Origin of the sequence: Caryophanon tenue, from assembly GCF_001700315.1 — a bacterium.
Lineage (GTDB): Bacteria > Bacillota > Bacilli > Bacillales_A > Planococcaceae > Caryophanon > Caryophanon tenue.
Map to the genome: position 1 here is coordinate 1 of NZ_MASJ01000041.1, position 57,671 is coordinate 57,671.

50 protein-coding genes, 1 tRNA gene, 1 pseudogene and 2 riboswitches (1 of these 54 running past the window's edge) are annotated in these 57,671 nt (G+C 39.8%); of the genes and pseudogenes, 39 read left to right on the plus strand and 13 right to left on the minus strand.

The window, feature by feature from the left end; genetic code table 11:
- Positions 1–139 precede the first annotated feature (139 nt).
- Positions 140–215: transfer RNA gene (locus A6M13_RS15090), tRNA-Asp, on the plus strand.
- Between the two features lie 540 nt (positions 216–755).
- The gene (locus A6M13_RS15095; RefSeq protein ID WP_066548407.1) at positions 756–1,142 is read left to right on the plus strand and encodes a hypothetical protein; all 387 of its coding nucleotides are present in this window, start codon (positions 756–758) and stop codon (positions 1,140–1,142) included.
- Between the two features lie 38 nt (positions 1,143–1,180).
- Here the strand turns inward: A6M13_RS15095 and A6M13_RS15100 are convergent, their stop codons facing one another.
- Entirely contained in the window at positions 1,181–1,396 is a 216-nt protein-coding gene (locus tag A6M13_RS15100; protein WP_066548409.1) for a hypothetical protein, read from the minus strand.
- 143 nt (positions 1,397–1,539) lie between these two features.
- On the opposite strand from A6M13_RS15100, the gene tsaE reads away from it, so the two are divergent.
- The 4 genes from tsaE to tsaD are packed head-to-tail and all read left to right on the plus strand — an operon-like array spanning position 1,540 to position 4,137.
- On the plus strand, positions 1,540–1,992 hold the full coding sequence (tsaE, locus tag A6M13_RS15105; RefSeq protein WP_066548412.1) for a tRNA (adenosine(37)-N6)-threonylcarbamoyltransferase complex ATPase subunit type 1 TsaE: 453 nt from the start codon (positions 1,540–1,542) through the stop codon (positions 1,990–1,992).
- Positions 1,989–2,684: a tRNA (adenosine(37)-N6)-threonylcarbamoyltransferase complex dimerization subunit type 1 TsaB gene (tsaB, locus tag A6M13_RS15110; protein ID WP_066548414.1), complete on the plus strand. Its 696-nt coding sequence runs from the start codon at positions 1,989–1,991 to the stop codon at positions 2,682–2,684. The genes tsaE and tsaB overlap by 4 nt, the downstream gene beginning before the upstream one ends.
- Positions 2,681–3,121 carry a ribosomal protein S18-alanine N-acetyltransferase gene (gene rimI, locus A6M13_RS15115; RefSeq protein ID WP_066548416.1) on the plus strand — a complete coding sequence of 147 codons (441 nt, stop codon included), beginning with the start codon at positions 2,681–2,683 and terminating at the stop codon, positions 3,119–3,121. The genes tsaB and rimI overlap by 4 nt, the downstream gene beginning before the upstream one ends.
- On the plus strand, positions 3,121–4,137 hold the full coding sequence (gene tsaD / locus A6M13_RS15120) for a tRNA (adenosine(37)-N6)-threonylcarbamoyltransferase complex transferase subunit TsaD (protein WP_066548417.1): 1,017 nt from the start codon (positions 3,121–3,123) through the stop codon (positions 4,135–4,137). The genes rimI and tsaD overlap by 1 nt, the downstream gene beginning before the upstream one ends.
- Before the next feature lie 456 nt (positions 4,138–4,593).
- Here tsaD and A6M13_RS15125 read toward each other — a convergent pair whose 3' ends face one another.
- Entirely contained in the window at positions 4,594–6,516 is a 1,923-nt protein-coding gene (locus A6M13_RS15125; protein WP_066548419.1) for an ABC-F family ATP-binding cassette domain-containing protein, read from the minus strand.
- A 184-nt stretch (positions 6,517–6,700) separates the two neighbouring features.
- Here A6M13_RS15125 and A6M13_RS15130 point away from each other — a divergent pair, with 184 nt between their 5' ends.
- From A6M13_RS15130 to tatC, 3 genes are all read left to right on the plus strand, one after another.
- Positions 6,701–7,342 (plus strand): redox-sensing transcriptional repressor Rex, encoded by a 642-nt coding sequence (locus A6M13_RS15130; RefSeq protein WP_066548420.1) that lies wholly within the window; start codon positions 6,701–6,703, stop codon positions 7,340–7,342.
- Positions 7,343–7,486: 144 nt separating this feature from the next.
- Entirely contained in the window at positions 7,487–7,669 is a 183-nt protein-coding gene (locus A6M13_RS15135; protein ID WP_066548421.1) for a twin-arginine translocase TatA/TatE family subunit, read from the plus strand.
- A gap of 4 nt (positions 7,670–7,673) precedes the next feature.
- A complete protein-coding gene (tatC, locus tag A6M13_RS15140) occupies positions 7,674–8,516 on the plus strand; it encodes a twin-arginine translocase subunit TatC (RefSeq protein ID WP_066548428.1) in 843 nt (280 codons plus the stop codon).
- A 40-nt stretch (positions 8,517–8,556) separates the two neighbouring features.
- Here the strand turns inward: tatC and A6M13_RS15145 are convergent, their stop codons facing one another.
- Positions 8,557–9,291, minus strand: a complete 735-nt coding sequence (locus tag A6M13_RS15145; RefSeq protein ID WP_245669357.1) for a CPBP family intramembrane glutamic endopeptidase — start codon at positions 9,289–9,291, stop codon at positions 8,557–8,559.
- Between the two features lie 226 nt (positions 9,292–9,517).
- Between A6M13_RS15145 and groES the strand changes: the two genes are divergently transcribed.
- Complete coding sequence (gene groES, locus A6M13_RS15150; protein WP_066548433.1) at positions 9,518–9,802, plus strand: co-chaperone GroES; 285 nt, start codon at positions 9,518–9,520, stop codon at positions 9,800–9,802.
- A 95-nt stretch (positions 9,803–9,897) separates the two neighbouring features.
- Positions 9,898–11,529, plus strand: coding sequence for a chaperonin GroEL (gene groL / locus A6M13_RS15155; protein WP_066548435.1), 1,632 nt, complete (start codon positions 9,898–9,900; stop codon positions 11,527–11,529).
- Between the two features lie 306 nt (positions 11,530–11,835).
- Here groL and A6M13_RS15160 read toward each other — a convergent pair whose 3' ends face one another.
- Complete coding sequence (locus A6M13_RS15160) at positions 11,836–12,174, minus strand: nuclear transport factor 2 family protein (RefSeq protein WP_066548436.1); 339 nt, start codon at positions 12,172–12,174, stop codon at positions 11,836–11,838.
- A gap of 155 nt (positions 12,175–12,329) precedes the next feature.
- Between A6M13_RS15160 and A6M13_RS15165 the strand changes: the two genes are divergently transcribed.
- Positions 12,330–13,610: an O-acetylhomoserine aminocarboxypropyltransferase/cysteine synthase family protein gene (locus A6M13_RS15165; RefSeq protein WP_066548437.1), complete on the plus strand. Its 1,281-nt coding sequence runs from the start codon at positions 12,330–12,332 to the stop codon at positions 13,608–13,610.
- 519 nt (positions 13,611–14,129) lie between these two features.
- Positions 14,130–16,265, plus strand: a complete 2,136-nt coding sequence (locus A6M13_RS15170; RefSeq protein ID WP_066548439.1) for a putative bifunctional diguanylate cyclase/phosphodiesterase — start codon at positions 14,130–14,132, stop codon at positions 16,263–16,265.
- 38 nt (positions 16,266–16,303) lie between these two features.
- Here A6M13_RS15170 and serC read toward each other — a convergent pair whose 3' ends face one another.
- Positions 16,304–17,395, minus strand: a complete 1,092-nt coding sequence (gene serC, locus A6M13_RS15175) for a 3-phosphoserine/phosphohydroxythreonine transaminase (RefSeq protein WP_066548440.1) — start codon at positions 17,393–17,395, stop codon at positions 16,304–16,306.
- A gap of 337 nt (positions 17,396–17,732) precedes the next feature.
- Here serC and A6M13_RS16060 point away from each other — a divergent pair.
- The 11 genes and pseudogenes from A6M13_RS16060 to A6M13_RS15225 all read left to right on the plus strand — a co-directional run bounded on the left by A6M13_RS16060 (position 17,733) and on the right by A6M13_RS15225 (position 34,855).
- Positions 17,733–17,932 (plus strand): annotated as a pseudogene (locus tag A6M13_RS16060) ((4Fe-4S)-binding protein).
- A gap of 23 nt (positions 17,933–17,955) precedes the next feature.
- Positions 17,956–18,228: a GNAT family N-acetyltransferase gene (locus A6M13_RS15180; protein WP_066548441.1), complete on the plus strand. Its 273-nt coding sequence runs from the start codon at positions 17,956–17,958 to the stop codon at positions 18,226–18,228.
- Positions 18,229–18,651: 423 nt separating this feature from the next.
- Positions 18,652–19,611: a peptidyl-prolyl cis-trans isomerase gene (locus tag A6M13_RS15185; protein WP_066548442.1), complete on the plus strand. Its 960-nt coding sequence runs from the start codon at positions 18,652–18,654 to the stop codon at positions 19,609–19,611.
- 679 nt (positions 19,612–20,290) lie between these two features.
- Positions 20,291–21,910, plus strand: coding sequence for an S-layer homology domain-containing protein (locus A6M13_RS15190; RefSeq protein ID WP_066548444.1), 1,620 nt, complete (start codon positions 20,291–20,293; stop codon positions 21,908–21,910).
- A 120-nt stretch (positions 21,911–22,030) separates the two neighbouring features.
- Positions 22,031–22,666, plus strand: a complete 636-nt coding sequence (locus A6M13_RS15195) for a tetratricopeptide repeat protein (RefSeq protein ID WP_066548447.1) — start codon at positions 22,031–22,033, stop codon at positions 22,664–22,666.
- A gap of 144 nt (positions 22,667–22,810) precedes the next feature.
- On the plus strand, positions 22,811–23,326 hold the full coding sequence (locus A6M13_RS15200; protein ID WP_141680980.1) for a hypothetical protein: 516 nt from the start codon (positions 22,811–22,813) through the stop codon (positions 23,324–23,326).
- Between the two features lie 373 nt (positions 23,327–23,699).
- On the plus strand, positions 23,700–24,998 hold the full coding sequence (locus tag A6M13_RS15205) for a methyl-accepting chemotaxis protein (protein ID WP_066548531.1): 1,299 nt from the start codon (positions 23,700–23,702) through the stop codon (positions 24,996–24,998).
- 142 nt (positions 24,999–25,140) lie between these two features.
- Positions 25,141–26,532, plus strand: coding sequence for a protoporphyrinogen oxidase (hemG, locus tag A6M13_RS15210; RefSeq protein ID WP_066548450.1), 1,392 nt, complete (start codon positions 25,141–25,143; stop codon positions 26,530–26,532).
- A gap of 85 nt (positions 26,533–26,617) precedes the next feature.
- A riboswitch (SAM riboswitch) is annotated at positions 26,618–26,721 on the plus strand.
- Positions 26,722–26,859: 138 nt separating this feature from the next.
- On the plus strand, positions 26,860–28,698 hold the full coding sequence (locus tag A6M13_RS15215; RefSeq protein WP_066548451.1) for a bifunctional homocysteine S-methyltransferase/methylenetetrahydrofolate reductase: 1,839 nt from the start codon (positions 26,860–26,862) through the stop codon (positions 28,696–28,698).
- Positions 28,698–32,126 (plus strand): methionine synthase, encoded by a 3,429-nt coding sequence (gene metH, locus A6M13_RS15220; protein ID WP_066548454.1) that lies wholly within the window; start codon positions 28,698–28,700, stop codon positions 32,124–32,126. The genes A6M13_RS15215 and metH overlap by 1 nt, the downstream gene beginning before the upstream one ends.
- 137 nt (positions 32,127–32,263) lie before the next feature.
- Complete coding sequence (locus A6M13_RS15225) at positions 32,264–34,855, plus strand: S8 family serine peptidase (RefSeq protein WP_066548456.1); 2,592 nt, start codon at positions 32,264–32,266, stop codon at positions 34,853–34,855.
- A 134-nt stretch (positions 34,856–34,989) separates the two neighbouring features.
- Here A6M13_RS15225 and A6M13_RS16400 read toward each other — a convergent pair whose 3' ends face one another.
- Positions 34,990–35,145 (minus strand): hypothetical protein, encoded by a 156-nt coding sequence (locus A6M13_RS16400; RefSeq protein WP_169817460.1) that lies wholly within the window; start codon positions 35,143–35,145, stop codon positions 34,990–34,992.
- Positions 35,146–35,351: 206 nt separating this feature from the next.
- Here A6M13_RS16400 and A6M13_RS15230 point away from each other — a divergent pair, with 206 nt between their 5' ends.
- The 5 genes from A6M13_RS15230 to A6M13_RS15250 all read left to right on the plus strand — a co-directional run bounded on the left by A6M13_RS15230 (position 35,352) and on the right by A6M13_RS15250 (position 40,484).
- Complete coding sequence (locus A6M13_RS15230) at positions 35,352–36,524, plus strand: M20 family metallopeptidase (RefSeq protein WP_066548462.1); 1,173 nt, start codon at positions 35,352–35,354, stop codon at positions 36,522–36,524.
- A 420-nt stretch (positions 36,525–36,944) separates the two neighbouring features.
- Positions 36,945–37,979, plus strand: coding sequence for a Delta(5) desaturase DesA (gene desA / locus A6M13_RS15235; RefSeq protein ID WP_066548464.1), 1,035 nt, complete (start codon positions 36,945–36,947; stop codon positions 37,977–37,979).
- Positions 37,980–38,097: 118 nt separating this feature from the next.
- Positions 38,098–39,222 (plus strand): sensor histidine kinase, encoded by a 1,125-nt coding sequence (locus A6M13_RS15240; protein WP_211270325.1) that lies wholly within the window; start codon positions 38,098–38,100, stop codon positions 39,220–39,222.
- 5 nt (positions 39,223–39,227) lie between these two features.
- Positions 39,228–39,839, plus strand: coding sequence for a response regulator transcription factor (locus A6M13_RS15245; protein ID WP_066548475.1), 612 nt, complete (start codon positions 39,228–39,230; stop codon positions 39,837–39,839).
- A gap of 96 nt (positions 39,840–39,935) precedes the next feature.
- Positions 39,936–40,484, plus strand: coding sequence for an STM3941 family protein (locus A6M13_RS15250; protein ID WP_066548481.1), 549 nt, complete (start codon positions 39,936–39,938; stop codon positions 40,482–40,484).
- Between the two features lie 46 nt (positions 40,485–40,530).
- Here A6M13_RS15250 and A6M13_RS15255 read toward each other — a convergent pair whose 3' ends face one another.
- The 6 genes from A6M13_RS15255 to A6M13_RS15280 form a co-directional block, all read right to left on the minus strand.
- Positions 40,531–41,502, minus strand: a complete 972-nt coding sequence (locus tag A6M13_RS15255) for a proline dehydrogenase family protein (protein WP_066548483.1) — start codon at positions 41,500–41,502, stop codon at positions 40,531–40,533.
- Positions 41,503–41,579: 77 nt separating this feature from the next.
- On the minus strand, positions 41,580–42,329 hold the full coding sequence (locus A6M13_RS15260) for an ABC transporter permease (RefSeq protein WP_066548485.1): 750 nt from the start codon (positions 42,327–42,329) through the stop codon (positions 41,580–41,582).
- Positions 42,326–43,051, minus strand: a complete 726-nt coding sequence (locus tag A6M13_RS15265) for an ABC transporter ATP-binding protein (protein WP_066548487.1) — start codon at positions 43,049–43,051, stop codon at positions 42,326–42,328. The genes A6M13_RS15260 and A6M13_RS15265 overlap by 4 nt, the downstream gene beginning before the upstream one ends.
- A 101-nt stretch (positions 43,052–43,152) precedes the next feature.
- On the minus strand, positions 43,153–43,638 hold the full coding sequence (locus tag A6M13_RS15270) for a YbaK/EbsC family protein (RefSeq protein WP_066548489.1): 486 nt from the start codon (positions 43,636–43,638) through the stop codon (positions 43,153–43,155).
- 107 nt (positions 43,639–43,745) lie between these two features.
- Positions 43,746–45,044 (minus strand): ammonium transporter, encoded by a 1,299-nt coding sequence (locus A6M13_RS15275; RefSeq protein WP_066548491.1) that lies wholly within the window; start codon positions 45,042–45,044, stop codon positions 43,746–43,748.
- Positions 45,045–45,095: 51 nt separating this feature from the next.
- Positions 45,096–45,437 carry a P-II family nitrogen regulator gene (locus tag A6M13_RS15280; protein WP_066548493.1) on the minus strand — a complete coding sequence of 114 codons (342 nt, stop codon included), beginning with the start codon at positions 45,435–45,437 and terminating at the stop codon, positions 45,096–45,098.
- Between the two features lie 458 nt (positions 45,438–45,895).
- On the opposite strand from A6M13_RS15280, the gene A6M13_RS15285 reads away from it, so the two are divergent.
- The 10 genes from A6M13_RS15285 (at position 45,896) to A6M13_RS15325 (ending at position 57,449) form a co-directional block, all read left to right on the plus strand.
- Entirely contained in the window at positions 45,896–47,362 is a 1,467-nt protein-coding gene (locus tag A6M13_RS15285) for a nicotinate phosphoribosyltransferase (protein ID WP_066548496.1), read from the plus strand.
- A gap of 16 nt (positions 47,363–47,378) precedes the next feature.
- Positions 47,379–48,206 carry an ammonia-dependent NAD(+) synthetase gene (gene nadE / locus A6M13_RS15290; protein WP_066548497.1) on the plus strand — a complete coding sequence of 276 codons (828 nt, stop codon included), beginning with the start codon at positions 47,379–47,381 and terminating at the stop codon, positions 48,204–48,206.
- Positions 48,207–48,423: 217 nt separating this feature from the next.
- Positions 48,424–48,747 (plus strand): hypothetical protein, encoded by a 324-nt coding sequence (locus tag A6M13_RS15295; RefSeq protein WP_066548498.1) that lies wholly within the window; start codon positions 48,424–48,426, stop codon positions 48,745–48,747.
- Positions 48,748–48,867: 120 nt separating this feature from the next.
- Complete coding sequence (locus A6M13_RS15300; protein WP_066548536.1) at positions 48,868–49,815, plus strand: AAA family ATPase; 948 nt, start codon at positions 48,868–48,870, stop codon at positions 49,813–49,815.
- On the plus strand, positions 49,808–50,968 hold the full coding sequence (locus A6M13_RS15305) for a DUF58 domain-containing protein (protein ID WP_066548499.1): 1,161 nt from the start codon (positions 49,808–49,810) through the stop codon (positions 50,966–50,968). Before A6M13_RS15300 ends, A6M13_RS15305 begins: the two co-directional genes overlap by 8 nt.
- A complete protein-coding gene (locus A6M13_RS15310; RefSeq protein WP_066548500.1) occupies positions 50,965–53,124 on the plus strand; it encodes a DUF4129 domain-containing transglutaminase family protein in 2,160 nt (719 codons plus the stop codon). The genes A6M13_RS15305 and A6M13_RS15310 overlap by 4 nt, the downstream gene beginning before the upstream one ends.
- Before the next feature lie 31 nt (positions 53,125–53,155).
- Positions 53,156–53,257, plus strand: a riboswitch (purine riboswitch).
- Between the two features lie 162 nt (positions 53,258–53,419).
- Positions 53,420–54,742, plus strand: a complete 1,323-nt coding sequence (gene guaA / locus A6M13_RS15315) for a glutamine-hydrolyzing GMP synthase (RefSeq protein WP_211270326.1) — start codon at positions 53,420–53,422, stop codon at positions 54,740–54,742.
- A 164-nt stretch (positions 54,743–54,906) separates the two neighbouring features.
- Positions 54,907–56,460, plus strand: a complete 1,554-nt coding sequence (gene guaA, locus A6M13_RS15320) for a glutamine-hydrolyzing GMP synthase (protein WP_066548511.1) — start codon at positions 54,907–54,909, stop codon at positions 56,458–56,460.
- A gap of 379 nt (positions 56,461–56,839) precedes the next feature.
- Positions 56,840–56,986: a hypothetical protein gene (locus tag A6M13_RS16405; RefSeq protein WP_169817461.1), complete on the plus strand. Its 147-nt coding sequence runs from the start codon at positions 56,840–56,842 to the stop codon at positions 56,984–56,986.
- 151 nt (positions 56,987–57,137) lie between these two features.
- Positions 57,138–57,449, plus strand: coding sequence for a hypothetical protein (locus A6M13_RS15325; RefSeq protein ID WP_066548513.1), 312 nt, complete (start codon positions 57,138–57,140; stop codon positions 57,447–57,449).
- Between the two features lie 51 nt (positions 57,450–57,500).
- On the opposite strand, the gene A6M13_RS15330 is transcribed toward A6M13_RS15325, so the two are convergent.
- Positions 57,501–57,671, minus strand: partial view of a hypothetical protein gene (locus A6M13_RS15330; protein WP_066548515.1) — the final stretch only. It continues 231 nt past the right edge of the window; only the last 171 of its 402 coding nucleotides appear in the window; its start codon lies off the right edge, out of view; its stop codon occupies positions 57,501–57,503.

Sequence of the window (57,671 nt, forward strand, 5' to 3'; positions counted from 1 at the left end):
ATGGTAGTTGGGGGTTTCCCCCTGTGAGAGTAGGACGTCGCTTCGCAAAGAACGAGATACGAACTTGATTCGTATCTCGTTTTTCTTTAAGCACTTGTATTATCATTAAAAAAATAGTAGAATAATAAATGTCTTAATTGGTCCCGTGGTGTAGCGGTTAACATGCCTGCCTGTCACGCAGGAGATCGCCGGTTCGATCCCGGTCGGGACCGCCATTATATAAACTATTCAGCTGAGTAAACACTAAAATGTTTACTCAGCTTTTTTATTTTGAAAGATGTAGTTTACATCATCTATTCACATCTGCTTTATGTACATCTGTAGCATATTGGTACTCTTTATATGTGCTCTTCTAATTCAAGACTTGCGCTTTGTAAATTTTATATAGGTTATTTACACGAGGCTTTCTGTTTCAGAAATACTTCGTAACGCCATGCTTTGCATACTTCCATATAATAAATTTATATATTTAGATGTTATATATCCAACATGTACGTCACTATTTCGCTCATGTTGTCTTAATACATGGAAATTGAATGTTCTATATTCTTCCATATACTTACATCGTTTGATGAGCTCTTAGTGAATATATCGTAAAAATGAAGACGTACTTATTTTAAAACGCTTGATGCATGTTTCTTTTTCAATAAATACTGAGCAATTTTTCACAAATAAATACTGGTTATCGTTTAGTAATTTTAAAGCATGGGTATTAATAAAGGTATACATAAATCATTATTCATGGAGGAAATATGATGATGAGAAATCAACTACATAAACTAGGTGTAGTCTTACTTGGTGTAGTATTTGTTAGTGCTTGTGGAGACCCAATTCAAGAAATTGAGGATTCGAATAAATATAGTTGGCAACGTCATATGAACGCAGAAGAGTTTGAACAACTAGAAGAAGGCATGACATATGAAGAGGTTGCACAAATTGCGCGAGGTGCAGGAGAGAAAGAAGATGACAGCACTTATATTTGGCGTGATGAAATATCAATGACACAGTTATACGAAGTGACATTTGATAATGGGCAGCTTGTAAATAAAGAACAACAAATGATTCATGGTCATTCTAAACGAGGCTTAGATGCAGTTACTGAGGAAGCTGATGGAGAAACAGCGGATGCAGCATCTGAATAGAAAAAACGCGCCCAGCAATGGGGCGCGTTTTTTTAATATTAGGCACGTTCTACATCAATGGCATTCATTGAAGCAAAGCCTTTGATTGAATCAAATAATAAATCTTCTTTGTTTAAATGTGATGGGAATGAGCTTGTTTCGTAATTGTTGACGATAGCAAAGAGACATTCGCGTAATTTATTATCGTCACATACAATGTCAGTACCGTTAATCGTTGCGATTTCTTCGCCATCACGGAATAAATTTACTTTCATATGGGTTCACCTCAAAATTAGATTCTACGTTCTTAGTATAACAGATTTATGAAAAAGCGTATTTTGAAGTGATTCATTTTGAACATTTACACATATTTAGGTACACTAGGAGTATTGAATTTTGAGAGTAGAGAGGGTACATGATGAATTATACAAAGCATATTGCGTCATTGGACGACACGACAGCATTTGCAGAGCGTTTGGCCAATTTATTACAAGCTTCAGATGTGATAACATTAGAAGGTGATTTAGGTGCAGGGAAAACGACATTTACGAAGGCTTTAGCGAAAGGTTTAGGGATTACACGCACAGTAAGTAGTCCAACATTTACGATTTTAAAGCAGTATGAAGGACGCTTACCATTTAATCATTTAGATGTATATCGCCTAGGGGATAGTGACGAGGACTTAGGTTGGGATGAGTTATTTTATGGGGATGCGGTAAGCGTGATTGAATGGGCACAGTATATTGAAGAAGATTTACCAAGTGAACGTTTAGAGTTGGAAATTTATCGTGAAGGAGATACGGAGCGTCGTATCGAAATAAAGCCACGAGGAGCGCGTTATGAGCGTTTATGTGAGGAGTTAATGAAATGATCTATTTAGCAATTGAAACCGCAAATGCACCACTCTCTGTCGCTGTCGTAAGCGATGGTAAAGTGATTGCAGAGTTGACGCAACATAATAAAACGACACATTCAATTGGCGCGATGCCCGCTGTTGAGCAAGTGCTACAAATGGCAAAACTAACGCCAGCCGATATTGATGTTATTGCTGTATCAGAAGGTCCTGGCTCATATACAGGTGTCCGTATCGGTGTAACGATTGCGAAGACGTTAGCCTGGACATTACGAAAGCCACTAATTGGTGTATCAAGCTTACAAGCGCTTGCAGCGAATGCAAGCCTTTTTGGCGGGTTAATCTGTCCGATTGTGGATGCGCGTCGTCAGCACGTATATACAGCCTTATATGAAGGATTAACGCTTGAGGAAATTATGGTGGATACACATGAGTCAATTGATGATTTACTCATCAAGCTCAAAGCGTTTGCGCGTCCAGTATTATTTATTGGAACAGATGTCGATATGTATTGGGAAAAAATTGAGCAGCAGCTTGAGCATTTAGCAGTGCGTGCGCCACGTGTGTTAGATTTACCACGTGCTTCACAAATTGCAGCAATTGCAGCTGACAAGGATATGCCTTCACTTGAAGCGACACACCATTTCGTTCCGCAATATAAACGTATTGCAGAAGCAGAGGCGAACTGGATAAAGGAGCAAAAAAAATGATTACGTATCGTAAAATGACGGTCAGTGATGTCCCTGCTGTACACGATATTGAAGTCGCAACATTTCCAACTCCGTGGACGTTAGACTCGTTTTATTATGAAATGAACGAAAATCAATATGCGCATTATTTAGTAGCGGAAGAGGGCGGAAAGATTGTCGGCTTTTGTGGTTTATGGAACGTGATTGATGCTGCGCAAATTACGAATGTGGCAGTGATTGCACAGATGCGTGGGCGTGGTGTTGGTGAAACATTAATGCGCGAAGCCATGCGCGTATCGAAAGAAGCACAGATGGATGTCATGAGTTTAGAAGTACGTGTGACAAATATGGTGGCACAAAATTTATATCGGAAGTTAGGATTTCAAGACGGCGGGCTACGTAAAGGCTATTATGCTGATAACGGTGAAGACGCGCTTGTAATGTGGGTGAACTTATAATGGAAACATATATTTTAGCAATTGAAACAAGCTGTGATGAAACAGCAGCAGCAATTATTAAAAATGGTACAGACATTATTTCAAATGTCGTATCATCACAAATTGATAGTCATAAACGCTTCGGTGGCGTTGTTCCTGAAATTGCGTCACGTCATCATGTAGAGCAAATGACCGTTGTTATTGAAGAGGCGTTATCACAAGCAAATATGACACCGAGTGACTTAACAGCAGTGGCAGTAACAGAAGGTCCAGGGCTTGTCGGGGCATTATTAATCGGTATTAACGCGGCAAAAGCGTTTGCATTTGCTCATCAGTTACCGCTTGTTGGGACACATCATATTGCGGGGCATATTTATGCCAATAACTTAATGCAGCCGATGGAATTTCCACTGTTAGCACTTGTTGTATCCGGTGGTCATACGGAAATTGTTCTCATGAAAGAACATGGTCACTTTGAGCTAATTGGCGAAACACGCGATGATGCAGCAGGTGAAGCATATGATAAAGTAGCACGTGTGCTGAATTTACCATATCCAGGCGGCCCACATATTGACCGCTTAGCTCATGAGGCGACGGAAGCTGTGAAATTCCCACGTGTATGGTTAGAAGAAGGCTCATATGATTTTAGCTTTAGTGGCTTAAAATCAGCGGTGATTAATTATAAGCATAATATGGACCAACGCGGGGAAGAAATTATTCCAGCGCAAGTCGCAAAAGGTTTCCAAGATAGTGTCGTAGAAGTATTAACTGCAAAAACATTACGTGCTGCGCGTCAGTTTGATGTGAAGCAAGTAATTGCAGCAGGCGGCGTATCTGCGAATAAAGGTTTACGTACGTCATTAGAGCAAACGTTTGCACAAGAAGGTATTCCACTTTATGTGCCACCCCTTCATTTATGTACCGATAATGCAGCGATGATTGGTGCAGCGGCTCATTATATGTATGAAGCAGGTGTTCGTGGCAATTTAGCGATGAATGGTCGCCCAGGCATGGAATTAACTAGTTGGGTAAAATAATATTTAGCGGCATATTGTCTTTTGACAATATGCCGCTTTTTATGTGAAAAAATAAAAGTAAATGTAAGACCTCTATTATGTTCACTATTTACTAATTTATGCACGATGTTAAAAATGGCACGATTTTTCTGAAAAATTATCCACAAAATATGACACGTCAGGTGATGTTGTCAAGAGGGAACATGCGTACTTATACACAAATTGTGGATAACTTGTGTATAACTTTTTGAAATTGCGCTATTTGTCACTTTTTTTACAAAATAATGGATAAGTATGTGGAAAACGATAGAGAGCATCAGACTACAACAAAAATATAAAAATAGTATGAAATACGACTGTTTTTGTGTCATGCTGTCCATGTGAACAACGCACATATAAATGTTATTGTAAGAAAGTAAAAAAGGAACATCTGAGAAATAGTACTCAGACGTTCCTTTTTAGTGCATAAGGCGTTATTTAAAACTGCTCCAATTCTTCACTTAGCTCTAACCACTGCATTTCTATTTCTTCACGTTGTTCTTTTTGCGTGTCTAAATTGCTTTGCACAGCAAAAGCTTTTTCGTGATTTGAGAATACTTCAGGGTCACATAATTGTTCTTCCAGCTCAGCAATTGTATCGTCAAATGTCGCCATTTGTTGCTCTAGCTCCTCAATGGCACGACGAATTTGACGCTCACGTTTTTTTGCATCTTTATCAATTGTTGAGGTCGTTTGCTTCGTCTGTGTAGACGCTACTTGTTGCGCTCCTGCTGCAGCAAGCTTGGCAGCAGCGATTTCTTCTAGCTCGATTTTCTTTTCGACGTAATAATCGTAGTCACCTAAATATTCAAATGCACCGTCATTTGATAATTCGATGACTTTGTTCGCAATACGGTTAATGAAGTAACGGTCATGCGACACGAATAATAGTGTACCAGGGTAGTCAATGAGCGCATTTTCTAACACTTCTTTACTGTCTAAGTCTAAATGGTTCGTTGGCTCATCGAGAATCAGTACATTTGCTTTTTGCATCATTAATTTTGCGAGTGCTAAACGCGCTTTTTCGCCACCAGATAGGGAGTTTACGATTTTTGAAACATCGTCACCACTAAATAAAAACTGTCCGAGTGTTGAACGAATATCTTTTTCGTTCAGCAGTGGCCATTCATCCCATAGCTCTTGTAAAACGGTTTTATTGCTGTTTAACTTTGCTTGTTCCTGATCATAGTAACCGATTTGTACATTTGAACCGTAGCGTACTGTCCCATGAAAAGCATCTAAATCTTTCACAACGGTTTTTAATAGTGTCGATTTCCCAACACCATTTGGCCCAACGAGTGCAAGGCGATCTTCTCGGTAGACGCGCATCGTAATATTTTTCGAAATTTCTTTGCCAGGATAGCCGATTGCTAAGTCATCAATTGTTAGTACATCATTCCCCGTTTGGCGTTCAATCGTAAAGCCAAAGCTTGCGGATTTTTCAGTGCCATCTGGTGCATCCATCCATTCCGTACGTTCCAATTGTTTGCGACGTGATTGTGCCATTTTTGTTGTAGATGCACGCGCAATATTTTTTTGAATAAAGGCCTCTAGCTTTGCTTTTTCATCCATTTGGCGTTCAAATGTTTTCATATCACGTTCATAATTTTTCGCTTTTTCGTCTAAATAGGCACTATAGTTTCCAACATAGCGACTCACTTTATGGCGTGATACTTCATAGACAATCGACACAATTTGGTCGAGGAAATAACGGTCATGTGACACAATTAAAATCGCACCGTCATAGCCTTTTAAGTAGTTTTCCAGCCAGCTTAATGTTTCGATATCTAAATGGTTGGTTGGCTCATCAAGAATCAGTAGGTCCGGCTTTGATAATAGTAGCTTCGCAAGTGCTAAACGCGTACGCTGACCACCTGACAGTGACGTAATATGCTTCGTATAATCTTCTGGAAAGAACTGCATCCCGTGCAGGACAGAACGTGTATCTGCCTCATACTGATAGCCACCAGCTGCTTTATAGTCGTGCTGTAGCTGGTCATATTCCGCTAATAGTTTGTCATCATCATAACGTTCTGCCATTTGTTGTTCTAAGTGACGTAGTTTTGCTTCCATTTTGCGAACCGGCTCGAAAATGGTCATCATTTCGTCCCAAATTGTGAGTGCAGAGTCAATACCTGCATGTTGTTCTAAATAGCCGATGCGCACGTCTTTTGGAATAATAATATCCCCAGAATCGTATGACATTTGCCCAGCGATAATTTTTAAAAGGGTTGATTTCCCTGCGCCATTACGGCCGACTAAAGCGACGCGGTCTCGGTGCTGTACTTCGAGCTTCACGCCACTTAAAATTTCATCTGCAATAAATGATTTATATAATTGATTTACTTGTAAAACAATCATTTCTTTACACCTCAGTTCTTCCTTAGTTTATCGGATATCGCTAGGGGTTGGCAATGTTTGCGATGCATTGAAAAAATATAGTTGAGCACCTTTCAAAACAGAGGATATGTGTTACAATTTTTAATAATGTTGACGACACACAAAAAATTGACATATATTGAAACGACTTTTTAGGAGGATTGCAGTGAAACAAGAAGCAAAAATTCCACAAGCGACAACGAAGCGGTTACCGCTCTATTATCGTTTTTTACAAAACTTTGCCGCAGAAGGCCAAGAGCGTGTTTCGTCACAGCAGTTAAGTGAGGCAATGAAAATTGATTCTGCTACGATACGCCGTGATTTTTCATATTTTGGTGCGTTAGGGAAAAAAGGCTACGGCTATGATGTACAGTATTTAATTGAATTTTTCCGTGAGACACTTAGCCAAAATGAAGTGACGAATGTGGCACTCATTGGTGTCGGAAATTTAGGGAATGCCTTATTGAAATACAATTTCTCGAAGACACAAAATACACGTATACTTGTCGCATTCGACTCAAAAGCACCACTAGAAGGTACATATGTAAGTGATATCCCAGTATTTCCACCGGAGTTATTAGAAGAAAAGATTGCGGAATATGGTGTTGAGTTGGCCATTTTAACGGTATCGTCACGTTCAGCACAAGCTATTACAGACCGTTTAGTCCAAATTCCGATTAAAGGCATTATGAACTTCACACCGGAACGTTTGGATGTGCCGAAATCAACGCATGTGATGAATATTGATTTATCACTAGAGTTACAAGCACTTATTTATTTAGCACGTAATAATCAAGCGGATAGTTAATATTTGCTTTACGCAATATGCCCTCGACTGTTTTTATGGTCGAGGGCTTTTTGAATAAAGAAAATTCAAAATAGTTAAAGAGAAACTGTGCAAAATCGAGCAGAAAGGAGTATGATAAAAGAGAATACAGAGGAGGTGGGTGCAATGGGTGGTATTAGTGCTATGAGTCTAATCATCATTGGGGTAGTTGCGCTATTAATTTTTGGTCCGAAAAAATTGCCAGAGTTAGGAAAAGCGATGGGCTCGACACTTCGTGAATTTAAAAATGCAACAAAAGGCTTGGCAGACGACGATGACGACGACAACCAGAAGAAAAAGCTAGGATAATGCAATGGAACGCCGTGAACTTACTGTCGTTGAACATTTAGAAGAATTACGTAAACGATTATTTACCGTTGCGTTATTTTTTGTTGCAGCGATGATCGCAGGTTTTTTTATTGCAGAACCGATTATTCGTTATATTCAATATAGCGATGAAGCACAGCAGTTAACACTTAATGCGTTTAGTCCACTCGATCCGTTAGCAATTTATTTTCAAGTTATTTTTATTGTTGCATTTGTTTTATCATCGCCGGTGTTGCTCTACCAATTATGGGCATTTATCCGACCTGGCTTACATGAGCAAGAACAGAAAGCAACGCTAGCGTATATACCGTTTATTTTTTTATTGTTTCTTGGCGGCCTAGCGTTCTCGTATTATGTATTATTTCCGTTTGTGATGCGTTTTACATTTGAATTATCAAATCGTCTCGACATTACGCAAACAATTGGTATCCACGAATATTTTTCATTTTTATTTAAATTAACATTACCATTTGGTTTTTTATTTCAGCTGCCAGTTGTGTTGTTGTTTTTAGCGAGGATTGGTGTATTAAATCCGGACACAATGGTGAAGATGCGAAAGTATGCGTATTTTGCGTTATTTGTCGCAGCGGCTATTATTGCACCACCGGAACTGATTTCGCATCTTATTGTCAGTGTACCGCTATTCATTTTATATGAAGTGAGCATTATTATTTCACGTGTAGGTTATCGTAAGTTTTTAAAGGCAGAGGCACAGCGTTTACACGAGCAGCAACTGCGTGATGAGGAACTGCGAGAGCAAGAGCAGCGTCAATTGATTGAAGAAGCACTTGCTGAGCAACGACGACAAATTGAAGCAGCGAATAAATAAAAAAAGGACTAGCGTCACGCTAGTCCTTTTTATATGACCGCTATAGCCACGGGAATAAAATCGTTGCTTGTTGTGGCACGATGAAGATTGAGAGGGCGACAAAGCCGTTCATTAAAATATGCGTAATAATCGACGCTAAAATACGTTTCGTTTTGTAATAGACGAATGCAAACGTAAAGCCACATGCGACATAAATTAAAATATGTGCAAAGTCAAAGTGGATGACCGCAAATACAAAGCTACTGATGAGCGCTGCAATAATAAAGCCGAAGCGTCCAACGAATGAACCGAAAATAATACGTCTAAATAAAATTTCTTCTAAAATTGGTCCGAATAAAACCGTTGCTAAAAGCATAGCAGGCGCAATTTTTGAAATTTCCATAATGGTTGCCGTATTGTCTGAGCCTTGTGGAATGCCGATTAATGTTTCGATATAAATGGCAATATACTGTGCGAACATGACAAGAATAAAACCAGCAAAGCCCCATCCTATCGTTTCACCAAGCGATGCCTGTTGTTGCCCCTTGAAAATATTCCAAAAATCTTTATCTCGATTTGTAATAAATAATGTTAGCGCCGTAGCAATCGCGAATGCAGCTGTATTCCACATACCGACTGCCCAAATGCGTGCTTCCTGTCCTTGCAAACCGCTCGCTTCAAGAAATATATTTAAAATGGCAGGTATATTTAATACGATGCCGGAAAACTGCATGGCGCAGTAAATTAAAATGACCCAAATTGCGGTCATTTTGGGCTTTTGTATAGCTTGTTCCATAACGCACATCCTTTCGAGTGTCACTTTTCTTATTGTAGAGGAATGCATACATAAATCAAATGATTGTTCCTTAAACCAACGAAAATCATTTTTTAATTATTCATAAAAAATTGGGGTTTATTGTTGCAAAATGATTGTAATTTATTTATTATAATAATTGTGTTAGCACTCAACTGCTAAGAGTGCTAATAAAACTACATAAACTATTTCTAGGAGGTTGTTTCACTTGCTAAAACCATTAGGTGATCGCATCATTATCGAGTTAGAAGAGGTAGAACAAACTACATCATTTGGTATCATCGTACCAGACTCAGCAAAGGAAAAGCCACAGCAAGGTGTTGTTGTAGCTGTTGGAACAGGTCGTGTGCTTGATAACGGAACACGTGTAGAACTTGATGTTAAAGTTAACGACCGCATCATTTTCTCTCAGTACGCAGGTACAGAAGTTAAATATGATGGAAAAGAATATTTAATTTTAAGCGAAAAAGACGTTCTAGCAATCGCAGAATAATTTATAACTATGGATGTCTCGTTGGCATCCGTAGCTTTACTTAACACATTCATAACTCATAATAGATAAAACGAAATTACAGGAGGCACTTTCACATGGCTAAAGATATTAAATTCTCTGAAGAAGCACGTTCATTAATGCTACAAGGTGTAGATAAATTAGCAAACGCAGTAAAAGTAACATTAGGGCCTAAAGGGCGTAACGTTGTACTTGAGAAAAAATTCGGTTCACCATTAATTACAAATGACGGTGTATCAATCGCAAAAGAAATCGAATTAGAAAACCCATACGAAAATATGGGCGCAAAATTAGTAGCGGAAGTTGCATCAAAAACAAACGAAATCGCTGGAGACGGTACAACAACGGCAACAGTATTAGCACAAGCGATGATTCGTGAAGGTTTAAAAAACGTAACAGCTGGTGCAAACCCTGTTGGTATCCGTAAAGGTATGGATAAAGCAGTAGCAGCGGCATTAACAGAATTACAAAATATTTCTCGTCCAGTAGAAAATAAAGAAGCGATTGCACAAGTTGCCGCTATTTCAGCAGCAGATGACGAAGTTGGTCAATTAATCGCTGAAGCAATGGAGCGCGTAGGTAACGACGGCGTTATTACAATCGAAGAGTCTAAAGGTTTCACAACAGAATTAGACGTAGTAGAAGGTATGCAGTTTGACCGCGGTTACGCATCTCACTACATGGTAACAGATACAGATAAAATGGAAGCGGTTCTTGATAACCCATTCATTTTAATTACAGATAAAAAGATTACAAACATCCAAGAAGTACTACCTGTGTTAGAGCAAGTTGTACAACAAGGTCGTCCATTATTAATTATTGCGGAAGACGTTGAAGGTGAAGCGTTGGCAACATTAGTAGTGAACAAATTACGCGGTACATTCAATGCAGTAGCAGTAAAAGCACCAGGCTTCGGTGACCGTCGTAAAGCAATGTTAGAAGATATCGCAATCCTTACAGGTGGTCAAGTAATTACGCAAGATTTAGGTTTAGACTTAAAATCAGCTGACTTAACATCTTTAGGTCGCGCGGCGAAAGTGGTTGTGACAAAAGACAATACAACAATCGTTGAAGGCGCTGGTGACCAAGGAACAATTGAAGGTCGTATCGCACAAATTCGCTCTCAAGCGGCAGAGGCAACGTCTGAATTCGATAAAGAAAAATTACAAGAACGCTTAGCGAAACTTGCTGGCGGTGTAGCGGTGATTAAAGTTGGTGCCGCAACAGAAACAGAATTAAAAGAGCGTAAATTACGTATCGAAGACGCATTAAACTCAACGCGTGCAGCAGTAGAAGAAGGAATTGTTGCAGGTGGTGGTACAGCATTACTAAACGTATACGGTGCAGTAAGCGCAGTACTTGAGCAAGTTGAAGGCGATGTAGCAACTGGTGTGAAAATCGTATTACGCGCATTAGAAGAGCCAGTACGTCAAATTGCTGAAAACGCAGGTCTTGAAGGTTCAGTAATCGTTCACCGTCTACGCACAGAAGAAGCAGGAATTGGCTTCAACGCAGCAACAGGCGAGTGGGTAAACATGATCGAAGCAGGTGTAGTTGACCCAGCGAAAGTTACTCGCTCAGCACTACAAAACGCAACATCTGTAGCCGCTTTATTCTTAACGACAGAAGCGGTTGTCGCAGACATTCCAGAAGCAGCACCAGCAATGCCTGATATGGGCGGCATGGGTGGCATGGGCGGTATGATGTAATTTCCACAGGACGTGGTGGTTTTAGCTTTTGAACCATTGTCTGTTGGAACGAGGTTTTCATACCTAAGTGAATGCTCACTATTTATGTGTAACATCATGACCATTTCCCGAGATGAACTCTTGGGAAATGGTTTTTTTATTTGTAGAAGTTTTATCGCGAGCGGAAGTGATGAAAAGAAAGAGATTAGGACAAAAAGAAATATCCTTCAGCAATGATAACTGCTAAAGGATATTTTTATCATCTTCATACACTCATTTTCATCAGAAATAGGGTTCTGTCCCATACTCTTATTTGTACTTCAACTATTATTCCATCGGTGTACCTTGATGGAAGCACATGCGCCAAGTATTATCCTCGTAGCGCCAAATAGAGCTGCGGTTAGCACACGCACCGTCTGATTTTCGTGTTGTTTGATATGTAATATGTGCGATTGTATCAGCAAGCATATGTAAGTGAAAATGCGTAATATAAAATGGTGGGGTGTCTATGCCAACATCATCGAGCGCTTCAAGCTGTTGCGCTTTTGTGTACCGTGCACCAGAAGCACCAAATTCAACGAAATCCTCCGTTAACAGCGATGCGAAATCTGCTTTTCGATAATGCATTAATGTTTCTTCACGTTGTTGGAAATATGTTGCGTTCATGTATGTTCCCACTCCTATTCAATAAAACGTATGAAGTAGTATACCACGAAATTAAAAAACTGAAAATTAGAAAAATATATTGCGCCGTGAAAAGATATTTGGTACGGTAGTTAAAGCAAACCAAATAACTAGGAATTGAAAAGGAGAGACATACAGTGACAAAATTTCAACCTGAAACAATTTTATTGCATGGTGGGCAACAACCAGACAAAACAACAGGTGCGATTGCTGTACCAATTTATCGTACAACGGCTTACGCATTTGAAGATACAGCGCATGCACAACGCTTATTTGCATTAGAGCAGCCAGGCAATATTTACTCGCGTATTATGAACCCAACAGTCGGTGCATTTGAAGAGCGTGTAGCACTTGTAGAAAAAGGTGCAGCGGCAGTAGCATTGTCATCTGGTATGGCGGCGATTTCATTTTCAATTTTAAATATTGCAGGCGCAGGGGACCATATCGTATCAGCAGGTTCATTGTACGGCGGTACATACAATTTATTTGCGACAACATTGCCACGCTATGGCATCACAACAACGTTTGTTGATGAGCGTGACCCAGAAAACTTCCGTCGTGCTATTACTGAAAATACAAAAGCAATTTATGCAGAAACGGTGGGGAATCCAGCGTTAACGATTCTAGATATTGAAGCGGTCGCAGCGATTGCGCATGAGCATGGTTTACCGCTTATAGTTGATAATACATTCCCGTCTCCATATGGCTGTAACCCAATTGACTTTGGTGCAGATATTGTCGTACATTCTGCGACAAAATGGATTGGTGGACATGGAACGACGATTGGCGGGGTAGTTGTCGATGCAGGGAAGTTTGATTGGACACAAGGGCGCTTCCCTGGATTTACAGAGCCTGATGAAACGTATCATGGTATTCGTTACGGCATTGATGCAGCTGGTGCAGCATTCGCGACAAAGCTACGTGTGCAGTTATTACGTGACTTCGGGCCAACATTGAGTGCAGATGCAGCCTTTAACTTTTTACAAGGCTTAGAGACGCTCCATTTACGTGTAGCGAAGCATAACGAAAATGCGCAGCAAATTGCCGAGTATTTACGTAACCATGAGGCAGTATCATTTGTAAATTATAACGGCTTTGAAGACTTCTCATCCCATGCATTGGCGACAAAATATTTACGTAACGGCTATGGTTCGATTATTACATTTGGCATTAAAGGTGGGCGTGATGCAGGTCGCAAATTAATTGATGCAGTTCAATTATTCTCGCATGTTGCGAATGTAGGCGATGCGAAATCATTAATTATTCATCCAGCATCGACAACGCACCAGCAGCTGAGTGCAGAAGAACTTACGATTGCAGGTGTGTCAGAGGAGTTAGTGCGAATTTCTGTTGGATTAGAGGCCGTTAGTGATATTATTGCCGATTTAGAACAAGCAATCGCACAGTCACAACAGTAAGAAATGAAGCGATGTTAAACGCATAAGAAAGAGCTTGAGAACAAACAAAGTGTTAGGAGAAATGATGAAATTTCTCCTAACACTTTTCTGCTTTCGTCGCCGCACATTTTCAAGCGGGCAATTCTTTCGGTACGGAGGCAAACAGGAAGTGTGTCACATCTACTCTCTCGCTCGTACTGTTCTGCCAGAAGTCCGCTCTTCGTTTAACGACGACGTATCAACTGTTTATCATTGAATATTTTTGGCGTTTATTGGAATTATACTTCTGTTTCAGGGTCTTTCTTATGTTAAAATGAGGTCATGCTCACGCTATGTTACTAGATACATGAATCCTTTTGATGGCGGTAAATAGTGTGAAACATTTATTTTATAAACATAATATTATAGTATATCACTTTTTATAGAATGCGCATAATAAGTGGAAAATGAGAAAATAATGTTCTCGTGTCTGAAAAATCATGTAACATTAAAATCGCCTGTCAAATAGATGGCAATATTTTAACGAGAAGGTGGCGAAGCATGGACGAACGTTTAAATGAAGAATTTTCAACGAAGAGTGAACGCCTTTTTACACGTGCTTTTTATATGAAATTGTCACTTCTTACAATTGCACTACTTATTATTTTTAGTATTACTTCAGAATTTCCAATATACCGGCCCTATTTATTATTTGTTTTACATCTCTTTACCGTCATTTTAATTAGTAGTATGGCGTTGCAATTATGGCTGGCGACGCGCTTTGATTTGACTAATAGCATCGTTCACCAAGGCGCTGTTTTTATGACGGTTGCTTTTATTCAAGTTACAAGCTTAGTGTTATCGGATTATATGTTATTTGGCGGCGACTTTTTTGAAGGTCGCGTTGCACAATGGTTTAACTTAGCGATTTTAGTCGCTTTACCACTCGCGTTACTTGTTCAAATGATTCAACGACCAAAAGCGGTATCGAAAAATTACCGACGTAATGTATATATTGCAACATTTATCCTTGTGAGTATGTATATATGGGGGAGTTATATTTACTTCCGTTTAAATATTGAGACGTTTTCGTTTTACGGGTTAAAGCTTTTATACGGAGGCGTCAGCATGCTTGCCGCATTCGTCATCATCGCCATTATTTATGGCTATTGGCAAAGTAACGAACCTCACGTGAAAGCGATGCGACATATCGCGATTCCTACGAGTGTTGTATTGTTAGTGAATATTGCGGTTAGTAATATATATGTTTTAGTGAATGAATATATGTTTATACTGGTGAAAATTTTAGAGCTTATCGTCATTATTTTATTGTATCGTATGATGTATTTTCTTGCGGTAGAGCGTCCTTATTTACAGTTAGACAATAGTAAGCAACGTTTAAAGCAGCTTGCCTATTCTGATGAGGTGACAGGCTTACCAAATAAACAGTATCTTATTGAAAGCTTAACAGAGCGTTTAGATAGCAGCCCTCATGAATCACTTGTTATTGTCATTCAAATTGACCGTCTCGCGTATATTCGTTCGATTTTAGGGGATACGAGTATGAATCATTTAATGTGTTCTGTCGCAGCTATGATTGAAGGCATGTTACCAAAAGGTGCGCTGTTAGGAAGACTTTCTGACAACCAGTTTCTCGTTTCCTTTCAAACACGAAAGCGCAATGAAGTAGACTGCTTTAATGAGCGACTTGTAACGATGTTATCGGAACGTGTCGACATTGATGACTATGCCATTCAAGTCCATCCAGTAGTGGGCATTGCCTATTATCCATATCATGCTAAAGATGCGACACAGCTAATTAAAATGGCACAGCTAGCCATTGAAGAGGCGAATATAGAAGAGATAAACTTAAAGGAATATGACGACGAATTATCGATTCGAGAAGTGCGAAGCTTACAAATCGAACACGATTTATTGCAGGCAGTAGAAAATCAAGAAATTTATTTGGAATACCAGCCGAAGTTTAATACACGTACAGGGAGAATTGATGCGATGGAAGCTTTATTACGCTGGCATCATCCGCAGCGAGGCTTTGTATCACCAGCAAACTTTATTCCGATTTTAGAGCGCACGGGTATGATGGCAAAAGTCGGGCGTTGGATTTTAATGCAAGCATGTAAAGACGCACTATGCTTCCAGCAACAATATCATGACAATATTACAGTAGCTGTCAATTTATCGATCAGTCAATTACTGCAAGGGAAAATTGTAGAGGATGTTGCGAACGCGTTAGCTGAAACGGCATTGCCACCTCATTTATTAGAGCTTGAGATTACCGAAAGCATGACGATGAATATTGAACTGATGATGCCAATTTTAAAGCAATTAAAAGCATTGAATGTTTGTATTGCGATAGATGATTTTGGCACAGGGTACTCGTCACTTGCTTATTTAAGTGACTTCCCGGCCGATACATTAAAAATTGACCGCAGTTTTATCGAGATGATTGGTGTGAATATGCGCGGCGAAAAAATTGTACAGTCCGTCATTCATTTAGGGAATGAACTTGGTTTACAGTTAGTTGCAGAAGGAATTGAAACACAACAGCAACTGCAATATGTGACGGAAAAAGGTTGCCATTATATTCAAGGCTTCTACGTTAGTCGACCATTACGTTTTGAACAATTAAAAGAAGAAATTGACCGCATTCATCTTGAGTTTGGTCAAATAAAATAAAAAGTGTTCGGAGCAATCGCTCCGAACGCTTTTTATTATTATTGGTTATTTGCTTGGAATTGCTTCATAAAGTCTGCTAATGCTTGGCAAGCTTCTACTGGTACAGCGTTGTACGTAGATGCACGGCAACCACCAACTGAACGGTGACCGTTTAAGCCAACAAAGCCAGCTTCTTTTGCTTCTTGTAAGAATTTTTTCTCTAATTCTTCATCAGCTACACGGAATGTGATGTTCATTAATGAACGAGAATCTTTTTCTGCGTGACCGTAATAGAAGCCATTTGAGTTATCGATTGTATCGTAAATTAATGCTGCTTTTGCTTCGTTATTTTTCTCAACTTGTGCTAAGCCGCCTTGTGCTTCAATCCATTTTAATACTTCACCTAACATATAAATACCGAATGTTGGTGGTGTGTTGTATAACGAGTTGTTATCAGCGAATGTTTTGTAGTTTAAAATTGTTGGCAAGTTGCCGTTTGCATTTTCTAATAAGTCTTTACGTACGATGACAACTGTTACACCAGAAGGTCCTAAGTTCTTTTGAGCACCTGCATAAATTAGACCGAACTTTTCGATATCGACTGGCTTCGACATAATATCAGAAGACATATCAGCGATTAATGGTGTATTGCCAGTGTTCGGGAATTGCTTCCACTGTGTACCGTAAATCGTGTTGTTCGACGTAATATGTACATAGGCATCTGTTGCAGCTACTTCTACGTCTGTTGGGATGTTTTTATATTTATTGTCTTTTGTTGAAATCGGTGCAACTGCTTCACCGAATAGTTTTGCTTCTTTAAATGCTTTTTCAGACCAAGAACCTGTTAACACGTAATTCGCTGTTTGTCCTTCTTTTAAGAAGTTCATTGGAATCATTGTGAACTGTAAGCTTGCGCCGCCTTGTAAAAATAGCACTTCATAGTTGTCTGGTACTGCAAATAATTTACGTAAGTTCGCAATTGCTGTGTTATGTACTTCTTCAAAAGTCGCGCTACGGTGACTTAATTCCATGACAGACATCCCTGTACCTTGGAAGTTTACTAATTCTGCTTGTGCTTTCTCTAACACTTCTAATGGTAAAGCTGACGGACCTGCGTTGAAATTGTATGCGCGTGTAGTTGTTGTACTCAATTGAAACACTCCTCATTGTTAGTCACTTTTACATAAAATGATGCTTCGTTACTCGAAAGACATACAATACAAACGATTGTACTGTCGAACATGCCTGAATTGTACGAATTTACGAATATTATAACATTTTAATTAGCTAAATGTTCATATTTTTATAAAAAGATATGTTCTAGATTGTCTCGATTATACATGTTTTTTGTTAAATGAAAAAGGGTAATATTCTGAATGTTTTTGTTTCATAACATGTTTTGTTTCGATAAATGATAAAAGGGGAATGTGACATAACACATATTAATGACTTACTAGAGGGGGTTACACGACGACGGAAGAGCAATTAATGCAACAAGGTTACCGAAAATATGAAGGAAATGACATTGATGTTTTTTTGCATAAGACATTTGTGAGCATTCTGGAAATTGTGTACGAGGCAATGGAGAAGTCTTTGACACAAAGCGAAAGCCTTGGATAATTGCAGATGCGGCGTCTGCTAATGAAGTAGCAAGCGTCATTGACACATGTCCTTCGGGAGCATTGTAGTATATTCGAAAGGGGTAAATAACATGCAATTTTTAGAAGAGAGCAATCGTTTATACTTAGAGGAAGATGGCAAAGCATATGCAGAGATTACGTGGTCAAATGCTGGAGAGACAGTAATGATTGTTGACCATACATTTGTTGATGACGCGCATCGTGGACAAGGTTTAGCACAGCAACTTGTCGAAGCTGTGGCGGATAAAGCGAGAGCGGACGGCAAAAAAATTATGCCACTTTGTCCGTTTGCTAAAAAAGAATTCGAAACGAAATCTATGTATGAGGACGTTTGGAAAAAGTAAGTGGCTTATTGCTATGCAAATGCAGGTGAATATGAACGATCGAAGTATCCTTTAGCGCGTAATCGATTGCTAAAGGATACTTTTTATTGAGAAACCATATTTTTTTACACTATTAATTTGTATAATAAGGAAGGGAATTAAGTAGAATTTGTACAATCGCAGCAAAAGCTGGAGCAACTTTGTTCACAAACAGGCGTCCTATTTACAAATGTCCATTTGAAAACTTACATATTTCTAAGGCAATTGTACGAACAAAAAATGGCATGTACACAGCAATGTATGATATGCTACCTGTCGTAAAGAGAAGTGGAACGGTATAGGTAATTATTGTGCATTAAAGCGTGTGATTACTTGACGGCTGTTTGACGTATTGTCACACTATACTTATGAATAATTTAACTTTATTTGGAGGAATTTTTTATTATGAATTTTAAAAAGGTTTTCCGTTATGTAGCATTACCAACAGCTTTAGCAGCAATGCTTGCTGGATGTTCAGGCGAAAAGGTAGAAAACGAAACATTAGCAACTGTTGGTGATACTGAAATTAAATATACTGAATTAGCAGATCAATTAATCGGTTTATACGGTAACGACACATTAGAATCAATGATTACATCTGAAATCGTTAAGCAAGAAGCAGAAAAAGCCGATGTAAAGGTAGCAGAAGAAGATATTGATACAGAGTTTACGAACTATGTTGAATACTACGGTGGCGAAGAGCAATTCGCATCAATGTTACAAATGTACGGGATGACAGAAGATGACATCCGTAAAGATATCGAAACTTCATTATTAACAGAAGAAGTAATTGCTTCTACAATTGAAGTAACAGATGAAGAATTACAAACATACTTCGAAGAAAATAAAGCAAACTACTCAACAGAGCAACAAGTAGCAGCGAAACACATTTTAGTGGAAACAGAAGATGCAGCGAAGAAAGCACTTGAGCGTTTAAATGCAGGTGAAGAGTGGGATGCATTAGCAGCTGAACTTTCTACGGATACATCAAACAAAGATAAAGGCGGCGACTTAGGTTTCTTCGGCGCAGGTACAATGGTTGAAGCATTCGAGACAGTAGCATTTGCACAAGAAGTAGGTACAATATCTGAGCCAGTTCAAACAGACTACGGTTTCCATATCATTAATGTATATGATAAAAAAGAAGCGTCAGAAGCAACATTTGAAGATGTAAAAGATAAAGTAAAAGACGACTATGTATACGCAAAAGTATCTGAGCAATTCCCAACATGGATGGAAGATAAAAAAGAAGAGTACAAAGTTGAAAATAGCTTAGCAGATAAAAAAGCTGAAGAGACAGAAGGCGCTGACACAGAAGAAGAAGCGGCTGATACAGCTGATACAGAAGAAGCAGACGAAAAATAATCGAATTGTTCAAGCAAGTGCGATGCCAATTGGCTAGGCACTTGCTTTTTTATTGGTATTATAGAACAGACTATTTTTGCATGCTAAAGTGTGTAAAACTTATAACTTTCTGTTATATGAAAGTGAATAAAAATTATTAGAATAGTAAAACTTTCGCTGGAATGTTTTGAAATCGTTGCAATTTCACGAAAAATAGAGGATGATGGATGACGTAAATGTGTTTGGAAGCATTTTAATGTACAACATGTATCCACAAAAAAGCTTGGGGGAGTTTTTTGTATACGATTATTATTTTTAAACCGAGAAGCGGCGTTTAAAAATGATAATATATATACTTATATTGTAAGGAGAGGGACAATATAAGTTGTGTGCGGTAGATGATTAAAAACGGCTTTAAACACAATCAAGAAATTGTATAAAGACATATTCGTGTTGCGAAAACGGCACATTATTTTTGGAGATTCGAATAGTGGCAATTTTAGTAATGCGTGTTATATATTTTTGTACGCAACAATATATAGCATATACATTTTCGACGATATAGAACGTTTTTTGAGGGAAAAGCGTGTCTCAGAAGGTTACTCGAGTAGGGAACGAGTAACCTTTTTTTGTTGCATAAAATTAGCACTTAGCAATTGCGGGAATTTAAGATACACTTAGAAGAAAAGGAGAATCAAATATGCGTAAAATTTTAATGATTTTGATGACCGTCATACTCGTTAGTGCTATGTTATTACCACAGACTGCCGGTGCAAATGAATCTGTTGATACACCTACTTGGTACAATAAATTGAAATATGTAGCACTTGGAGATTCATTAGCAATTGGTGTAAATGAACAAAATAAGTTTGGGAAAAGTTACACGGATTTTATTGCAGAGGAACTGCGAGCGTATCACTTATTGGCAAGCTTTTCAAAAGGTTATGCGTTTCCTGGGTATACGACGACAGATGTGTTAACACAAATGAAAGCGAATGCATTGCGTATAACGGATTTAGGGATTCAAGAAGATGGATTACCTGAACGTACACTGGATGCAGTAACCGAAGCTGATTTTATTACGATAAGCGCTGGTGCGAATGATTTATTGCGACATGTGCGTATGACAGATATCGGTATCATCATTGATACAGCGAATATAGACGCGACGTTTGCGCAAATTGCGAAAAATTACGAGGACATTTTTGCGACAATTTACGAGGTGAATCCAGACGCACGTGTGTATGTAATGGGCTATTATAATGCTTTTGCTCATGTGTCAGGGCAATATGAAGCACAAGCTCAGCAATTATTAGCACAGCTAAATCAAACAATAGCAACAGTCACACAGGCAAAAAATGCAGTATTTATTGAAACGGCAGCGGCAATTGATAGTGATATTGATCGCTACTTACCGAACCCCGCAAATATTCATGTGAGTGAAGCGGGCTATGAGGTGATTGCGCATCAATTTTTACAATATATGAGTGTCTTAAAGCAACAAACACCGAGTCGTTTACATGTAGAAGCGTTAAGTACGACATCGATGCAATTAACATGGGACGCGCCGTTATTTGCAGAAAAAGTAGGTCACTACAGCATTTATTTAAATGAACAATGGTATGCGGATGTGGCGGCGACTGAGCGTCAATTAACGATAAATGATTTAACTCCAGGTCATGTCTATAATGTAGAAATACGTTTAGTCGATATGGATGGTCAGCATGAGGTCAATTTAGGACTCGCAAGTTGGGAGCTACTGTGGTCAGAGCCGTCACAATATGTTTTTACCGATATTGTAGCGCATCCAGATGCAGCTTATATGGACCGAGCGTTTCGTTTAGAGTTTGTAGATGGCTACGCGGATCAAACATTCCGACCACATCAAAACTTAACACGTGCACAAGCTGTGAAAATGATTGTGAAAATGCTCGGAATTGAGCCACAACATGACGCGCCATTTACTGATATTTCAATCCATGCGGAAGAAACACAGCAGCAAATTGCAGCAGCATATGAAGCGGGCATTATTAAAAATATTAACGGTGAGTTTCGACCGAACCAATATGTGACACGCGCACAATTAGCGCTTATGCTCACACGTGCCTACACATTTGTGAAGAATGACTTTATGGTACAACGATTACCGACCTTTACGGATATTGAACAATATGATGAAGAGGCACAACGAGCGATTCAAGTTATGCATCAGCGTTTGATTGTAACGGGATGGCAAGGAAAGTTTATGCCAGCACAATATGCAAAACGTTCTCATGCAGCGAAAATGATTGTTAATACATTTGACCATTTACTGAATTAATGTGAAGAGACTGTATAGAAAGCGTGGGCTTTCTATACAGTCTCTCTTTTTTCTATGTCTTTGGAGAAATAGAGTATAATAAAAACGACTCGTAATGAACGTGGAAAAGGTGGGACAACGATGAATGAGTTTGAAAGCAATCAATGGTTTTTAAAGGTGTTAAATAGCCGTGATATTGAAGAACAATTTGAATGTGGCAATGAATTTTTTATGGGAGAAATTGTCCCGAAAAATGATGAATATGCTTTTCGTTTATATATGTGTGCAGCTGAACAAGGGCATGCGGATGCCATGAATAATGTCGCCGATATGTATTTAAACGGTGAAGCGGTTGCGAAAGACTATGAGCACGCGCGCTATTGGTTTGAGCAAGCAGCCGAGCGATACGTACCAGAGGCGATGTTTACATTAGGTATGATCTATGAGCAAGGCTTAGGTGTCGCTCGCAACGCAGCCCGCGCTTTACAATACTATGAAGAGGCAGCGAGTTACGATGATGTCGAAGCTGTTTATCGCTTAGGCGAAATTAATTATTACGGCTTATTAGAGCAACCGATTTCATTAGAGCGCGCACGTGAGGCATTTTTACATGCGTCATCTTATGAACATGTCGATAGTTTATATAATTGTGGTTACTTTTTTGAACATGGCATCGGTGGTGAAAAAAGTAATGAACATGCAATATTTTATTATAGACTGGCAGCGGGACTAGGCGATTTAGAAGCGCAAGAGCGGCTAGATGAGTTGCTAAAATAGCCAATAGTCTTACAGTAGCGCTTTTTATTTAGAAAACTTTAGAACAATAGCCCCTTTGCATGATTTTTTCAATGAGGTGTTTTTGTAAAATAAAAATCGGTTATAGTTAAAAGAGGTAAAGAAGGACGATACGAGTAAGCAAATATGAGTAAATGGGGTGTACGAATGGCACAGCAAGTACAGGGAACGACATTGCATGATACAGAAAATATTCGATTAATTCGCCAAGCATTAACCGCACAGCAAGAAGACTTACAATTACTTTGCACATACGCAGAATATTGTATCGGTGTGCAACATGTTGGCATAGATGATGACGAAGTTGTAGCATTTAAAGAAAACGTAGCGAAAATTGAAGCGCGTCAACAAAAGCGTTATGACGAAATTGATACATTATTACATGATACATTTAGAGATTTACGCAAAGAGAAAACGACCGATGACCGTATTTATCGTTGTGCAAAGGATGCGCGTCAAACAGAAGCGGGCCTGCGTACATTACGTTTATTTTTAACAGACATTATTGACATGTTAAGCAATCGTACATTAAAGCGAAATCGCGCTGTTGATCGTTTAGGTTATTTTGAAAAGCGCTCGGCAGATGTAGAAGCGCAAATTATGTTGGTGCAAGAGAAAGCAACGATGCTTGCCAACCGTTAAATGTAATGTTTAAGGAATGTGGCGTAGCACTAAAAGCAAAGAAATATCCTTCATTCGTTGTTGGTGCTGAAGGATATTTCTTTTTGTCGTATGCTACATTTTGTAGTGATAGTCACTCTTTTGTTTGGGTCTATTTGTTTATTTTTAGATAAAATTAATGGATTTATAACCTGCTAAAAATACTATTAGTTAGAAAAATTATAGGTATGACCATTCTTAAGGCACAAACGCAAATTTTACATCTAAGTATTAATATTCCTTTTCTTTTTTTACTATAAAGAAGTAGTATAAGTGAACGAAATAATGGCAAGAGTAAAGAAACAGACTATCTAAATGAAAAGAGATGTATTTTAAAGTGAAAGAAGTGATGAACATGCTTTTTAAGCGCGAGAAGGAAGTAACGCGTGTAGATATAAGCTCCTATAGTGTTCGTATCCAGTTTAACCAGCACCAGCATTTATTAAAAAAAATCGACATCATTGAAATTGGCGAGCAGGACTTAAAGTACTTATGTGCGATGCGTCCATATGTACAGCAGCATATCGAGGAATTAGTCGATGCGTTCTATAGTGCAATTGGAAAAGAGCCATCATTAGTTGCTATCATTAATCAGCATAGTTCAGTAGAACGGCTAAAAATTACATTGCGAAAGCATATTATTGAAATGTTTGCAGGAACTTTGGATGACATGTACTTTGAAACGCGTCGTCGCATCGCTCAAGTACATGTACATATTGGTTTGCAGTCTCCTTGGTATATTGCATCATTTCAACAATTATTCGTTGGTTTAGTCGCACTTGTATGGCGATATATCCCACATGAAGAAGATCGTAAATATATGATTGAAGCTATCTCAAAAATTTCGAACTTTGAACAGCAAATTGTACTAGAAGAATTTGAAACGATTGTTGAACACTTAAAAGAAAATATGGAGAGCAACAAACAAAAAATAACACAGACTGTGGTCGAAACGTCTGAAAGTTTAGCGGCAATTTCTGAAGAGACGAATGCATCGTTTCAAGTATTGAATGATCAAGCGAACGAATTAAAAGGATTAGCGGAGTCAGCAACGGCATATTCATTAGAAGTGGAACAAAAAGCGTTACAAGGTCATCAGTATATTGAGAGCCATGTTCAAAATATGGACAGTATTGAAGGCTCTGTACATGCGATCGTTGACGATATTCAATGTTTAGTTCAGCTTTCACGGCAAATGGGTGACATTATTGGAATTGTCGAAGCAATCGCCAATCAAACAAACTTATTATCATTAAATGCCGCAATTGAAGCGGCACGTGCTGGTGAATACGGAAAAGGCTTTGCGGTTGTTGCGGCGGAAGTACGTAAATTATCTGAGCAAACGAAGGAATCCACAGCGAGCGTGTCCGAGCTATTAAAAAATACGACGACATATATCGATCATTTAGAGTCTCGTTTACAACATATACTCGATGGCGTGAAACAAGGCTCGTCATCGACTGCTGAAACTGCACAGCAATTTACGGTTATTTTAGAAGCGGTTCATCAATCGAAGGAGCAAAATGAATTGATGGGCAAACATTTAGGTGTTGTGAGCGATACGATGTGCGACATTTCAAAAGCGTTCGGAGAAGTTGTTTACTCAGCTGATAACTTAGCGAACTTAGCTGGCGATTTAGACATCGCAAAATAACATAGATCAAAAAACGGGTATGTACCAATAATGGAACAAACTCGTTTTTTGTTGTGCAAAAATAGCCAGTTGATTTCTTCAGCTGTATAATAGCACTGAGCAGGAAGAACGATAAATATAATCAAGCAGGAGTGGCAAAGAAATGAAAACAATTGCAGTAATTGGTGGCGGCATTACAGGGCTGAGTGCTATGTATGAGCTACAAAAAAATGCGCGTGCTCATCAAGAAGAAGTCGAGCTGTTACTCATTGAGCGCAACCCGTATGTCGGTGGTAAAATTCATACAACGTATACGGACACGTACAAGATGGAAACAGGAGCAGATTCAATCGTCGCAAGACATCCAGGTGTACAATCGTTTATTGAAGAGCTTGGGCTGACAGATGAACTTGTGTATAACGAAGTAGGTGCTTCCTACATTCATACAAATGAAGAATTACACTTAATTCCGCTGAATTCAACATTCGGTATTCCGATGAGTGTCGAGTCATTAATGTCGAGCACATTGATTTCAGAAGAAGGGAAGCAACGTGCGCTACAAGACTTAACGACGCCCAATACAACATTTACAAAGGACAGCTCAATTGGTGAGTTTTTAGCGTACTTCCTCGGTGAAGAACTTGTAAATAAACAAATTGCACCAGTATTATCCGGTGTGTATTCAGGGAATTTATATGAGTTATCGATTGCTTCTACCATTCCATATTTAATCGATTATAAAAATAAGTATGGCAGTATTATTAAAGGCTTTGAAGCCAATCGTGAAACATTTGAAAAAGCGAATGCGAAAAAATTTATTTCATTTAAGCGTGGCTTATCGAGCATGATGGAACGTATTGAAGAGCGTTTAGACGGCGTTGAAGTGTTAAAAGGTGTAAGCGTTGAACTATTAGAGAAAAAAGATGCTCGTTATGCACTTTATTTGTCGAACTGTGATATTCGTTATGTCGATGAAGTCATTGTCACAACACCGCATGATGTGACAAAGCAACTATTTGCGAATGATGTGAACATGCAATCGTATTTTGAACGATTCCGTAACGGTTCGGCGATTACAGTTTATTTAGGGTATGATGTGCCTGACAGCATTTTACCAGCAGATGGTACCGGCTTTATTGTTTCACATAATAGTAGCTTACAGTGCAATGCTTGTACATGGACGAGCCGTAAATGGAAGCATACGTCAACGAATGACAAGTTACTTGTACGCTTATTTTATAAAGACGTACATCCACGCTATGAGGAATTTAAAGCGATGTCCGATGAGGAGTTAATTGAAGTAGCAAAGCATGATATTGCGACAAGTTTACAGCTAGTAGAGGAGCCTGTCCTGACCGATGTGACGAAGTGGATTGACCAAATGCCGCGCTACGATTTGTCCCATCGTACAGCACGAGATGAGCTAGTGAATGCGTTACAACAGCATTACCCAGGAGTTACTGTAGCAGGTTGTTCATTTTATGGTGTCGGTGTCGGTGCTTGTATCCAGAATGGTCGTGAAATCGCTCGTGACCGAATTCCGACAATTTCGTGATTTAGTCCGTTAAAATCGTGAATCCTCTTGACGGAAAACCGTTATAACGTTATGATTCTTTTAATAATTCAATCAATTGAATAAATTCTTATCGAGAGAAGTGGAGGGACTGGCCCGACGAAGCTTCAGCAACCAGCGATTAAGCAAGGTGCTAAATCCAGCAGAACATATTGTTTTGGCAGATGAGCGAACGTATAACGATACTGCCTTCTTTGTTCAGACAAAAGAAGGCTTTTTTTATAGACAAAATAAGGTAGCACCCAATCAACAAAAAATAGTGCGAATTTTTAGATTGTGGAACGTGAAGAGAAGAGAGGGTTTTAACAGATGAAATTGCTTGAACGACTAAAAAACGAAGTATTAACAGCGGATGGCGCAATTGGTACGGTGCTTTATAGCTACGGCTTAGAGTATTGCCATGAAGAAATGAACTTACAGCGCCCAGAACTAATCGAAAAAATTCATAGTGAGTACATAGCAGCAGGTGCAGATGTCATTCAAACAAACAGCTACGGTGCAAATGCGATTAAGCTTGCGCGTTACGGTTTAGAAGAAGACGTTGAAGCGATTAATAAAGCTGCGATTGCGATTGCGAAAAAAGCAGCAGCACCAGGTGGTCAATATGTGTTAGCGACAATTGGTGGCATTCGAGGTATCCGCAATACAGATGTAACACTTGAAGAGATTTTGACAGCTGTACTTGTTCAAGCAGAGGCTCTTTTATCTGGACAACCAGACGCTGTATTACTAGAGACATATTATAATTTTGAAGAGCTAACGGAAACGGTGAAATTAATTCGTAGCTTAACGGATGTGCCGATCATTGCCCAAGTATCAATGGCAGAACCAGGTGTGTTACAAAATGGTTTACCATTAAACGATGCATTCGAGCAATTACAAGCAATCGGTGCTGATATTGTCGGTGTAAACTGTCGTTTAGGCCCTCATCATACAATTCAAGCGTTCGAAACGGTGCAATTGCCGGAACAGGCATTTATGTCAGCATACCCAAATGCGAGTTTATTGGATATTGAAGATGGGCGCGTTGTGTATGAGTCAGAGATTGATTATTACGCAAAAGCGGCTGTTGAACTGCGCAATCAAGGTGTGCGTTTAATTGGGGGGTGCTGCGGCACGACACCAAAGCATATTCAAGCGGTGAAGCAAGCGTTAAGTCAGCTAGAGCCAGTAACAGAAAAGCAAGCGAAGCAACAACCAGTTATCGAGCTACAAGAAGCTGAGCCACGTGAGCAACAGCCATTACATGAAAAGGCAAAAACACAACGTTCGATTATTGTAGAGCTAGACACGCCACGCCATTTAGAAATCGAAGGCTTCTTAGATGGCTCGCAGCAACTGTATGATGCAGGTGCAGATGTTGTTATGATGGCGGATAACTCATTAGCATCACCGCGTATTAGTAATATTGCGATGGGTGCTTTACTCAAAGAGCAGGGCATTCGTCCACTGACACATTTAACATGTCGTGACCGTAACTTAATTGGTTTACAGTCGCATTTAATGGGCTTAAATGCACTTGGCATTCATGATATTTTAGCGGTAACGGGCGACCCAACGAAAGTAGGGGATTTCCCTGGCGCAACAAGTGTGTATGATGTGTCGTCGATGGAGCTGATTTCATTAATTAAGCAATTAAATGACGGGATTTCATTCTCAGGGAAGCCACTGCGTAAAAAAGCAAACTTCTCAGTAGCTGCGGCATTTAATCCGAATGTGCGTGTACTTGACCGTGCTGTTGCGCGTTTAGAGAAAAAGATTGAACATGGGGCAGACTACTTTATTTCACAGCCTGTCTATACAAAAGAAAAAATCATTGAGATTTATGAAGCAACGAAACATTTAGAAACACCGATTTATATTGGGATTATGCCGGTAACAAGTCATAAAAGTGCACAGTTTTTACACCATGAAGTACCGGGCATTAAATTATCAGAAGATGCCTTATCACGTATGGAAGCGTGTGGCGATGACAAAGATAAAGCAACGGCAGAAGGTATTGCAATCGCAAAAGAGCTTGTTGAAGTGGCGGCGCAATACTTTAATGGTATTTACTTAATTACGCCGTTTTTACGATACGATATGACATTAGAATTAATGAACTATATTCATCAGCTAGATGAACAGCAAAAGGGAGTACAAGCGTAATGACTAAGCATTTGATTGAACAGCAGCTTGAGAAGCGTATTTTAATTTTAGATGGCGCAATGGGGACAATGCTGCAAAATGAAAACTTAACGCCGGAAGATTTCGGTGGCGAAGAACTTGATGGCTGTAACGAAAACCTATTATTGACGCGTCCAGATGTGTTAGAAAAAATTCACCGTCAATATTTAGAAGCCGGTACAGATATTATTTGTACAAACACATTTGGTGCAACACCACTTGTATTAAACGAATATGATTTAGGGCATTTAGCAGACGAAATTAATACAGCAGGTGTCGAAATTGCACGTAAAGCAGTAGATGAATTTTCGACACCAGAATGGCCACGCTTTGTTGCAGGCGCAATGGGTCCAACAACGAAAACATTGTCGGTAACAGGTGGTATTACATTTGATGAGCTTGTTGAAAACTTTTATGTACAAGCGCGTGCGTTAATTAAAGCAGGCGCAGACTTATTATTACTCGAAACATCACAAGATATGCTGAATGTAAAGGCTGGTACACTAGGTGTAAAACAAGCCTTTGATGAGCTAGGGATTGAGCTACCTGTAATGATTTCTGGAACGATTGAACCAATGGGAACAACGCTTGCAGGGCAAACAATTGACGCGTTTTATATTTCAATCGAACATATTCAGCCGTTATCCGTTGGGTTAAACTGTGCGACAGGTCCAGAGTTTATGACAGACCACATTCGTTCATTATCGGAGCTAGCAACGAGCTATGTTAGCTGTTACCCAAATGCTGGTTTACCGGATGAGGAAGGATGCTACCACGAAACACCAGATTCATTATCGAAAAAGTTACGTGGCTTTGCTGAAAAGGGCTGGTTAAACATTATTGGTGGGTGCTGTGGTACGACACCTGCACATATTACAGCGATTCGTGAAGCGGTAGATGGTTTTACCCCACGTAAACGTCCAGAAAAAACACATGGCCACGCAGTATCTGGTATCGAGCCTTTATTATATGATGATACGATGCGTCCATTATTTATTGGTGAGCGTACGAACGTTATCGGCTCACGTAAATTTAAAAATTTAATTATTGATGGTAAGTTTGAAGAAGCAGCAGAGATCGCGCGTGCTCAAGTAAAAAGTGGTGCGCACGTTATTGATATTTGTTTAGCAAACCCAGACCGCGACGAGCTAGAAGATATGAAGCAGTTCATGCAAGAAGTCGTGAAAAAAGTAAAAGTGCCACTTGTGATTGACTCAACGGATGAAAAAGTAATCGAGGAGTCATTAAAATTCTCTCAAGGGAAAGCGATTATTAACTCGATTAACTTAGAGGACGGCGAAGAGCGCTTTGATGCGGTAATGCCACTTGTCAAAAAGTACGGTGCGGCAGTTGTTGTCGGGACGATTGATGAAGTCGGCATGGGTGTTACGCGTGAGAAAAAGCTAGAGGTAGCAGAGCGTTCATATAAATTGTTAACGGAAAAATGGGGCTTAGCACCAGAGGATATTATTTTTGACCCACTTGTATTCCCAGTTGGTACAGGGGATGAGCAATATATCGGTTCTGCAGAAGAAACGATTGAAGGTATCCGTCTTATTAAACAAAAGCTACCAGGTGTATTAACCGTGCTAGGTGTAAGTAACGTATCATTCGGTTTACCACCTGTTGGACGTGAAGTGTTAAATGCGGTGTATTTATACCACTGTACGCAAGCGGGCTTAGACTACGCTATCGTAAATACCGAAAAGCTTGAGCGTTATGCATCGATTCCAGAGCAAGAAATTCAGCTAGCGAATGATTTAATCTTTAATACAAATGATCAAACATTGGCGGTGTTTACAGACTTCTACCGTGACAAAAAGAAAGAAAAGACGGAAGATGACATTCCAAAAACGGTGCCAGAACGTTTAGCGTACTATATTTTAGAAGGTACGAAGGAAGGTTTGATTCCAGATTTAGATGCGGCGCTTGAAATATACGACACGCCACTGGATGTTATTAATGGGCCATTAATGGCCGGGATGGCGGAAGTTGGTCGCTTATTCAATGACAATCAATTAATCGTAGCGGAAGTACTGCAATCAGCAGGGGTTATGAAAGCAGCAGTAGCCCATTTAGAAAGCTTTATGGAAAAAGACGAAGAGTCTGCCGGTAAAGGAAAAATGGTACTTGCGACTGTAAAAGGTGACGTACATGATATCGGTAAAAACTTAGTGGATATTATTATGAGTAATAACGGTTACCGTGTTGTTGATTTAGGCATTAAAGTAACACCAGCAGAGTTAATTGAAGCGATTCGTAAAGAGAAACCAGACATCATTGGTTTGTCAGGGCTACTTGTAAAATCAGCACAGCAAATGGTCATTACAGCACAAGACTTTAAAGAAGCCGGCATTGATGTGCCAATTATTGTAGGTGGCGCTGCATTATCACGTCGCTTTACCGAAACAAAAATTGCACCGAACTATGACGGTCCAGTGATGTATGCAAAAGATGCAATGGCGGGCTTAGAAACGATTAACCGTTTAGTAGACGATGCCGAGCGTCCAGCATTATTACAAGAGCTAAAAGATGCACAAGAAAAACGTGCTGAGTCTGATGCGAAACGTGCCGAGCGTCCGGTAGCAATAATGGAACGTCCAGTACGTACTGTAACGGATGCGCAAGTATTTGTGCCAAAAGATTTACGTCGTCACATTACACGCGAATACTCGGTTGCTCACTTACAGCCGTACGTGAACATGCGTACATTAATTGGACATCACCTAGGTTTGAAAGGTAATTTAGACGAGCTATTAAAAGCAAATGACCCACGTGCCGTTCAATTAACGGAACTAACAAAGGGCTACTTACAATCAGAATTATTAAAGCCATCAAGTATTTATCGCTTCTTCCCAGCGCAATCAGACGGTAATGATGTCGTGATTTATGACCCAGAAAATCCTGGTGTTGAAATCGAACGTTTCACATTCCCTCGTCAACAAAAAGCACCTTTCTTATGTTTAGCAGACTTCCTGCGTTCAAAAGAAAGTGGTGAGATGGATTACGTTGCATTAATGGTTGTTACTGCCGGTCACGGTGTACGCGCAGAAGCAACGCGTTTAAAAGAAGAAGGCAAGTTTTTAGAAAGCCATGCGATTCAAGCGACAGCGCTTGAATTAGCAGAAGGATTTGCTGAGCGTATTCACCAAGAAATTCGCGACCAATGGGGCTTCCCAGATGCGACAGATTTCACAATGCGTGACCGCTTCGCAGCGAAATATCAAGGCCAGCGTTTCTCATTCGGTTACCCAGCGTGTCCGAATTTAGAAGACCAAGCCAAATTATTTAAACTGATTCAGCCAGAAGATATTGGCGTGAACTTAACAGAAGGCTTTATGATGGAGCCAGAAGCAAGTGTAACTGCGATTGTGTTTGCACATCCAGATGCTCGATACTTTAATGTGTAATTCAAAAAAACTGCTGTAAATTACAGCAGTTTTTTTGTGTGTAATAAGTTATAATTTAACAAAAGAATCTATATTATGACATATTGTTTGTGGGTCAGCGTATAGTTCTATTACAACATGACAAAGGGGATACGTACATGAAAAAATTTGCTAGTCTCACTGTAGCAAGCGCCGCCATTATTGTTGGTGCAACATCAGCAGACGCACAAGTATTCGAGCAACAAAAATGGGTTATTCAGTTTAATGAGCCACCATCAGCATCGGACTTACAAAGCATTAGTGCCGTTATTGAAAAGAAGTCATCGCATACCGTTACCATCCCCAAAGCCAATGTATCTACAGAACAGTTAAAGGAACTACGTCAAAATCCCAATGTGCGCTTTATTGAAACCGTAAGACAGCGCCAAGCATTTGGATTAGAAGATTCACAAACAATGTGGGATTATACAGCACTTGGGCTGGATAAGTTTACACCTACAGCTGATTTAGAAGAAGTCGTTGTAGCGGTCATTGATACAGGTGTAGACGCTACACACCCGTACTTAGAAGGAAAAGTATTAGAAGGCTACGATGAAGTGTTTGAAGAGTCAGGTGGCGATGATTATCATGGTCACGGAACACACGTAGCTGGTATTGTCGCGCGTGCAACAGAAGGATATCCGGTGAAAATTTTACCAATCCGAGTGTTAAATGATGAGGGCTTTGGTGAGTCCGATGATATCGCTGCTGGGATTCGTCGAGCTGCTGATGAAGGTGCAGACATTATCAACTTAAGCTTAGGTGGCTTTATTAAAACACAAATAGAAAAGGAAGCGATTCAATACGCGCTTGATAAAGATGTGATGGTCGTTGTTGCTGCTGGGAATGAAACGATGGACGCACGTGCAGTTTACCCAGCAAGTGAAGAAAATGTGTTAACGATTGGTGCTGTTGATGAACATAACGAGTTAGCATGGTTTTCAAACTACGGACCAGTTGTCGATGTCGTTGCGCCAGGGCTAGATATTTTAAGTACAGTCCCTCCCGAGTTAGATTATGATGATGAGCAAGATGGCTATTTAGTCGATTCAGGTACATCGATGGCAACACCATTTACAGCAGGTACATTAGCGGTTATGCGCGCAGTCTACCCAACATTATCGACAACAACGCTAGAAGTATTATTAAAAGACCACGCACTTGATTTAGGTGACGTAGGATTTGATAAAACATTTGGCTTCGGTCACACATATATCGGTGATTTTGACGCGACAAAGCAAGCCGCCATTATTCAAATAACCGTTGTTAATAAAGAAGCGCCCGTGTTAACCGTAGCTGTTTCAAATATCGACGCAGGAACAGGTATTATAACGGTTGGCGACGAAACGTATACATTTGATATTATTGAAGGACAACAACAATACGATATTGAATTATCACCAGTAGCAGAAGCATTTACAGCTGAGCTAGTAATTAAAAATGCCCAAAATATTAATGTTATTTCTACAGAGCAAACAGTTGATCTTGAGCCGGAGCCATATACATTCTTTATTGAAAATGAACAAGGTCAAACACCAGTTATACCTATCATTAGCATCCTCGGCAAAAAAGATGGCAATTTATTTATGATCTCTGAGCAGTATGTTGAGGGATATGAGGATGGCCATGAAATGACGGTATTAGAGCCAGACAAATATGAGGAGATATATGTAGCGGTTCAAGCCGATAATGCGTATTATATTCGCCCACTGACAGAAAAGGTCATGACGTTTACAGCTGAAAATCTTGTTCCAGTAGTCGTAAAGGACAGTTATATAGCGCTGGCAGAAGAGCCACACTACCCACTTTTAGAATTGTTCCGACAGGTTGATGGGGTGCCAATCTCTGCACCAATTAATTTTTACGGAGATAGTACACAGTTATTTATCGAGGCAGGGGACTATCATTTCATTTCGACGCACACTAGCAGTAACCCACTTTACAACGGATTACTTGTAAAGAATAAGGTCACGATTGATAAAACGTATGCAGATGAATTAGAAAAAATCACAGTAGATATGGGTGACCATGCGGAAATGCTAACAACAGTCGTAGTCGATGAGGTGACGAAGCGATTCGATGAGGAAGAAGGACAATGGTATGACAGTTATATACACATTAAAGATTTAGCAACCGGTTCTGGTGTCTCGGGATCTACTTTCGATGAAGAATATAACTTAATGAAAGAGTCCAATATTATGTTAACAAAAGGTACGTATTTAATGAGGTACACAACGATGAATGTATTAACAGGTGACGAGCAAATATTTGAAGAAGAAGTAACCGTTGAGGGCAATACAACGTTCACATTTGTTGGGGAAATATCTGACGATGTCCACGATGTTCGTTTAATTAGCGAGCCACTTGAAACAGCACCACTTTTAACAACACCAGGTATTGCGGATAAAGAATGGTCTTTATTTAACTTAGCAAATGTGAATCCAGTATATGCAGTACATCCTTGGCAAGTCACATTATCAAAGCCAATTAAACGTTCAACGGTGAAACCAAATATTCAAATCATCAATGCATATGGTATGCCGATTGATGTCAATACGCGTCTTACCAATGCAGATAATACGATTTTAATTTTACCGAAGCAGCAATATTTACCACAGCAACCGTACACATTATTAATTGATGAAGGATTAGAATCTGTGGATGGCGAGTTAATTTATGAGCCAGTGAAAGTGGAATTTACAGCACGATAAATAGCAAAGAGATTGGGACAAAAGGAAATATCCTTCAGCAACGACAACTGCTGAAGGATATTTTTTTGCTTTTGGTGTTACGCCACATAGCGTACGCGTTTCGCAGGCATGGCTTGAGGCACACACGATGTTTGTCATATCTGCCTTGCCACACGACGTGGCGTTGTTGGCAGATGTTCCTCTTTTAAAAGCTCATGCTCCTGCGGTACCTCATCGCAGAAAAATGTTGCTTGTCCTGCTGAAGTCGCCGCTTGTGTCGGGACACACCCGTAAATTTTGATCATCTCCATACACGTATTTTCATCAGAAATAGGGTGTTGTCCCAATCTCTTTTAATTTGGATTGAATAAAATAATGCCAGCTACATTCATATTAAAAAAATAGCGCGTCATACGTTGAAATTTGTAAAAAGGGGAATAGTCCATTACAATGAATAAAAATAGTTGGAATTATCCGTCAATTAAGGCGCGATGTACGGAGAAGGTGGTCATAACATATGTTAAAGGAAGCGATTTATGCGAAGGAGCAGGAAATGCTCCAATTATTAGAGCGTATGGTCAATCAAGACTCAGGAAGCAAATATAAAAAGGGTGTCGATGCAATTGGACATATGCTACGCCAAAAATACGAAAAATTAGGTTTTATTGTGGATGTCGTGAATGAAGTAGAAGTCGGCAATCATTTAATTATTCGTCATAAAGAAACGGTGCGTCCACGTATTGTTATCGTTGGACATATGGACACTGTATTTCCAGTCGGCACAGCGCAGGACCGTCCTTTTACGATTAAAGGATCACGTGCATACGGCCCAGGTGTCATTGATATGAAAGCAAGCCAAGTGGCATTATTTACAGCGCTTTCTACATTGGTAGAGCTTGGCGATAAGGAAAGTTACACAAATGTGCATATCATCTTAAATAGTGATGAAGAAATTGGCTCACATCGTTCAAAAATTGTCATTGAAAATGTAGCATTAGGAAAAGATTATGCACTTATTTTAGAACCCGCTCGCGACAACGGAGCTCTCGTTTCTGCACGTCGAGGTGGAGGTACATATATACTACGCGTGTACGGGAAGGCTGCTCATTCAGGTATTGCCCCACAAGATGGCATTAGCGCAATTGAAGAAATTAGCTATAAAATTATCGAGCTACAAAAGCTCAATAGTCAGCAAGAAGGTATGAACGTCAATGTCGGCTTAATTCGTGGAGGCGAAGCGGCGAATGTTGTGTCGCCGTATGCAGAAGCTTCGATTGATGTCCGTATTACACGTCCGGAACAAGGTGCAGAGATTGATAAAGCTATCCGAAAAATTTGTTCGAAGCCACATATTAAAGGAACGAATATTGAATTAGTCGGTGGTATCAACCGTTACCCAGTCGTGAAGAATGAAAAGACCCTCGATTTACTGACACATATTCAAGAGGTCGGTGCGGAGATTGGTGTACCGATTCAAGATGTGGCGACAGGCGGCGGGTCGGACGCTTCGTTTACATCAAGTGTCCATGTTGCGACAATCGATGGCTTAGGTCCAGTTGGTGGAGGTGCACATAGTGTCGATGAGTATTTAGAGCTGCCAACATTTACAGAGCGTACGTATTTGCTCGCAAAAGTGATTCAACGCTTAAGCCAAGTGCGCTTACACCCAGATTTAGAGTATACGATTTAAAAAATGAGTTTTGGACAACAGAAAGAGGCTGGGACAGAAGGGTAATTCAAATCAATCCCAACGATGTTCGATGATAAATAGTTGATACGTCGTCATTAAATGAAGAGCGGACTTCTAGCGGAACAGTACGAGCGAGAGACTACAGGCTCGAGCCGTACCGCAGAAAAGCCTGCTCGAAAATTTACGTCGACGAAAGCAGAAAAGTGTTAGGAGAAATGACGAGATTTCTCCTAACACTTTGTTTTGTCTCAGCCTCTTGTTCTGTTCTAAGCAAATAAATGCATTTATGAACAGTGATAACTGTCATATAAAAACACTACACTTGTCATATGACATAGATGATAAATATCGCTACACGAATTTATTAAGAACTATTATGATTAGGTCATAAGCAAACGGATAGAGGAGGAGAAATACATCATGGCAGGCAAACAATATGCGGAGCAAATAAAAAAGCTACGTAAAGATGTTGCACCTTATGCGAAGTCAGATTTGCGTAAAAGTGTGCAACAAATTATTAATACGGTAGTGCCACTTATTTTAATTTGGGCAGCAGGCTATATCTTTTACGGTGTATCACCGTGGATTTCTGTAGCATGTGCCGTAGTAGCGTCAGGATTTGTTGTACGCACATTTATTATTTTCCACGACTGTACACACGGTTCATTCTTTAAAAACAAAAAAGCAAACGACACAATTGGTTTTATTACAGGGGTATTAACATCATTTCCATATGCGAAGTGGAAACGTGAACATACGATTCACCATGCAACAAGCTCAAACTTAGATAAGCGTGGTATTGGTGATATTGACATGTTAACAGTCGATGAATATATCGAGGCATCACCAATGAAACGTTTAGGCTATCGTTTTTACCGCAATCCACTTGTGATGTTCGGATTAGGACCATTATTTTTAGTACTGATTGCGAATCGTGTTAACCGCTCAGATGCAAAGAAAAAAGAGCGTATGAACACATACTTAACGAATTTAGTAGTCGTAGGCATTCTTGTATTATTAGGTGTAACAGTAGGCTGGTTACCAGTATTACTTGTGCATGGTATTACAATGTTTATCGCAGGTGCATTAGGTATATGGTTATTCTACATCCAGCACACATATGAAGATTCTTACTTTGAACACGAGTCAGAGTGGGATTACGTAAAGGCAGCAGTAGAAGGAAGCTCTTACTACAAGTTACCAAAAGTGTTGCAATGGATTACAGGGAATATTGGTTATCACCATGTGCATCATTTGGCGCCACGTGTACCGAACTACCATTTGGAAGAAGCGCATGAAGCAAACCCACCGCTACACCAAGCAACAACAATTACGTTAGCATCTAGTTTAGATTCACTACGTTATAAATTATACGACCCAGAAAATAAACGCTTTGTTACGTTTAAAGAAGTTGGCGAACGTTTAAAACAGCGTCGTAATATCGCAAATATTTAACAACCAAAAGCTTTCCGAACGAATTTATCGGAAAGCTTTTATTATGAAGTAGAGTTTATAACAGACGTACGTAATAAAATTTCGCTATAATAGTAGAAAAAGTGTGAAAGAGGCTATTATGGAAACAATGCAACAAATCACAAAAAGCACGCTCGTTCATGTTTATGTATGGATTGCTTTTTGTATATTACCGTTCTTTTTTATTTTCCGTTCGCAATTGTGGACTGAAATTTCAATTGGTATTTCGCTTGTCATGCTCTATTTTCTGTTTTATCAAATGGCAAAGCGTGCCCGACCAGGACTTGTCTACATGTGGATAAGTTTCGAGATGATATTAAATATTGTCATGACGTTAATGTTTGGCTACGTCTATTTATCGCTTTTCACAGCGTATTATATTGGCAACATTAAACATACGGTAGGCTTTTACGTTATGTATGGCTTGCATATAGGGTTTACAGTACTCGCCATTGTCCTTGGCTTTTTCATTGATATTGACTTGTTTTTATACCAGTTACCATTTGTTGTGTTATCTGTTATTGGGGTCGTGCTCTTACCGTTTACATTGTATAACCGCAATCGCCGCGAAAATTTACAAGGTGAATTAACGACAGCGAAAAACAAGATCTCAGAGTTAATTGTCATTGAGGAACGTCAGCGTATTTCACGTGATTTACATGATACATTAGGTCAAAAATTATCAATGATTGGGCTGAAAAGTGATTTAGCAGCGCGTCTTGTTGAGAAAGACCCTGCTCGTGCGATTGAGGAAATTAAAGAGATTCGTCAAACGGCTAGTATTGCGCTAAAGGAAGTACGTGAATTAGTCGCAGATATGCGCGCCGTGAAACTCCAAGATGAAGTCGTGCGTATTCGCCAAATGTTATCAGCTGCCGAAATTGAATTAATGTTGGATGCGAACTTTGAAGAAAATAAGGCAACACTCTTTGTAGAAAGTGTGCTGAGTATGTGTTTGAAAGAAGCTGTCAACAATATTGTAAAGCATAGTGGCGCGACAATGTGTCATATCACATATCATGAAACAAATGATGAAATTATTTTACGTGTCCAAGATAACGGGCATGGCTATACAGAAGAAGCTACATTAAAAGGTGGTAGCGGTCTAAAAGGGATGCGTGAACGTTTAGAATTTATTAACGGCACGGTACAGCTATCACAACAAAACGGTACGATTGTTCATATTCGTGTACCGATTGCGATTACTCGACAAAAAAGGAAGTGAATGAAGTGATTAAAATTGTCATTGCAGAAGACCAAGGGATGCTATTAGGGGCATTGAAGTCACTACTAAGCATGGAAGAGGATATTGAAATTGTCGGCCTTGCTAAAAATGGAGAAGAAGCGCTACAACTTGTCGAACAGCATCAACCGGATATTTGTATTATGGATATTGAAATGCCTGTGAAGACAGGGTTAGATGCAGCGGAAATAATTTATGCAGAGAAATATGAGTGTAAGGTAATTATTTTAACGACATTTGCACGACCAGGCTACTTTGAACGTGCGCGCAAAGCGGGGGTACGTGGTTATTTATTAAAAGACAGCCCGATTGAAGAGCTAGTCAATTCGATTCGTGTCATTATGGACGGACGACGCATTTATGCACCAGAGCTTGTCGATTTTGTATATGAAGATGATAGTGAGAATCCGCTAACTGAGCGTGAGAGCCAAGTGCTAGAGTTGGTGGCTGAGGGAAAGTCGACAAAGGAAATCGCCGCAGAGCTGTATTTATCAGCTGGTACCGTGCGCAATTATATTTCGACTATTTTAGAAAAGCTAAACGTCGGCAATCGTATTGAAGCGATAGCTCGTTTTAAAGAAAAAGGTTGGAATAAATAAAGCAGTAAGGAGGCAAAATCATTGTTCATGATTTTGTCTTCTTTTTTCGTAGTGTCATCGAAGGGCATTCGCTATACTAGAATAGGAGGTGTACGTATGGAAATTATTGAACAAATTGAACGCAATAAAAAACGTCCGATTATGCTGTTTTCATTATCGGTCTTAATGACAGCGATGAGTGTCATGTCGATTGTCGTCGGTCTTGGGGCAAGCGAAACATTTAATATTATTGTAGGCGTCATTGGTTTATTTTTCTTTTTAGGCATGATGTTTATTTTTGCGAAAGATTTTTTATCAACAAAGCCATTTTTACAAGTGACAGAAGAACAAATTACGTATGATGGTAGTACGTTTACATGGGAAGAAATTCGTGAAGTGAAACTTGCGGATTTTGGCAAAGGGAAGGTTATTTTACTAAACTTACAAAACCCACAAAAGTACTGGGCAACATTATCAAATGTACAACGTAAAATTGCTGAAATGAACGCATCAAATGGCGGCCATATTCAAATTAACTTAGCGAAGTCGACAAATGTCGATGTACCAGAATTACTCGAAACGTTACAACAGACGCATAAAAAAGCAACAGGCTACCGCGAGCAAGTGAGCGGCAAAAAGAAGCGCGTTGTCGCGTCATTTAAATAAGAAAAAGCATTACGCCAAAGTTGAGCGTAATGCTTTTTTATACGAGCTATTTCTTTCGTGTAAGGCGACCTAATAAAAAGGCACCCGCTGCCACGGCAAGAACGGTATTCGTCTTTTTCGTAAACACTTGCTTTGTAACAAGTGAAATATTTTGTGGACGTTCTGCTAGTCGACGCATAAAGTAGCCATACCAATCTTTGCCGAATGGTACATACGCACAAACACGGTAGCCTTCTGTTACAAGTGCTTGCTGTAAGTCTGTACGGAAACCATAAAGCATTTGGAATTCAAATTGCTCTCGCGGAATATGATGCTCTTCGACAAAGCGTTTTACGTGCTCAATAATATTATGGTCATGTGTTGCAATGGATGTGAATTGTCCATGTAAGAGATGATATTCAATTAGCTCTAATAGTTGAATATCAATATCTAGCTTGCGCTGATACGCAACAGACGCGTCTTCTTTGTACGCACCCTTCACAAGACGTAGGCGGAAATCTTTCAAGTCCTCAATATCGTCTTTCGCGCGGTGTAAATAAGATTGAATAACCGTACCGACGTTTGGAAAGACTTTATGTAGTTCTTTAACAATATCAAATGTCGCTTGTGCACGGTCATAGTTTTCCATATCGACATTGATGAAAATATTGTGTTCGTAAGCAAGCTCTACAATTTCACGTACATTGTCATAGCAAAGGTCAATGTCAATATCTAAGCCGAGTTGAGAAAGCTTCAGTGAAATATGGGCTTGTAGGTCATGACTTGTAATCGCATGAATCACTTCTAAAATCGCCTCTTTTGCTTGCGTTGCTTCTTGCTCAGTTGTTACAAACTCACCTAAATGGTCAATTGTCGCCTCAATACCTGAAGCATTTAAGCTTTGAATTGTTGCCACTACTTCTTCTAAATTTGTGCCAGCAACGACATGTTGTGCGCCTAATTTCAAGCCGTATTGTTGTGCGGCTTTATTCAGCATTGGATTTTCAGAGAACTGCATAAAAACATTGCGTAAAAACATTCAACATTCCTCCATCAACGAACGTATTTTTTATTGTTAGTATAGCACCTTTTTACATAAAATATGGCGCGTTGCACTCATGCTTTATAAAGCTGCATATGCTTTGTAAATAATGTTTTGTAGCTTGTGTATCCAAGAATTGTACTCGATACAGCTGCACTTGTTAACAGTGCGAAAATAATGAGGAGTTGAAATTGCACAGCTTGAAGCGGGTCTGCACCGCCGATAATTTGACCGCTCATCATACCAGGGAGCTGTACAAGGCCGATTGTTTTTTGACTTTCAATTGTCGGAATCATACTCGCTTTAATGGCATCGGTCAATTGTCGATGAATCGCCTGTTTTGGTGTACCGCCAAGCGATAAAATAAGCTCGATTTCATCTTGTCTTGCGTCGATTTCAGCTTTAAAACGGTTTAAAAATAAAATAGAGAGCACCATCGCATTTCCAATCATCATACCGCTAATGGGAATAATGTATTGTGCGGTTGCGGGTACGATTTGAAAACCTAACAGTACGCCTTGTGTAATGACTTCAACAGCGATAATCGCAAGTGCTAACTTCCACGTAATACCATGAATCCATAAGCCCTTTTTACGCGCATTTAGCGTAGCCACAACAATCATTAACGTTACCATCAGCACAATATACACCATGCTTTCTGCCTCAAACACAAACGTTAACACATATCCAATGGCAAATAGCTGTACGATAGCACGAACGGTCGCAATCGTAATGTCTTTTTCAAGTTGAAGATGTAGTGCTTTCGAAAGTAAGAAAGGAATGAGGACAAATAATAATGTTAAACTTAGCCCTATATATGTCATCGAATCCCTCCTGCTAAAAACTGTTTCGTTGCGTGTTGCTGTGGATTTTCAAGCAATGAAGAAGGGCCTGCTTCAATAAGTTGTCCATCTATCATGACCCATGTATCGTGCCCAACATGAAGTGCCTGCTCTAAATTATGTGTAATCCAAATAATTGTCACGCCGTATTTTGTATTTAGCTGTGTAATGAGCTGTTCAATTTCAAGGCTTGCTGTATGGTCAAGTGCCGATGTAATTTCATCGAGTAATAAAATAGGTGGTGCATTTACAAGTGTTCGAGCAATCGACACACGTTGTCGTTGTCCCCCTGATAAATCGCGTGCTTGCTGATGCAGTAAAGAAGCGGGCAAGTGTACATCTTCTAAAAAGCGCAAAGCTTCTTGTTCGGACAAATTATCGTTATGGAGCTTTTTCGGTAAGCATAAATTATCGTAAACAGTCCCGTTAATCATAGGCGCAGCTTGTAGTGCCATTCCTACTTTTTGGCGTAATGTAGTTGGTGGAATGGTGGAAATCGACTGCGTACCGATGACAATATCGCCTGCTGTTGCTGTTAAAAGCCCATTACATAGTTTCAGGAGTGTCGTCTTACCAGCGCCAGAAGGTCCGACTAATGTTGTAATACGCTTTGCGGCGAATGTGCCAGAAATTTTCTGTAAAATAGGGCGGTCATTTTTGGTAAAACATACATCTTTAAATGTAATTGTATGTGACACGGACATCGTTCCTTTCGTAAACAGTACACTTATTATAATAAAAAAGAGCACGCCCGAGAAGGTACTCTAGGGCGCTCCCTTTTAGGTCGCTGTTGAATGTCGATGTGTTATGTAAGAGAAGTATCCCACTCTTTACAAACATCAACCCATTGAATTGCCTGTGCATATGTATAAAGCTCCTCTGGGGTTAGCTCAATAGCTGAGTTGCGACTACCCGCAGCAGGGAACACCGTCGTGAATCGCTGTAAAGAAATATCTAAGTAAATGGGCATCGCTGTCGCTAACGCAAAAGGACAAACACCGCCAACCGGATGCCCTGTTTTTTCAACGACTGTTTCGGCATCAAGCATGCGTGGCTTTACGTTAAATGTCGTTTTAAATTTTTTGTTATCAATTTTTGTGTCCCCAGCCGCTACAATCAATAATGCTTCTTCATCTTGGCCGCGAAACGACAATGTTTTTGCAATGCGAGCAGGGATAACTTGTAACACAGCGGCAGCTTGTTCAACGGTTGCGCTACTGCTGTTAAACTGTAAAATATCCTCATCACGTCCAACCTCTTTAAAATAACCAACAACTGTTTCGTAAGACATCGATATCGCTCCTTTTCTTCTAATTGTATCAGAAAATTCTAACATAAAAACAGCGTGTCTGAGAAGTCATTCTCGGACACGCTGTTCGTAACTAATAAGATGTGAGATTATACTTTTCGTAATGTAGACGGTGTCTCAGGTTGTTGACCAAGGCTTGTTAAACGCTCTGCGAATGAACCGCTACGTTGAACCCCTTTGAATGAATCTTGGAATTCATATGCGTTTGCACCGTGTTCAACAGTATCTAAGCCTGATAACTCTTCTTCACGAGAAACACGTAATGGAATGGCAATTTTGATAATGCTTAAGCTTGCGAATACCGCAAATGATGTCCAAGCGATAACTGCAGCAACACCGAGCGCTTGTATGCCAAGAAGTGAAGCCCCACCGCTATAGAATAAACCGTTTGCTGTATCTAATAAGCCAACTGCTAATGTACCCCAAATACCGCATAAGCCGTGAACAGTTACGGCACCTACTGGGTCATCTATTTTTAATTTTGAGTCGATGAAGCGAACCCCTTCAACTAAGATTGGTGCAGCAATTGCACCTGCGATTAAAGCGCCAATCATGCTTAAGTTTGCAGCACCTGCTGTAATGGATACTAAACCAGCTAACGCACCGTTTAATGTTAATGAACCGTCCATGTAGCCATAGCGGAATTTCGTATACATTGCTGTTGCGAATACACCAGCTGAAGCGGCTAAAAATGTATTTGCGATAACGCCAGGAACTGCTGCTGGGTCAGCGGCTAATGTAGAAGCACCATTGAAACCGAACCAACCTAACCAAAGGATGAATACACCTAACGCACCAAGTGGAATAGAGTGACCTGGAATAACGTTAACACGTTTACCAGCATATTTTCCGATACGTGGGCCAATCATTGTAGCGGCAACGAAAGCACCAACCGCACCTGTTAAGTGAACGACTGTCGAACCTGCAAAGTCAACGAAACCTAAGCTTGTTAACCAACCATCACCTTGCCATACCCAATGTCCAACTACTGGATAAATGAATAATGTCATAACAACGACGATTGCGATATACGCTGTGATGTTTGTACGTTCAGCGACAGCACCTGAAATAATAGTGGCACATGTTGCCGCGAACATTGCTTGGAAGACGAAGAATGCAATATCTTCTACACCGTTTAGAGCGAAACCAGAGAATCCGATAATGCCGTTTACAGAATCACCAAACATGATGGCATAGCCTGCGAAGAAGTAAACGATACCACCAAGTGAAATGGTGATGAAGTTTTTCATCAAAATATTAATGGCGTTTTTCGAGCGGGTAAATCCTGCTTCAACCATCGCAAATCCTGTATGCATGAAGAATACTAAAAACGCACCGAGCATAACCCAAACTAAATTAATTGATAGTTCTAAAGCTTCTACTGTCATAATAATTCCTCCTTCTGCTTATACGTAATGCGGTATATGTTCATTTGTTATTTATTCGACTGCAATCGCGCCGACTTCTTTCGTACGAATGCGAATGGCTTGTTCTACTGGATAAATGAAAATCTTGCCATCCCCAACTTCACCGGTAGAGGCGTCACGTAAAATGACATCGATAATTGGCTGTACTTTGGCGTTATCGACCACCATCTCAAGTTTAAGCTTCGATGAAAATTCCATTTCATACGTGTTGCCGCGGAAAATACCTGTACGGCCTTCTTGACGACCACACCCAGCAATTTCTGTAATGCTTAAGCCGTCAATTCCTTCAACTGCTAATCCTTCACGAACTTTTGGAAACACTTCAGGACGAATAATGGCTTCGATTTTTTTCATACACAATCACTCTCTTTCGTATGTGTTAGGATAGTTAACATGTTAAATTGAATTTTTAAAATAATCAATCTCATTTTTAGATGATTATGTTATAATTTCTGACATGAATGATTGGGGGGTGATGCCGAAACCGTTGGATACCAAGCGTTAATGTTTGTTAAAAAACATCACATCGCATGAAAAAATGTGAAAAAAAGTAGCTACATATGTGTATCTTCTAACAATGTAGCGTGAAAATGCATGTTTTTCTTTTATAAGAAATGATGTAGTCAACCTATACATGCAATGTAAGTAATGAAAACTATCATGAAGTAATTTAATGGCGTTACGTAGCACGACGCAAAATGGATTTACGGACAAAGCCCCTAAAATCTAGAAAAGCCATGATAACATTCACTGAAATGTGACGAATTAGTGTATAATATGACGTATTATTAAGCGGAAGAAGGAGAATCCTTATGAAAACATCAAAATTTGCAGATGACAGCTTAACGTTACACACTGATTTATATCAAATTAATATGGCGGAATCTTATTGGGCGGACGGTATTCATGACCGAAAGGCGGTATTTGAGCTTTATTTCCGTAAGCTACCATTTGGTAATGGTTATGCGATTTTTGCAGGGCTAGAGCGCATGCTTGACTATTTACGTGATTTCCAATTTAGTGAGAGCGATATTGCTTACTTACGTGAGTTAGGCTACAAGGAAGATTTTTTAAGTTATTTACAAACGGTGCGTTTTACAGGCACAGTTCATTCAATGGTAGAAGGTGAGCTTGCATTTGCGAATGAGCCACTGGTGCGTGTCGAAGCCCCTCTTGTCGAAGCACAGCTGATTGAAACAGCAATTTTAAATATCGTGAATTTCCAAACATTAATCGCGACAAAAGCAAGCCGTATTAAACAAGTGACAGCAGATGAAGTATGTATGGAGTTCGGTTCACGTCGTGCGCAGGAAATGGATGCCGCGATTTGGGGTGCACGTGCTGCGATTATCGGTGGTTTCGCGTCAACAAGTAACGTACGTGCAGGTAAATTATTCGGCATCCCTACAGCCGGTACACATGCACATGCATTAGTACAAGCATATAAAAGTGATTATGACGCGTTCCATTCGTATGCGAAGCGTCATAAAGATTGCGTGTTTTTAGTAGATACGTACAACACATTGAAATCAGGCGTGCCAACAGCGATTCAAGTTGCAAAGGAGCTTGGCGATAAAATTAACTTTATCGGTATTCGCTTAGATAGCGGTGACATTGCCTTCTTATCAAAAGAAGCACGTAAAATGTTAGATGAGGCTGGCTTCCCTAATGCCAAAATTATCGTATCGAATGATTTAGATGAATACACAATTTTAAATTTAAAGGCGCAAGGTGCTCGCGTTGATATATGGGGCATCGGAACAAAATTAATTACAGCGTACGACCAACCAGCATTAGGTGCTGTGTATAAAATGGTGAGCATTGAAAATGAGCATGGGAAAATGGAAGATACGATTAAAATTTCAGCAAACGCTGAAAAAGTATCAACACCGGGCTTAAAGAATGTATACCGTATTATCGATAAAGAGACGGGTAAATCTGAAGGTGACTATGTTACGATGGCGGATGAAACGCCTCAAAATGAGACACGCATTAAAATGTTCCACCCCGTGCATACATTTGTGTCGAAGTTTGTGACGAACTTTGAAGCGAAAAATCTGCATGTGAAAGTGATTGACAATGGTGAATTTGTTTATGAAAGCCCGTCATTATTTGAGATGCAACAATATGCATATAATAATTTAAATGTGTTATGGGATGAATATAAGCGCTCATTAAATCCTGAAGAGTATCCAGTCGACTTAAGCCAAAAGTGTTGGGATAATAAAATGCGCAATATTGAAGAAGCGCGTCAAATGGTCGAACAGCTAGAACAATAAAGGTGGCGAAATACAGATGACGTTACAACAGCAAATTATTGAAGAGTTAGGTGTGAAACCGACAATTGATGTCGCTGAGGAAATTCGGACGACAATTGATTTTTTAAAGGATTATGCTAAAAAGCATCCATTTGTAAAAAGCTTTGTGCTAGGTATTTCTGGTGGACAAGATTCAACGCTTGCGGGGAAACTTGCACAATTGGCAATTGATGAATTAAACGAAGAAGCAGGCACACGAGCATATAGTTTTTATGCGGTACGTTTACCATATGGTGTTCAAGCAGATGAACAGGACTGCCAAGATGCGTTGGATTATATTCAGCCGACAAAAACCTTTACGGTGAATATTAAGCCAGCAGTAGATGCTTCAGTCGCTGCATTAACAGAAGCGGGTATTACGCTAAGTGACTTTGCAAAAGGCAATGAAAAAGCGCGTGAACGTATGAAGGTTCAGTATTCGATTGCGGCAATGAATGGCGGAGTGGTATTAGGCACAGACCATGCAGCAGAAGCGATTACTGGTTTTTATACGAAATTTGGCGATGGTGGTGCAGATTTAGTACCGTTATTCCGTTTAAATAAACGCCAAGGTAAGCAGTTGCTAAAAGCGCTTGATTGTCCAGAGCATTTATATTTAAAAGTGCCAACTGCGGATTTAGAAGAGAATCGCCCGTCATTACCAGACGAAGCAGCACTTGGTATTACGTATGAGCAAATTGACGATTATTTAGAAGGTAAAGATATTCCAGAAGAAGCGCGTAAAGTGCTAGAAGGTCATTATTTACGTTCACAGCATAAACGTCATTTACCAATTACCGTATTTGATACATTTTGGAAAGCATAAAATAGATTGAATCATAATCCTTCAGCAGCTTGTCGTTGCTGAAGGATTTTTCATCTACGTTAGCTTATGCGTCATCTAGTACTAAACATGTTTCTTTTTATCCGCTCCATCGACATGTGCTATTAAAAATAGTGCAATAACTCGTACTAATTACCTTAAAGAAAATATTAACACTACCGATATAGTGAATATATACATCGAAAGGAGGTAACGATGAATGCGTACATCATCGGTTGGACCAGCACGTGATACAACATTTCGCGGGCAAAATAAGAAAAGCGTAACGACTGTTGAAGGAGCATTTCAAGAAAGTAGTGGCTTTTTACAGCAGCAAAACGAGCGCCAGGCAAAGAAGCAGAAGAACACAAAGCAGAAGCGACAAGCACCAACACGTACCGCGAAGAAGCAAAATGTGTTGCCGAATATTCATACAGACCCGAACGCGGCAATTTTACAATCACATATGCACCATGTCTCGGCAAAGCTACAATCGCTTAGCAATCAACGACGTGCGCTTCATGGTTACCAAACATCGATTTAAGAACGGGTACAGCATTTCACATTGTGAAGTGCTGTTTTTTTGTCGTGGATTCGTTGTATTCAAATGCCCTTTTCGCTATGCTTAATTTAGCAGTGTTAAAGAGAGAAGGTGTCAGAGATGATGAATGAACAAGTAGCAATTATTTTGCAAAACATCGAAAAAGTAATGATTGGTAAACGTGAGGTGGCAGAATTAAGTGTTGTCGCATTACTCGCAGGTGGACATGTATTGTTAGAAGACGTTCCAGGTGTAGGGAAGACGATGATGGTACGTGCCCTCGCAAAATCGGTTGGTGCGGATTTTAAACGTATTCAGTTCACACCAGATTTATTACCATCCGATGTCGTCGGCGTTTCTATCTATAACCCAAAAACATTACAGTTTGAATTTCGACAAGGACCGATTGTCAGTCATATTGTGTTAGCTGATGAAATTAACCGAACATCTCCAAAAACACAGTCGGCTTTATTAGAGGCAATGGAAGAAGGTTCGGTGACTGTAGACGGTGAAACGATTGTGATTCCAAAACCATTCTTTGTAATGGCAACGCAAAATCCAATTGAGTATGAAGGCACGTACCCATTACCAGAAGCGCAGCTAGACCGATTTTTATTGAAAATTAGTATGGGCTATCCAACGTTTGATGAGGAAATTGAAATTTTACGACGAGCGGAACATGCTTCACCAATTGACACACTTCAACCGGTCATTACAGTGGCGCAATTATACGAGTTGCAGCGAGCGGTAAAAGCTGTACATATAGAAGAAAACGTAAAAACGTATATTGTGGAATTAGCGAGACAAACGCGTCAAGACCAGTATGTATATTTAGGTGTGAGTCCACGTGCATCGATTGCGTTAATGCGTGCTGCTCAAGCGTACGCGTTTATGAAAGGACGTTCATATGTCATTCCAGATGATGTGCAATATTTAATGCCATCCGTATTTAGCCACCGCATTATTTTGAAGCCCGAAGCAAGGTATGAACAAATTGAACAGCAAGAAGTTGTACGCCGCGTACTTGCACGCGTAGCCGTACCGACACAAAAGGCTGCACAGTATGAGTAGTGTAAGCAACGCGTCACGTAAAAAATATTTATTAGCGGTGCTATTGTTTTATGTCGTGTCGTTTTGTTTTGCGATGTTCCAAGGTGGCTTTGTTAGCTGGTTTATCTTTTTTGTGATGACACCGTTTGTTTTATATGCGTATTTATTGGCGGTTGTGCCATTGACGTTTCAGCAGGTGACGCGTACGTGGTCACCGTCAAAAATTGAAGCGGGGGATGATATGACGATCACGGTAACATTTGAGCGCAAAAACCGTTTCCCGCTCCTTTTTATGCTTGTAGAAGATGACATTGTGCACGCAAAAAACGCCTTGCCACGCCGTACATTATTTGTGGGTGGCTTTAAAAAATATTTCACGTGGGAAATGCCTGTAAAGGAGCTTGCGCGCGGAGAATATCCATTTCAAACGTTTACGGTAACGTGCTACGACTTCTTTGGATGGATTGCCCGTACAGTTACGGTACAAGTGCCACAGCAATGTCTTGTCTATCCAAAGGTTGAACAAATTCGTCATGCGACGTTACAGGCACAGTTTGAACGCGGAACAAAGGCGTCACCATATGCGCTCGTAAAGGACACATCAATGGTAACAAGTGTGCGTAACTATCAGCCAGGAGATCGCATGTCATGGATACATTGGAAGTCATTTGCGAAAACAGAGCAATTACGCACAAAATCATTTGAAGATAGTCAGTCACAAGATTTATTTATTACGATGGACTTACAAGCAGGTGAGTATTTTGAGCAGTCTGTGTCATTAACAGCATCGCTACTTCAAACATTTGTGAAGCATCAAAGCGATGTCATGTTTATGACGATTGGGGCACAACGCCGACTATTTCCATTATTACAAAGTAGTACACAAGTAGAGGATGTTATGCGTTATTTAGCGATTGTACAGCCAGAAACGATGAGTAGCGCATATCGTCAGTTGTCGCATGAGTCGGTTGTACAGCAAGTGCATGCGCTTGTTTATATTACGACGGTGTTTGATGAACAAATGCTACAGTTTTTCAAATTGCTCAATAAACAAGTGACGTGCGTTGTCATACAGCGAGAGCCGCAGCAAACAAAGGTGTTGCAACAAATCCGCGTCGTATATGTGCAACCGACAAATTTTGAACGTGTGTTAATGGAGGTGGCGAAGCGATGATGCAACCGTTAAAACGGTGGGAATTACTGGTGTATTACATGCTTGTATTCCTCATCTTGTATGAATGGCTTGTGCCGATTTTACAATTAACGAACACAGGGCGCATACAGTATTTTATGCTGTTTATTTTAGTCGCGATGTTCTGTACATTAATGCGTTTCCCGAGCTGGTTAACGGTCAGCATTAAAGTACTCTACATCGGGTGGTTTATTACGTTAACACATGGCGGCGTTCATTTATTAACGAAGGATGGCCTTACTTTTTTAGTGTCAGAAGTTGTGTTTAATGTGGGTCGACTTGTCTCACTCGATATTGTCAATGTCACGAATTCTTTACGTACATTTTTATTTTTCATGTTAATTTGGATGTTAATGTATTTAATTCATTATTGGTTAACGGTGCGTTATTCATTATTTTATTTTATCGTTATGACCATTTTCTTTATTGCCACACTAGATACATTTAGTCCGTATGACGGTACGTGGGCAATTGTAAAAGTGTTAATGTACGGCTTAATTTTAACGGGCATTCTCTTTGCGAAACGTTTACTGTCGTACATACCAGAAGTCATGTCAGCGCCGAAGAAAATAATCTTTGTGCTACCGATGATTGTCTGTGTTATTGGGATGGGCGCTGTTGCGTACGCATTGCCGAAAAATGCACCGATATGGCCAGACCCGGTACCATTTATTAAAACTGTCACAAATGGTGGGTCAGGTGTATCGAAAGTGGGCTATGATGAAGATGATCGTCAGCTAGGTGGCGCGTTTGAAGCAGATGATACGCTCGTGTTTACAGCGCAGTCGCAAGGAAAGCGCTACTGGCGAATTGATGAACGCGATACGTATACTTCAAAAGGTTGGGAAAATTCGTTTGACACGGGGACGATTGAGTATGTCCCGCCAAAATCCAATTTACGTGGAAGCGCACAGCCGATAGAGGACGTCGATATTGTATCGATTACGATGTCGACGGAAGACCCGTATATTCTGTCGCCATATGGCAACTTTTTATATGAATATCCGTGGAACTATATGGTGGAAGAGCGAGTTGAATCAGGTTATCGTTATTCATCATTTATTGAACCGGAGGCAAAAGCGGCGATTCCAAATTATCGCATTCACGTTGTCGACGAAGCGTATAGCTTACAACAGCTACGTGACACAGATATGTCGAAGTACGAAAATTTAGATGCGTCGTTTGACCGTTATTTACAGCTGCCAGAGAATTTACCGCAGCGTGTGCGTGATTTGGCAGTCGACATTACCGAAAGTGTACCAACTGCCTATCAAAAAGCACGAGCGATTGAAAATTATTTTGCGTTAAATGGTTATCGTTACAGCACGTCAGAAGCGGCAATTCCAGGTGAGGAAGATGACTATGTGGACCAGTTTTTATTTGAAACGAAGGTCGGTTATTGTGATAACTTCTCGACATCAATGGTTGTGCTACTGCGTTCACTCGATATTCCTGCGCGTTGGGTAAAAGGGTTTGTCACAGGTGATGCGATTGATGAGTCAACGTATGCGATTACGAATAATGAAGCCCATTCATGGGTCGAGGTCTATTTAGTCGGAACGGGCTGGGTGCCGTTTGAGCCGACAATTGGCTTTAATGGAGATTTAGACATTGAGTTTGACTTAGATACAGAGGAGCAATTATTAGAAGAGCAAGCGTTGGAAGAACCATCAACACCGGAAGCGCCGACGCCACAACAGCCAAATGATACTGAAACAGCAACGCAAAGTGTCGATATTGGCAAATGGCTTGCGAATATGTGGCAAAAAGTGCAATGGTTTGTGTATATCATGCTAATTCTCATTGTTATTATCGTGATTATACTGTATCGTCGTAGACAGCGCTGGTTGCCAAATTATTATATTAAACAAGCGAATAAAGAAGCATTAACATGGCAAACATTTGATAAGCAGTACCAACAACTCATCAAACAGCTGAAATATAAAGGACTTGTACGACAGCCGGATGAGACGTTAGCGGCGTTTGCCAAACGTGTGGATATGTCGCTTGAAACGACAGAGATGGCAACGTTAATAGCAGCTTATGAGCAATATATTTATAGTGACCAGTTGCCGGAAGTTGACTTTCACTATTTAAAAGAATGTTGGGAATATTTAATCAATCGCACAAGCGGTTGATTTTATGTCACACAAAGAGTAAAATTTAAAAAAATAAAATAGCATGTGCCTTCATATAAGCCCGATAATACGGTTCGGGTGTTTCTACTAAGTTACCTTAAACAACTTATCTATGATGGCAGATAAACTGAACGCTTTTTTAGGTGTCGTTTATCTGTTGATATAATTTGTGAGGAGGACGCGTAGAAAAACTTAGGTTAAATAGTTTTTCTATGCGTTCTTTTTGCTTTCTAGGTGCGCTATACAACTTATTTTTGAAGAGTAAAGCCGCAGTGTTCGCGCAACAAAAATTTTTATTGGAGGTTGTACCAGTTTGAAACAAGATAATATTTTAGTATTAGATTTAGGTAGCAGTGAAAATACAACGATTGCTCGTTGGATTCGTGATTTAGGTGTATACAGTGAAATTCACCCGCATGATATCACTGCTCAACAAATCAAAGATTTACAAACAGTAAAAGGGATTATTTTAAATGGCGGGAAAAATAATATCGTTGATGGCGAAGCAATTGACGTATTAGATGAAATCTATAGCTTAGGTTTACCTGTTATTAGTGTAGAACACCCTTCTACGAAAGCATCTAAAACGTTAGCTCAATGGCCAAATGAAGAAGAAGCAAAAGCTTTCTTAAAAGAATTTGTTTTTGACACATGCCAAGCAGAAGCAAACTGGAATATGAAAAACTTCATCGAAGATCAAGTAGCTTTACTACGCCAACAAATCGGCGACAAAAAAGTACTTTTAGCGCTTTCAGGTGGCGTCGACTCTTCAGTTGTTGCAGCACTACTTATTAAAGCAATTGGTAAGCAATTAGTTTGTGTACACGTAAACCACGGGTTAATGCGTAAAAATGAGTCTGAGGGCGTTATTCAAATGTTCGAAAAAGACTTAGAAGAAAACCTTGTTTATGTAGACGCAAGCGAGCGTTTCTTAGGAAAGCTTAAAGGCATTGCAGAGCCAGAAGAAAAACGAAAAATTATCGGGAACGAATTCATCCGTGTGTTTGAAGAAGAAGCACGTAAATTAGATGGCATTGATTTCTTAGCACAAGGAACAATCTATCCAGACATCGTAGAATCAGGTACGAAAACGCATAAGGTTGTAAAATCTCACCATAACGTAGGTGGTTTACCAGAAGACCTTCAATTTGAATTAGTGGAGCCTTTATTCCAACTATTCAAAGACGAAGTACGCGCATGTGGCGTAGAGTTAGGCTTACCACATGACATGGTATACCGTCAGCCATTCCCAGGCCCAGGCTTAGGGGTACGTGTATTAGGTGAAATTGAGCCGGAGCGTCTTGAAGCTGTACGTGAATCAGATGCCATTTTACGTGAAGAGTTTGCACTTGCAGGATTAGATAAGAAAGTATGGCAGTACTTCACTGTTGTACCAAACTTCAAATCTGTAGGTGTACGCGACAATGAACGTACGTATGAATACCCTGTAATTATTCGCGCTGTTAACACAATTGATGCAATGACAGCAACAATCGAGCCAATCGACTGGCCGATTTTATTAAAAATTACAGATCGTATTATTAACGAAGTAAAACACGTTAACCGCGTGTGCTACGACTTATCGCCAAAACCAGGCGGTACAATTGAGTGGGAATAATTCCCAAGTTGTCAATGTAACTTTGTGAAGTAATGGGGGAGGGGATTCATTTGGACAGCATTTGCGCAAATTATCACCCTCCTTTTTCAAAAGGGTGTGTCTTATGAGTACTAGACACATCTTTTTTTGGTTCAAAAAATAAAAAAACTTTTGAAGAGGTGTAAATCGTGTCAACTCCATTATTAAAAGAGCAAGAAAAAATCGTCGTTTTAGATTTCGGTAGCCAATTTAACCAATTAATTACACGTCGTATTCGTGAATTCGGTGTATTCTCAGAACTACATCCACATACAATTACAGCAGAAGATATTAAAGAGATGAACGCAGTCGGCATCGTGTTTTCGGGTGGACCTAACTCTGTATATGATGACAATGCGTTTAAAGTGGACCCAGCTATTTTCGAATTAGGTTTACCGATTTTAGGCATTTGCTACGGTATGCAGTTAATGGCACATACACAAGGCGGAAAAGTAGAAAGTGCAGCAACACGTGAATACGGTAAAGCAGAATTAACAGTTGCAACACAAAATAAATTATTCGGGGACTTACCAACAGAACAAGTAGTATGGATGAGTCATGGTGACCACGTAACAGAAGTACCAGCTGGTTTTGAAATTATCGCAACAAGCCCAGCTTGTCACATCGCGGCAATGGCAAATACAGAACGCCAATTATACGCAGTACAATTCCACCCAGAAGTACGGCACTCTGTATACGGCAACGACCTATTACGTAACTTCGTATTTGACGTATGTGGTGCAAAAGGCGACTGGTCAATGGCGAACTTCATCGAAATCGAAATCGCTAAAATTCGTGAGCAAGTGGGCGACAAGCAAGTGCTATGTGCCCTTTCAGGCGGTGTCGATTCATCAGTTGTAGCGGTATTAATCCATAAAGCAATTGGCGACCAATTAACATGTATGTTCGTAGACCACAACTTAAACCGTAAAGGCGAAGTTGAGCAAGTGATGAAAACTTTCACAGAAGACTTCGATATGAAACTAATTAAAATCGATGCACGTGAACGCTTCATGAACAAGCTAAAAGGTATTTCTGACCCAGAGCAAAAACGTAAAATTATCGGTAACGAATTTATTTACGTATTTGACGAGGAATCAGCGAAGCTTGAAAACATGGACTTCCTAGCACAAGGTACGCTATACACAGACATTATTGAGTCAGGTACAGCAACAGCACAAACAATTAAGTCTCACCACAATGTTGGCGGCTTACCAGAAGACATGAAGTTCGAATTAATCGAACCACTAAACACATTATTTAAAGACGAAGTACGCGCACTTGGTTTAGAACTTGGCTTACCAGAAGCGGTTGTATGGCGTCAACCATTCCCAGGCCCAGGCTTAGGCATTCGTGTGCTTGGCGAAGTAACAGAAGAAAAATTAGAAATCGTACGTGAAGCGGACTATATTTTACGCGAAGAAATCAAAAACGCAGGACTAGACCGCGACATTTGGCAATACTTCTGCGTCTTACCAGACATCCGTTCAGTAGGCGTAATGGGCGATGGCCGTACGTACGACTACGCAATCGGTATCCGCGGTGTAACATCAATCGACGGTATGACTTCCGACTGGGCACGTATTCCTTATGATGTACTCGAAAAAATCTCAGTACGTATCGTAAACGAAGTACAAGGCGTAAACCGCGTGCTGTATGATATTACGTCTAAGCCACCTGCAACGATTGAGTGGGAGTAAACAAAATCTAAACTTCGAGAAGCGAAAGCCCCGCAGAAGTTTCTTGCGGCAGCAAGGATTTTGTTTGCGACGAGCATGCGAAGCAGCGCAGGAGCAGAAATTAAATTGAACGAAGAAAAACTTAGTAGAGCCTTATTTAATAAGGTTTCTACTAAGTTTTTTATTTCATATCATTACAGAAAGCTATTCGATCGGAAAGAAAGCGAAATATAGGCATAGAGATAGGAGTAGTCATAGAGTAACGTCTAAATCCACCACTCCACTTTGATATTTCTACCCGAACATAGTACACTAAGAAAGCAAAAAAATGTACAGCACCAAAATGCGTATATTATAGTAATGACATAGATATGTGGAACGAGCAAAAGAAGGTGAAAATATGGGTAAATATCAATTAGATACAAAAGGGCAAGTAGCCGTAACGAAGTATCATGAGAAAAATAAGCCAGCGCAGTTTGATAAAAAGCAACAAATTGAAAAGCTACGTGCGGAGTATTTAAAGCGCAAGCAAGCACAAGATAAATAAGCGCGAGTCGTTTTCGCGAAAAAGCAGCGTCTAAGAATCATTTCTTAGATGCTATTTTTTATAACAATTATTAAGAATGGATGACGCGGGCGTTTTTTTAGACATCATTCGTTATAATAGAAGGAGCTTCTAATAGAAAGAGGGATTGTTCATGGATATTCATTTAGTGTTATTTGTTACATCAGCAAAGCGTGTAGGAAGTCGTAGTGAAATGTTAATGAAAACCGTGTATTCTTCGTTTCGACCAGTAATGGGGGACCATATTGATGACCCAGGATTTGATCCGAATTTTCATAACGGCTATGAAGTGGTAAAAGTGGCGATTAATTATGAAGAAGAGGCGTGTTATGTGTCACTCAGCCCGCTTGCGATTGAGGTAGAAGACATACCAGTTGAACAGTATATCGACAAACTATTAGCGAATGGCTGGGAAATTGTCAAAAATGAACGTTACTCATCGTGAAAATTAAAAAGAAGTACCGTCGATTTTTGAAATCGAATGGTACTTCTTTTTTTATGCAGTGCGTTTGTCGACAAAAAATGTCACGATGACAAATAAGACGAACGCCAGTAATAAAATTGAGCCACCAATAATAAACAACACCATTGTTAATGTCTCGTTCATATTGAATGGATTTAGATTATAGAGCCACATGCCGCCTGTTAAACCGAATGCGCCGACCAT

Bases quoted from the DNA above. Each gene is read 5' to 3' on its own strand.
- A6M13_RS15095 (WP_066548407.1), top strand. From the start codon at position 756: ATGATGAGAAATCAACTACATAAACTAGGTGTAGTCTTACTTGGTGTA.
- A6M13_RS15100 (WP_066548409.1), bottom strand. From the start codon at position 1,396: ATGAAAGTAAATTTATTCCGTGATGGCGAAGAAATCGCAACGATTAAC.
- tsaE (WP_066548412.1), top strand. From the start codon at position 1,540: ATGAATTATACAAAGCATATTGCGTCATTGGACGACACGACAGCATTT.
- tsaB (WP_066548414.1), top strand. From the start codon at position 1,989: ATGATCTATTTAGCAATTGAAACCGCAAATGCACCACTCTCTGTCGCT.
- rimI (WP_066548416.1), top strand. From the start codon at position 2,681: ATGATTACGTATCGTAAAATGACGGTCAGTGATGTCCCTGCTGTACAC.
- tsaD (WP_066548417.1), top strand. From the start codon at position 3,121: ATGGAAACATATATTTTAGCAATTGAAACAAGCTGTGATGAAACAGCA.
- A6M13_RS15125 (WP_066548419.1), bottom strand. From the start codon at position 6,516: ATGATTGTTTTACAAGTAAATCAATTATATAAATCATTTATTGCAGAT.
- A6M13_RS15135 (WP_066548421.1), top strand. From the start codon at position 7,487: ATGGGTGGTATTAGTGCTATGAGTCTAATCATCATTGGGGTAGTTGCG.
- tatC (WP_066548428.1), top strand. From the start codon at position 7,674: ATGGAACGCCGTGAACTTACTGTCGTTGAACATTTAGAAGAATTACGT.
- A6M13_RS15145 (WP_245669357.1), bottom strand. From the start codon at position 9,291: ATGGAACAAGCTATACAAAAGCCCAAAATGACCGCAATTTGGGTCATT.
- groL (WP_066548435.1), top strand. From the start codon at position 9,898: ATGGCTAAAGATATTAAATTCTCTGAAGAAGCACGTTCATTAATGCTA.
- A6M13_RS15160 (WP_066548436.1), bottom strand. From the start codon at position 12,174: ATGAACGCAACATATTTCCAACAACGTGAAGAAACATTAATGCATTAT.
- A6M13_RS15170 (WP_066548439.1), top strand. From the start codon at position 14,130: ATGGACGAACGTTTAAATGAAGAATTTTCAACGAAGAGTGAACGCCTT.
- A6M13_RS15180 (WP_066548441.1), top strand. From the start codon at position 17,956: ATGCAATTTTTAGAAGAGAGCAATCGTTTATACTTAGAGGAAGATGGC.
- A6M13_RS15185 (WP_066548442.1), top strand. From the start codon at position 18,652: ATGAATTTTAAAAAGGTTTTCCGTTATGTAGCATTACCAACAGCTTTA.
- A6M13_RS15190 (WP_066548444.1), top strand. From the start codon at position 20,291: ATGCGTAAAATTTTAATGATTTTGATGACCGTCATACTCGTTAGTGCT.
- A6M13_RS15195 (WP_066548447.1), top strand. From the start codon at position 22,031: ATGAATGAGTTTGAAAGCAATCAATGGTTTTTAAAGGTGTTAAATAGC.
- A6M13_RS15200 (WP_141680980.1), top strand. From the start codon at position 22,811: ATGAGTAAATGGGGTGTACGAATGGCACAGCAAGTACAGGGAACGACA.
- A6M13_RS15205 (WP_066548531.1), top strand. From the start codon at position 23,700: ATGCTTTTTAAGCGCGAGAAGGAAGTAACGCGTGTAGATATAAGCTCC.
- hemG (WP_066548450.1), top strand. From the start codon at position 25,141: ATGAAAACAATTGCAGTAATTGGTGGCGGCATTACAGGGCTGAGTGCT.
- A6M13_RS15215 (WP_066548451.1), top strand. From the start codon at position 26,860: ATGAAATTGCTTGAACGACTAAAAAACGAAGTATTAACAGCGGATGGC.
- metH (WP_066548454.1), top strand. From the start codon at position 28,698: ATGACTAAGCATTTGATTGAACAGCAGCTTGAGAAGCGTATTTTAATT.
- A6M13_RS15225 (WP_066548456.1), top strand. From the start codon at position 32,264: ATGAAAAAATTTGCTAGTCTCACTGTAGCAAGCGCCGCCATTATTGTT.
- A6M13_RS16400 (WP_169817460.1), bottom strand. From the start codon at position 35,145: ATGGAGATGATCAAAATTTACGGGTGTGTCCCGACACAAGCGGCGACT.
- A6M13_RS15230 (WP_066548462.1), top strand. From the start codon at position 35,352: ATGTTAAAGGAAGCGATTTATGCGAAGGAGCAGGAAATGCTCCAATTA.
- desA (WP_066548464.1), top strand. From the start codon at position 36,945: ATGGCAGGCAAACAATATGCGGAGCAAATAAAAAAGCTACGTAAAGAT.
- A6M13_RS15240 (WP_211270325.1), top strand. From the start codon at position 38,098: ATGGAAACAATGCAACAAATCACAAAAAGCACGCTCGTTCATGTTTAT.
- A6M13_RS15250 (WP_066548481.1), top strand. From the start codon at position 39,936: ATGGAAATTATTGAACAAATTGAACGCAATAAAAAACGTCCGATTATG.
- A6M13_RS15255 (WP_066548483.1), bottom strand. From the start codon at position 41,502: ATGTTTTTACGCAATGTTTTTATGCAGTTCTCTGAAAATCCAATGCTG.
- A6M13_RS15260 (WP_066548485.1), bottom strand. From the start codon at position 42,329: ATGACATATATAGGGCTAAGTTTAACATTATTATTTGTCCTCATTCCT.
- A6M13_RS15265 (WP_066548487.1), bottom strand. From the start codon at position 43,051: ATGTCCGTGTCACATACAATTACATTTAAAGATGTATGTTTTACCAAA.
- A6M13_RS15270 (WP_066548489.1), bottom strand. From the start codon at position 43,638: ATGTCTTACGAAACAGTTGTTGGTTATTTTAAAGAGGTTGGACGTGAT.
- A6M13_RS15275 (WP_066548491.1), bottom strand. From the start codon at position 45,044: ATGACAGTAGAAGCTTTAGAACTATCAATTAATTTAGTTTGGGTTATG.
- A6M13_RS15280 (WP_066548493.1), bottom strand. From the start codon at position 45,437: ATGAAAAAAATCGAAGCCATTATTCGTCCTGAAGTGTTTCCAAAAGTT.
- A6M13_RS15285 (WP_066548496.1), top strand. From the start codon at position 45,896: ATGAAAACATCAAAATTTGCAGATGACAGCTTAACGTTACACACTGAT.
- nadE (WP_066548497.1), top strand. From the start codon at position 47,379: ATGACGTTACAACAGCAAATTATTGAAGAGTTAGGTGTGAAACCGACA.
- A6M13_RS15295 (WP_066548498.1), top strand. From the start codon at position 48,424: ATGCGTACATCATCGGTTGGACCAGCACGTGATACAACATTTCGCGGG.
- A6M13_RS15300 (WP_066548536.1), top strand. From the start codon at position 48,868: ATGAATGAACAAGTAGCAATTATTTTGCAAAACATCGAAAAAGTAATG.
- A6M13_RS15305 (WP_066548499.1), top strand. From the start codon at position 49,808: ATGAGTAGTGTAAGCAACGCGTCACGTAAAAAATATTTATTAGCGGTG.
- A6M13_RS15310 (WP_066548500.1), top strand. From the start codon at position 50,965: ATGATGCAACCGTTAAAACGGTGGGAATTACTGGTGTATTACATGCTT.
- A6M13_RS16405 (WP_169817461.1), top strand. From the start codon at position 56,840: ATGGGTAAATATCAATTAGATACAAAAGGGCAAGTAGCCGTAACGAAG.
- A6M13_RS15325 (WP_066548513.1), top strand. From the start codon at position 57,138: ATGGATATTCATTTAGTGTTATTTGTTACATCAGCAAAGCGTGTAGGA.